The sequence below is a fragment of the Pseudogulbenkiania sp. AW2-16 genome (genome assembly GCF_056824575.1).
Genome location: NZ_CP157668.1, coordinates 227,247 through 283,312, shown reverse-complemented (window position 1 = coordinate 283,312; position 56,066 = coordinate 227,247). Strand labels below are relative to the sequence as shown.

53 protein-coding genes and 1 riboswitch (2 of these 54 cut by a window edge) are annotated in these 56,066 nt (G+C 64.9%); of the genes, 27 read left to right on the top strand and 26 right to left on the bottom strand.

Annotated features, from left to right (window positions below; genetic code table 11):
• A protein-coding gene (aceA, locus tag ABKF58_RS01370; protein WP_482583137.1) for an isocitrate lyase crosses the window boundary here: on the bottom strand, positions 1-934 show its 5' portion. Its footprint begins 365 nt before the window's first position; 934 of the gene's 1,299 nt are visible here — the first part of the coding sequence; its start codon is at positions 932-934; its stop codon lies beyond the left edge, outside the window.
• Positions 935-1,368: 434 nt separating this feature from the next.
• On the opposite strand from aceA, the gene grpE reads away from it, so the two are divergent.
• From grpE to dnaJ, 3 genes are all read left to right on the top strand, one after another.
• The gene (gene grpE / locus ABKF58_RS01365) at positions 1,369-1,914 is read left to right on the top strand and encodes a nucleotide exchange factor GrpE (RefSeq protein WP_008953241.1); all 546 of its coding nucleotides are present in this window, start codon (positions 1,369-1,371) and stop codon (positions 1,912-1,914) included.
• Positions 1,915-2,029: 115 nt separating this feature from the next.
• Positions 2,030-3,946, top strand: coding sequence for a molecular chaperone DnaK (gene dnaK / locus ABKF58_RS01360; protein WP_294864292.1), 1,917 nt, complete (start codon positions 2,030-2,032; stop codon positions 3,944-3,946).
• Between the two features lie 164 nt (positions 3,947-4,110).
• On the top strand, positions 4,111-5,232 hold the full coding sequence (dnaJ, locus tag ABKF58_RS01355) for a molecular chaperone DnaJ (protein ID WP_014086133.1): 1,122 nt from the start codon (positions 4,111-4,113) through the stop codon (positions 5,230-5,232).
• Between the two features lie 67 nt (positions 5,233-5,299).
• Here the strand turns inward: dnaJ and ABKF58_RS01350 are convergent, their stop codons facing one another.
• Positions 5,300-6,697, bottom strand: coding sequence for an amino acid permease (locus ABKF58_RS01350; RefSeq protein ID WP_482583136.1), 1,398 nt, complete (start codon positions 6,695-6,697; stop codon positions 5,300-5,302).
• Positions 6,698-7,175: 478 nt separating this feature from the next.
• A complete protein-coding gene (locus ABKF58_RS01345) occupies positions 7,176-8,510 on the bottom strand; it encodes a voltage-gated chloride channel family protein (protein WP_482583135.1) in 1,335 nt (444 codons plus the stop codon).
• Positions 8,511-8,598: 88 nt separating this feature from the next.
• A riboswitch (Fluoride riboswitch) is annotated at positions 8,599-8,662 on the bottom strand.
• Positions 8,663-8,792: 130 nt separating this feature from the next.
• On the opposite strand from ABKF58_RS01345, the gene ABKF58_RS01340 reads away from it, so the two are divergent.
• The 14 genes from ABKF58_RS01340 to mpl all read left to right on the top strand — a co-directional run bounded on the left by ABKF58_RS01340 (position 8,793) and on the right by mpl (position 22,684).
• Positions 8,793-9,050: a hypothetical protein gene (locus ABKF58_RS01340; protein WP_482583134.1), complete on the top strand. Its 258-nt coding sequence runs from the start codon at positions 8,793-8,795 to the stop codon at positions 9,048-9,050.
• Between the two features lie 116 nt (positions 9,051-9,166).
• On the top strand, positions 9,167-10,168 hold the full coding sequence (hemB, locus tag ABKF58_RS01335) for a porphobilinogen synthase (protein ID WP_482583133.1): 1,002 nt from the start codon (positions 9,167-9,169) through the stop codon (positions 10,166-10,168).
• Positions 10,169-10,425: 257 nt separating this feature from the next.
• Positions 10,426-11,625 (top strand): glycine C-acetyltransferase, encoded by a 1,200-nt coding sequence (locus ABKF58_RS01330; RefSeq protein WP_482583132.1) that lies wholly within the window; start codon positions 10,426-10,428, stop codon positions 11,623-11,625.
• 109 nt (positions 11,626-11,734) lie between these two features.
• Positions 11,735-12,766 carry an L-threonine 3-dehydrogenase gene (gene tdh, locus ABKF58_RS01325; RefSeq protein WP_482583131.1) on the top strand — a complete coding sequence of 344 codons (1,032 nt, stop codon included), beginning with the start codon at positions 11,735-11,737 and terminating at the stop codon, positions 12,764-12,766.
• Between the two features lie 442 nt (positions 12,767-13,208).
• Positions 13,209-14,099: a glycine--tRNA ligase subunit alpha gene (gene glyQ / locus ABKF58_RS01320; RefSeq protein WP_482583130.1), complete on the top strand. Its 891-nt coding sequence runs from the start codon at positions 13,209-13,211 to the stop codon at positions 14,097-14,099.
• Between the two features lie 2 nt (positions 14,100-14,101).
• Positions 14,102-14,542 (top strand): surface-adhesin E family protein, encoded by a 441-nt coding sequence (locus ABKF58_RS01315; RefSeq protein WP_482583129.1) that lies wholly within the window; start codon positions 14,102-14,104, stop codon positions 14,540-14,542.
• Complete coding sequence (gene glyS, locus ABKF58_RS01310; RefSeq protein ID WP_482583128.1) at positions 14,539-16,599, top strand: glycine--tRNA ligase subunit beta; 2,061 nt, start codon at positions 14,539-14,541, stop codon at positions 16,597-16,599. Before ABKF58_RS01315 ends, glyS begins: the two co-directional genes overlap by 4 nt.
• A 78-nt stretch (positions 16,600-16,677) precedes the next feature.
• Positions 16,678-17,220 carry a D-glycero-beta-D-manno-heptose 1,7-bisphosphate 7-phosphatase gene (gene gmhB, locus ABKF58_RS01305; protein WP_482583127.1) on the top strand — a complete coding sequence of 181 codons (543 nt, stop codon included), beginning with the start codon at positions 16,678-16,680 and terminating at the stop codon, positions 17,218-17,220.
• Positions 17,221-17,248: 28 nt separating this feature from the next.
• Positions 17,249-18,019, top strand: a complete 771-nt coding sequence (locus tag ABKF58_RS01300; protein WP_482583126.1) for a lysophospholipid acyltransferase family protein — start codon at positions 17,249-17,251, stop codon at positions 18,017-18,019.
• The gene (locus tag ABKF58_RS01295; RefSeq protein ID WP_008953227.1) at positions 18,000-18,692 is read left to right on the top strand and encodes a M48 family metallopeptidase; all 693 of its coding nucleotides are present in this window, start codon (positions 18,000-18,002) and stop codon (positions 18,690-18,692) included. Before ABKF58_RS01300 ends, ABKF58_RS01295 begins: the two co-directional genes overlap by 20 nt.
• Positions 18,693-18,718: 26 nt before the next feature.
• Entirely contained in the window at positions 18,719-19,105 is a 387-nt protein-coding gene (gloA, locus tag ABKF58_RS01290) for a lactoylglutathione lyase (RefSeq protein WP_482583125.1), read from the top strand.
• Positions 19,106-19,216: 111 nt separating this feature from the next.
• Complete coding sequence (locus ABKF58_RS01285; RefSeq protein WP_482583124.1) at positions 19,217-19,558, top strand: diguanylate cyclase domain-containing protein; 342 nt, start codon at positions 19,217-19,219, stop codon at positions 19,556-19,558.
• Positions 19,559-19,777: 219 nt separating this feature from the next.
• Entirely contained in the window at positions 19,778-21,175 is a 1,398-nt protein-coding gene (locus ABKF58_RS01280) for a sodium:proton antiporter (protein WP_482583123.1), read from the top strand.
• Positions 21,176-21,307: 132 nt separating this feature from the next.
• Positions 21,308-22,684 carry a UDP-N-acetylmuramate:L-alanyl-gamma-D-glutamyl-meso-diaminopimelate ligase gene (gene mpl, locus ABKF58_RS01275; RefSeq protein WP_482583122.1) on the top strand — a complete coding sequence of 459 codons (1,377 nt, stop codon included), beginning with the start codon at positions 21,308-21,310 and terminating at the stop codon, positions 22,682-22,684.
• A 75-nt stretch (positions 22,685-22,759) separates the two neighbouring features.
• Here mpl and ABKF58_RS01270 read toward each other — a convergent pair whose 3' ends face one another.
• The 12 genes from ABKF58_RS01270 to ABKF58_RS01215 form a co-directional block, all read right to left on the bottom strand.
• Positions 22,760-23,695 carry a GGDEF domain-containing protein gene (locus tag ABKF58_RS01270; protein ID WP_482583121.1) on the bottom strand — a complete coding sequence of 312 codons (936 nt, stop codon included), beginning with the start codon at positions 23,693-23,695 and terminating at the stop codon, positions 22,760-22,762.
• A 122-nt stretch (positions 23,696-23,817) separates the two neighbouring features.
• Positions 23,818-25,623 (bottom strand): sensor domain-containing diguanylate cyclase, encoded by a 1,806-nt coding sequence (locus ABKF58_RS01265; RefSeq protein WP_482583120.1) that lies wholly within the window; start codon positions 25,621-25,623, stop codon positions 23,818-23,820.
• Positions 25,624-25,898: 275 nt separating this feature from the next.
• Complete coding sequence (locus ABKF58_RS01260) at positions 25,899-26,414, bottom strand: hypothetical protein (RefSeq protein WP_008953220.1); 516 nt, start codon at positions 26,412-26,414, stop codon at positions 25,899-25,901.
• Positions 26,415-26,437: 23 nt separating this feature from the next.
• Positions 26,438-27,289, bottom strand: coding sequence for a phosphoserine phosphatase SerB (gene serB / locus ABKF58_RS01255; protein ID WP_482583119.1), 852 nt, complete (start codon positions 27,287-27,289; stop codon positions 26,438-26,440).
• Positions 27,290-27,464: 175 nt separating this feature from the next.
• Entirely contained in the window at positions 27,465-27,929 is a 465-nt protein-coding gene (locus ABKF58_RS01250; protein ID WP_482583118.1) for a DoxX family protein, read from the bottom strand.
• Entirely contained in the window at positions 27,926-28,702 is a 777-nt protein-coding gene (locus ABKF58_RS01245; RefSeq protein WP_482583117.1) for an HvfC/BufC family peptide modification chaperone, read from the bottom strand. Before ABKF58_RS01245 ends, ABKF58_RS01250 begins: the two co-directional genes overlap by 4 nt.
• Positions 28,686-29,522 (bottom strand): MNIO family bufferin maturase, encoded by an 837-nt coding sequence (gene bufB, locus ABKF58_RS01240; RefSeq protein ID WP_482583116.1) that lies wholly within the window; start codon positions 29,520-29,522, stop codon positions 28,686-28,688. Before bufB ends, ABKF58_RS01245 begins: the two co-directional genes overlap by 17 nt.
• Before the next feature lie 69 nt (positions 29,523-29,591).
• The gene (locus ABKF58_RS01235) at positions 29,592-29,849 is read right to left on the bottom strand and encodes a BufA1 family periplasmic bufferin-type metallophore (protein ID WP_482583115.1); all 258 of its coding nucleotides are present in this window, start codon (positions 29,847-29,849) and stop codon (positions 29,592-29,594) included.
• A gap of 238 nt (positions 29,850-30,087) precedes the next feature.
• Positions 30,088-30,651, bottom strand: coding sequence for a 7-carboxy-7-deazaguanine synthase (gene queE / locus ABKF58_RS01230; RefSeq protein ID WP_482583114.1), 564 nt, complete (start codon positions 30,649-30,651; stop codon positions 30,088-30,090).
• An 80-nt stretch (positions 30,652-30,731) separates the two neighbouring features.
• Positions 30,732-31,757, bottom strand: a complete 1,026-nt coding sequence (locus ABKF58_RS01225) for a 6-pyruvoyl trahydropterin synthase family protein (RefSeq protein ID WP_482583113.1) — start codon at positions 31,755-31,757, stop codon at positions 30,732-30,734.
• Positions 31,758-31,759: 2 nt separating this feature from the next.
• Positions 31,760-32,452 (bottom strand): 7-cyano-7-deazaguanine synthase QueC, encoded by a 693-nt coding sequence (gene queC, locus ABKF58_RS01220; protein ID WP_482583112.1) that lies wholly within the window; start codon positions 32,450-32,452, stop codon positions 31,760-31,762.
• A 367-nt stretch (positions 32,453-32,819) separates the two neighbouring features.
• On the bottom strand, positions 32,820-34,229 hold the full coding sequence (locus ABKF58_RS01215) for an aminotransferase-like domain-containing protein (RefSeq protein ID WP_482583111.1): 1,410 nt from the start codon (positions 34,227-34,229) through the stop codon (positions 32,820-32,822).
• 103 nt (positions 34,230-34,332) lie between these two features.
• On the opposite strand from ABKF58_RS01215, the gene ABKF58_RS01210 reads away from it, so the two are divergent.
• The gene (locus tag ABKF58_RS01210) at positions 34,333-35,199 is read left to right on the top strand and encodes a DMT family transporter (RefSeq protein ID WP_482583110.1); all 867 of its coding nucleotides are present in this window, start codon (positions 34,333-34,335) and stop codon (positions 35,197-35,199) included.
• A 67-nt stretch (positions 35,200-35,266) separates the two neighbouring features.
• On the opposite strand, the gene ABKF58_RS01205 is transcribed toward ABKF58_RS01210, so the two are convergent.
• From ABKF58_RS01205 to ABKF58_RS01185, 5 genes are all read right to left on the bottom strand, one after another.
• The gene (locus ABKF58_RS01205; RefSeq protein WP_482583109.1) at positions 35,267-35,950 is read right to left on the bottom strand and encodes a type 1 glutamine amidotransferase domain-containing protein; all 684 of its coding nucleotides are present in this window, start codon (positions 35,948-35,950) and stop codon (positions 35,267-35,269) included.
• Positions 35,951-35,962: 12 nt separating this feature from the next.
• Positions 35,963-37,069, bottom strand: coding sequence for an N-ethylmaleimide reductase (gene nemA / locus ABKF58_RS01200; protein ID WP_482583108.1), 1,107 nt, complete (start codon positions 37,067-37,069; stop codon positions 35,963-35,965).
• 25 nt (positions 37,070-37,094) lie between these two features.
• Complete coding sequence (locus tag ABKF58_RS01195) at positions 37,095-37,835, bottom strand: NADPH-dependent oxidoreductase (protein ID WP_482583107.1); 741 nt, start codon at positions 37,833-37,835, stop codon at positions 37,095-37,097.
• Between the two features lie 89 nt (positions 37,836-37,924).
• A complete protein-coding gene (locus ABKF58_RS01190) occupies positions 37,925-38,530 on the bottom strand; it encodes a TetR/AcrR family transcriptional regulator (RefSeq protein WP_482583106.1) in 606 nt (201 codons plus the stop codon).
• A gap of 244 nt (positions 38,531-38,774) precedes the next feature.
• Positions 38,775-39,659 carry a LysR substrate-binding domain-containing protein gene (locus tag ABKF58_RS01185; RefSeq protein WP_482583105.1) on the bottom strand — a complete coding sequence of 295 codons (885 nt, stop codon included), beginning with the start codon at positions 39,657-39,659 and terminating at the stop codon, positions 38,775-38,777.
• A 144-nt stretch (positions 39,660-39,803) separates the two neighbouring features.
• Here ABKF58_RS01185 and ABKF58_RS01180 point away from each other — a divergent pair, with 144 nt between their 5' ends.
• Both ABKF58_RS01180 and ydiJ read left to right on the top strand, forming a co-directional pair.
• Positions 39,804-40,094 carry a hypothetical protein gene (locus ABKF58_RS01180; protein ID WP_482583104.1) on the top strand — a complete coding sequence of 97 codons (291 nt, stop codon included), beginning with the start codon at positions 39,804-39,806 and terminating at the stop codon, positions 40,092-40,094.
• An 8-nt stretch (positions 40,095-40,102) separates the two neighbouring features.
• A complete protein-coding gene (ydiJ, locus tag ABKF58_RS01175) occupies positions 40,103-42,850 on the top strand; it encodes a D-2-hydroxyglutarate dehydrogenase YdiJ (protein WP_482583103.1) in 2,748 nt (915 codons plus the stop codon).
• A 598-nt stretch (positions 42,851-43,448) separates the two neighbouring features.
• Here ydiJ and mgtA read toward each other — a convergent pair.
• The 5 genes from mgtA to ABKF58_RS01150 form a co-directional block, all read right to left on the bottom strand.
• Complete coding sequence (gene mgtA / locus ABKF58_RS01170) at positions 43,449-45,902, bottom strand: magnesium-translocating P-type ATPase (RefSeq protein ID WP_482583102.1); 2,454 nt, start codon at positions 45,900-45,902, stop codon at positions 43,449-43,451.
• Between the two features lie 45 nt (positions 45,903-45,947).
• Positions 45,948-47,441, bottom strand: coding sequence for an RNB domain-containing ribonuclease (locus ABKF58_RS01165; protein WP_008953200.1), 1,494 nt, complete (start codon positions 47,439-47,441; stop codon positions 45,948-45,950).
• A gap of 649 nt (positions 47,442-48,090) precedes the next feature.
• Positions 48,091-48,741: a flavin reductase family protein gene (locus ABKF58_RS01160; protein WP_482583101.1), complete on the bottom strand. Its 651-nt coding sequence runs from the start codon at positions 48,739-48,741 to the stop codon at positions 48,091-48,093.
• 308 nt (positions 48,742-49,049) lie between these two features.
• Positions 49,050-49,715, bottom strand: a complete 666-nt coding sequence (locus tag ABKF58_RS01155) for an FmdE family protein (RefSeq protein WP_482583100.1) — start codon at positions 49,713-49,715, stop codon at positions 49,050-49,052.
• A gap of 45 nt (positions 49,716-49,760) precedes the next feature.
• Complete coding sequence (locus tag ABKF58_RS01150) at positions 49,761-50,513, bottom strand: SDR family NAD(P)-dependent oxidoreductase (RefSeq protein WP_482583099.1); 753 nt, start codon at positions 50,511-50,513, stop codon at positions 49,761-49,763.
• A 211-nt stretch (positions 50,514-50,724) separates the two neighbouring features.
• On the opposite strand from ABKF58_RS01150, the gene ABKF58_RS01145 reads away from it, so the two are divergent.
• The 7 genes from ABKF58_RS01145 (at position 50,725) to ABKF58_RS01115 (ending at position 55,596) form a co-directional block, all read left to right on the top strand.
• The gene (locus ABKF58_RS01145) at positions 50,725-51,387 is read left to right on the top strand and encodes a hypothetical protein (RefSeq protein ID WP_482583098.1); all 663 of its coding nucleotides are present in this window, start codon (positions 50,725-50,727) and stop codon (positions 51,385-51,387) included.
• Positions 51,387-51,728, top strand: a complete 342-nt coding sequence (locus ABKF58_RS01140) for an FKBP-type peptidyl-prolyl cis-trans isomerase (RefSeq protein ID WP_008953194.1) — start codon at positions 51,387-51,389, stop codon at positions 51,726-51,728. The genes ABKF58_RS01145 and ABKF58_RS01140 overlap by 1 nt, the downstream gene beginning before the upstream one ends.
• Positions 51,729-51,944: 216 nt before the next feature.
• The gene (gene modA / locus ABKF58_RS01135; protein ID WP_482583097.1) at positions 51,945-52,703 is read left to right on the top strand and encodes a molybdate ABC transporter substrate-binding protein; all 759 of its coding nucleotides are present in this window, start codon (positions 51,945-51,947) and stop codon (positions 52,701-52,703) included.
• 10 nt (positions 52,704-52,713) lie between these two features.
• Entirely contained in the window at positions 52,714-53,385 is a 672-nt protein-coding gene (gene modB / locus ABKF58_RS01130) for a molybdate ABC transporter permease subunit (protein WP_482583096.1), read from the top strand.
• 11 nt (positions 53,386-53,396) lie between these two features.
• Positions 53,397-54,098 carry an ABC transporter ATP-binding protein gene (locus tag ABKF58_RS01125; RefSeq protein ID WP_482583095.1) on the top strand — a complete coding sequence of 234 codons (702 nt, stop codon included), beginning with the start codon at positions 53,397-53,399 and terminating at the stop codon, positions 54,096-54,098.
• A 100-nt stretch (positions 54,099-54,198) separates the two neighbouring features.
• Positions 54,199-54,777: a nitrogen fixation protein NifQ gene (locus tag ABKF58_RS01120; protein WP_482583094.1), complete on the top strand. Its 579-nt coding sequence runs from the start codon at positions 54,199-54,201 to the stop codon at positions 54,775-54,777.
• 6 nt (positions 54,778-54,783) lie between these two features.
• A complete protein-coding gene (locus ABKF58_RS01115; protein ID WP_482583093.1) occupies positions 54,784-55,596 on the top strand; it encodes a TOBE domain-containing protein in 813 nt (270 codons plus the stop codon).
• A 161-nt stretch (positions 55,597-55,757) separates the two neighbouring features.
• Here the strand turns inward: ABKF58_RS01115 and fumC are convergent, their stop codons facing one another.
• Positions 55,758-56,066, bottom strand: partial view of a class II fumarate hydratase gene (gene fumC, locus ABKF58_RS01110; RefSeq protein WP_482583092.1) — the final stretch only. It continues 1,074 nt past the right edge of the window; 309 of the gene's 1,383 nt are visible here — the last part of the coding sequence; its start codon lies off the right edge, out of view — the gene reads right to left on this strand; it ends in the stop codon at positions 55,758-55,760.

Here is a 56,066-nt window from a genome sequence, read left to right as displayed (position 1 = left end):
AGAGCTTGCCCGGGTGCTTGGCGTGTACGGCTTCAGCAAATTTGCGGGCAAATTCCAGATCCGGGGTACCGGTTTCGCACCATACCAGGTCGGCGTATTCGGCGTAGGCGATAGCGCGGCTGATGGCCTGCTCCAGACCTTTCTTGGTCTTGTAGAAGCCTTCTGCAGTGCGTTCGCCGGTCAGGAACGGCTTGTCGTTCTCGTCGTAGTCGCTGGTCAAGAGGTCGGCGGCTTCGGCGTCGGTACGGGCGATCACCAGGGTCGGTACGCCGTAGACGTCAGCGGCCATACGGGCGGCGATCAGTTTCTGTACGGCTTCCTGGGTCGGTACCAGTACCTTGCCACCCATGTGGCCGCACTTCTTCACCGAAGCCAGTTGGTCTTCGAAGTGCACGCCACCGGCGCCGGCGCGGATCATCGCCTTCATCAGTTCGTAGGCGTTCAGCACGCCGCCGAAACCGGCTTCGGCATCGGCCACGATCGGAGCGTAGTAATCGACGAAGCCGGCATCGCCTTTTTCCAGACCCTTGGAGTGCTGGATTTCGTCGGCACGGGTGAAGGCGTTGTTGATGCGCTCGACCACCTTCGGCACCGAGTCAACCGGGTACAGCGACTGGTCCGGGTACATCGCGGAGTATTCGTTGTTGTCGGCGGCGACTTGCCAGCCGGACAGGTAGATGGCCTTGATGCCGGCTTTCACCTGCTGCATGGCCTGGCCACCGGTCAGCGCGCCCAGACAGTTGATGTAGGGCTCGTTGTTGACCAGGTTCCACAGTTTTTCAGCACCGTTACGAGCCAAGGTATGTTCCACCTGGACGGAGCCGCGCAGGCGCTCTACGTCGGCGGCGGTGTAGCCGCGCTTGATACCTTTCCAGCGCGGATTTTCGTCCCAGTCTTTTTGGATGGCGGCAATGCGTTGTTCGCGAGTGGTCATGCTTGAATCCTTCTCGATTACGTTTCTTAGTAAACCGGTAAATTCAGCCGGCATTCCTCTGGCTATGATGAATCGGTTTTACCGTCACCTTTTATTGACAACGTGTTTTGCCCGTTGTCGTTTCCGACCGCCGAAGCCTATTCCGTAAGGGAGACAGACCTGCTGGTCGTCGTGTGCTGTGAGTCCATTTAAACATAAAAAAACGTAATGTGTGCAGTGCAGCACAAAAAAATCCTTTGTTTTCAAAAGGTAACAAAACTGACAAAAAACGAATGAAATGCCACGCTGTTTTTTTCCGTTTCCGAAAGCAAAAGTTCCCAAACGAGCGGTTGCTTGGTTCGCTTGCGCGTCAACCGCGCTCTCTTGAAATTTTCGCCAAAGCCCCTACCTAGCGTCAGGTCATCCTCAATCGCCTAGCTAACAAGGGAATCGTCATGCAGGAAAACCAACAGAATCCGGTTAACGAGGCCGTGGACAGCGCCGCCGCCCAGGCTCCCGCCGACAGCGCGGTCGAGCCGACCACGGAGGCGCGCGTTGCCGCACTGGAAATCGAGTTGGCCGAAGCCCGCGAGCAGTTTCTGCGCTCCCGCGCCGAAATGGAGAACCTGCGCCGTCGTACGGCCGAAGAGGTGGTGAACGCACAGAAGTACGCCATCAACAAGTTTGCCAACGAGTTGTTGGCGGTGAAGGACAGCCTGGAGATGGCGCTGGCCGACCAGAGCGGTCAGTTCGACAACCTGAAGTTCGGCGTCGACCTGACGCTGAAACAGCTGGTGTCGGCCTTCGACAAGGCGCAGATCAAGGAAATCAACCCGGTGGGCGAGGCGCTCGACCCGCACCGCCATCAGGCCATCAGCACCGAGGAAGCGGACGCCGAACCCAACACCGTGCTGCGCGTGATGCAGAAGGGCTACCAGGTGGCCGATCGCGTGCTGCGCCCGGCCATGGTGGTGGTCGCCAAGGCCAAGAGCCAACAGTAAAAAGGTTGGCCGAAGCCCTCTTGAAAACGTGGGCATAGCCATTACCTATCCAGTCAACAGGCGCTGACTATCGCGATTGCGGTACGCCGTAAAGAGTCAAGGAAAGGAATTAAACATGGGCAAAATCATTGGTATCGACCTGGGCACCACCAACTCCTGCGTGTCGGTGATCGAGAACGGCCATCCGAAAGTGATCGAGAACGCCGAAGGCACTCGCACCACCCCGTCCATCATCGCCTACATGGAAGACGGCGAGATCCTGGTCGGCGCCCCGGCCAAGCGCCAGGCGGTGACCAACCCCAAGAACACCCTGTACGCCATCAAGCGCCTGATCGGCCGCCGCTTCGAAGAAAAAGAAGTGCAGAAGGACATCGACCTGATGCCGTTCGAGATCACCAAGGCCAAGAACGGCGACTCCTGGGTCAAGGTGCGTGACCAGGAACTGGCTCCGCCGCAGATCTCCGCCGAAGTGCTGCGCAAGATGAAGAAGACCGCCGAAGACTACCTCGGCGAAGAAGTGACCGAAGCCGTGATCACCGTGCCGGCCTACTTCAACGACAGCCAGCGCCAGGCCACCAAGGACGCCGGCCGCATCGCCGGTCTGGACGTCAAGCGCATCATCAACGAGCCGACCGCGGCCGCGCTGGCCTTCGGCCTCGCCAAGCAGGAAGGCGACCGCAAGATCGCCGTGTATGACCTGGGCGGCGGCACCTTCGACATCTCGATCATCGAGATCGCCGACGTGGAAGGCGAGCACCAGTTCGAAGTGCTGTCGACCAACGGCGACACCTTCCTCGGCGGTGAAGACTTCGACCAGCGCCTGATCGACTACATCGTGACCGAGTTCAAGCGCGAGCAGGGCGTGGACCTGAAGAACGACGTGATGGCGCTGCAGCGTCTGAAGGACGCCGCGGAAAAGGCCAAGATCGAGCTGTCCTCGGCCTCGCAGACCGAAGTCAACCTGCCGTACATCACCATGGACGCCACCGGTCCGAAGCACCTGGCGATGAAGATCACCCGCGCCAAGTTCGAGAGCCTGGTGGAAGACCTGATCGCCCGCTCCATCGAGCCGTGCCGTGTCGCCCTGAAGGACGCCGGCGTGTCGATCAACGACATCGCCGACGTGATCCTGGTCGGCGGCCAGACCCGCATGCCGAAGGTGCAGGAAGCGGTGAAGGAGTTCTTCGGCAAGGAGCCGCGCAAGGACGTGAACCCGGACGAAGCCGTGGCCGTCGGTGCCGCTATCCAGGGCTCGGTACTGTCCGGCGACCGCAAGGACGTGCTGCTGCTCGACGTGACCCCGCTGTCGCTGGGTATCGAGACGCTGGGCGGCATCATGACCAAGCTGATCCAGAAGAACACCACCATCCCGACCAAGGCGCAGCAGACCTTCTCGACCGCCGACGACAACCAGACCGCGGTAACCATCCACGTGCTGCAGGGCGAGCGCGAGAAGGCCTCGGCCAACAAGTCGCTGGGCCAGTTCAACCTGTCCGACATCCCGGCCGCGCCGCGCGGCATGCCGCAGATCGAAGTGACCTTCGACATCGACGCCAACGGCATCCTGCACGTGTCGGCCAAGGACAAGGGCACCGGCAAGGAAGCCAAGATCACCATCCAGGCGTCCTCCGGCCTGTCCGAGGAAGAAATCCAGCGCATGGTGAAGGACGCCGAGGTTAACGCCGAGGAAGACAAGAAGCTGCACGAGCTGGTACAGGCCCGCAACCAGGGCGAAGGCATGATCCACTCGGTGAAGAAGTCGCTGGCCGAGCACGGTGACAAGATCTCGGCCGAAGAAAAAGCCGCCATCGAAGCCGCGCTGAAGGAAGCCGAAGAAGTGGTGAAGGGCGACGACAAGGACGCCATCGACGCCAAGGTTCAGGCGCTGATGACCGCTTCGCACAAGCTGGCCGAGCAGATGTACAGCCAGGCCCAGGGCGAAGCCGGTGCCGAACAGCCGGCTGGCGCCGGCAACAAGGACGAAGGCGACGTGGTCGATGCCGAGTTCGAAGAAGTGAAGGACAAGAAGTAAGCGTTCTTGCGCCTGGAGCCCGCCGCGACGCCGCCATGCGCCCAGCGTCGGGCGGCTCTAGAGAGGCACAGGGTTCCGGGGGCTTTCCTCTGGCCTCTGTGCCTTTCCTGTTTCGGAACCCCCTTTTCGGCCAACCCTGGCGGATGGCCCCAAGGTAGAACAGCATGTCCAAACGTGATTATTACGACACTCTCGGCGTGAACCGCGATGCCTCCGACGACGACATCAAGAAGGCCTATCGCAAGCTGGCGATGAAGTACCATCCGGACCGCAATCCGGACAGCAAGGACGCCGAGGACAAGTTCAAGGAAGTCAAGGAAGCCTACGAAATCCTGTCCGACGGGCAGAAGCGGGCGGCCTACGACCAGTTCGGTCACGCCGGGGTCGACCCCAACGCCGCCGGCGCGCGCGGCGGCCAGGGCTTCGGCGATTTCGCCGACGCCTTCTCCGACATCTTCGGCGATATCTTCGGCGGGCGCGGCGGTGGCGGCCGCTCCAACGTGTACCGTGGCGCCGACCTGCGCTACAACATGGAAATCTCGCTGGAAGAGGCGGCGCGCGGCTGCGAGAAGCAGATTCGCATTCCGTCGCACGACAACTGCGACGTCTGCCACGGCAGCGGCGCCAAGCCGGGCACCCAGCCCAAGACCTGCCCGACCTGCGGCGGTCACGGCCAGGTGCGCGTGAGCCAGGGCTTCTTCTCGATCCAGCAGACCTGCCCGACCTGCCACGGCAGCGGCAAGCAGATCACCGACCCGTGCCACAAGTGCCACGGCGCCGGCCAGGTCAAGACCCACAAGACGCTGAACGTGAAGATTCCGGCCGGCGTCGACGAGGGCGACCGCATCCGCCTCTCCGGCGAGGGCGAGGCCGGGCAGAACGGCGGCCCGTCGGGCGACCTCTACGTGGTCACCCACATCAAGGCGCACCCGGTGTTCCAGCGCGACGGCATGGACCTGCACTGCGAGATGCCGATTTCCTTTGCCACCGCGGCCCTGGGCGGCGAGGTGGAGATTCCCACGCTGGACGGCATGGCCAAGGTCAAGATCTCGTCCGAGACGCAGTCCGGCCGCCAGTACCGCCTGCGCGGCAAGGGCATCAAGTCGGTGCGCGGTTCCGACTACGGCGACCTGCTGTGCCACGTGGTGGTGGAGACCCCGATCAATCTCACCGAGCGCCAGAAGGAACTGCTGCGCGAGTTCGAGGCGATCAGCCAGGGCGATACCGCCATGCACAACCCGCGCGCCAAGTCCTTCATGGACAAGTTGAAGGACTTCTTCGGCTGAACCCGAAGGCATGGCGATAAAAAAACGGCGACTCGATGAGTCGCCGTTTTTCTTGCCGGGAAACGCTTTACGCCGACTGACGCGCGGTCTTCAGTGCCGGCTCGCCGCCTTGGCGGTGGTAGCCCAGGGCATAGTAGAGCACCACCAGCAGCACCAGCCAGCCCGGGCCGATCACCAGCGCGATGCGGGTGTCCGGGAAGTAGGCCATCAGACCCACCACCAGCACCAGGAAGGCCAGCGCGATGTACGAGCCGTACGGGAACAGCGGCATGCGATGCTCGAGGGCCGACAGCTGTGCCGGGTTCAGGGTGCGGCGGAACTTCAGCTGCGACAGCAGGATGATCGCCCAGGTCCAGATCGCGCCGAAGGTCGAGATCGCGGTGAGCCAGGTGAACACTTCCTTCGGCGCCAGGTAGTTGAGCAGCACGCCGCCCAGCAGCATCACTACCGAGATCAGCACGGCGGCGTTCGGCACGCCGTTCTTGCCCACCTTGGCGAACATCGGCAGCGCTTGCCCTTGCTGCGCCAGGTTGTACACCATGCGGCCGGTACTGAAGATGCCGCTGTTGCACGAGGACAGCGCGGCGGTCAGCACCACGAAGTTGATGATGCCGGCGGCGGCCGGGATGCCCATCTTCTCGAAGGTCATCACGAACGGGCTGCCGCTGGTGCCGATCTGATCCCACGGGTAGATCGACATCACCACGAACAGCGCGCCGACGTAGAAGATCAGGATGCGCCAGAACACCGAGTCCACGGCACGCGCCAGGGTCTTCTTCGGGTTCTTGGCTTCGCCGGCGGTCAGGCCGATCATCTCGACGCCCAGATACGCGAACATCACCATCTGCATCGACATCAGGATGCCCTTGACGCCGTTGGGCATGAAGCCGCCGTGCGTCCACAGGTTGGCGATGCCGGTGGCGATGCCGCCGTTGCCGAAGCCGAACACGATCATGCCGAGGCTGGAGATGATCATCAGCACGATGGTGACGATCTTGATCAGCGCGAACCAGAACTCGAATTCACCGTAGGCCTTGACCGCGATGAAGTTGACCGAGCCCATGAGCACCAGTGCCGACAGCGCCCAGATCCAGTGCGGCACGTCCGGGAACCACACGCCCATGTAGACGCCGACCGCGGTGATTTCGGCCATGCAGGTGACGATCCACAGGAACCAGTAGTTCCAGCCGGTGAGGTAGCCGGCCAAGGGGCCGAGGTAGTTCTGCGCGTAGCGGCTGAAGGAGCCGGCGACCGGGTTGTGGATCGCCATTTCGCCCAGCGCGCGCATGATCAGGAAAATGGCGAAGCCGCCCAGCGCGTACGAGATCATGATCGCCGGGCCGGCCATCTTGATCGCGCTGGCCGATCCCAGGAACAGGCCGACGCCGATCGCGGCGCCGAGCGCCATCAGGTTGATATGCCTCTCTTCGAGGCCTCGGTGCAAGTGGTCTTGCTGGTTCTGCATCAGGTTTCTCCATCTTTGAGCGGGGAAGGGCGTCCGGGCCGATCTGGCCGCGGCGCCGCCTTATTTCGTGCAGCACTGAGCGGCTGCTTGTTATGGACCGGGCGAGCGCAGGTGGGCGCTCGATGCGGTCTTGTTCGCTGGAATTGGTGTCCAGCGAGAAGGCATAGTATAAAAACTAATATCGTAAATTTTTCACTATATATTTCTATTTTATTAGTATAAAAAACTTAAATTTTTGAACTTTGCAGGTTATGTTGTAATTTGCATTTTGCCGGTGGCGGCTCTGCAAGGGCTCCGTGTCGTAGCCACCGGCGGGCGTGGCGAAGCGCGCCCGCCACACCATAAGGAGAGGGTGAAATGGGGTAGGGCAGGCCGGGGAGAAGCGCCCCGGCGTCGTGCTATCAGGGCTGGGGAGTCGAGCGCCGTCCTGCCCCGTAGGGCAAGACATGCGGTAAAGGGGGCGGCGCGGCGAGGGGTTTCAGTGGCGCGCGTTGTCCTCACCCGGCTGGGCGGAGGGCGGGGCCGTGCGCTGCAGCGCCTGCTGGCGGTAGGCGGGCAGCTCGCCCAGCTTGATGCCCTCCGGCGTGTCGCGGTGCTTGGCGTGGCCGACGCGCTGCGAGCGGTAGATGCCGGTGTGCCCGGAAAACAGGTAGCTCACCACGCAGGCGATGCTGGCGTAGACGCCGATCTCGCTGCCGAAGAGTTCCATCGCCATCAGTGTCGAGGCGATCGGGGTGTTGGCGGCGCCGGCGAACACCGCGACGAAACCGATGCCGGCCAGCAGGGGCAGGGGCATGCCGAGCAGCGGCGCCAGGGCGTTGCCGAGCGTCGCCCCGATGTAGAACAGGGGGGTGACCTCGCCGCCCTTGAAGCCGCTGCCCAGCGAGGCGACGGTGAAGGCCATCTTGGCGGCGAAGTCGTATGGCGCCAGCGGTTGCTGGAAGGCTTCCACGATGGTCGGAACGCCAAGCCCGATATAGCGGTCGGCGCCCAGCAGGTAAACGGCGGCGGCGATCACCATCCCTCCCAGCAGCGGTCGCAGCGGGGCGTAGCCGATGCGCTGCTTGATCCAGCCGCCCAGGCCGTGGGTGAGGTCGGCGAAGACCTTGCCGGTGAGACCGAACAGCATCCCGGCGATCACCGTCGCCGCCAGCCCCCAGGCCGATAGCGGCGGGATGAAGGGGATGACGTAGCGGGTGTGATGCACGCCCCACAGCAGGCCGACCTGGTCGGCCACGATCGCCGCCACCATGCAGGGCAGGATGGCGTCGTAGCGCAGCCGGCCGATGGCGAGCACTTCCAGCCCGAAGATGGCGCCGGCCAGCGGTGTGCCGAACACCGAGGCGAAGCCCGCGCTGATGCCCGCCATCAGGATGATGCGGCGATCCTCGTGGCGCAGCTTGAACAGGTGGGTGAACTGGTCTGCCAGCGCCCCCCCCATCTGCACCGCCGTTCCCTCGCGCCCCACCGAGGCGCCGAACAGGTGGGAGAGCACGGTGCCGCCCAGTACCAGGGGCGCCATGCGCAGCGGGATGACCCTCTTCGGGTCGTGGATCTCGTCGATCAGCAGGTTGTTGCCGGCCTCGACGCGCTGCCCGAAGCGCAGGTAGAGCCAGCCGACGCCGAAGCCGGCTAGCGGCAGCAGCGCGATCAGCCAGCGCTGCGCGACGCGGGTGGCCGTGGCCCAGTCGAGGGCAAACAGGAACAAGGCGGAAGCGGAACCGGCGAGCGCGGCGACGGCGCTGGCCAGCAGCAGCCATTTGCCGAGGTAGGGCAGCAGGTCGATCTGCTCGGGACGTTGGGCGTGTTTCATGCGTGTTCAGTGAGTGTGGGCTGGAGGCACAAACCTGGACAGGCGGCGGGCTGTCGGATACGTACCTACACCTCCTGCCGGTCGAGGAATCCGTGTAGGCATCATCAGCCCCGGGGGCGGTTACAAGGAGGCATGCCATCTCCTGTCGCGGAATTCTACCGGCAAGCCGCATTGCAAACCATCCCTACGCGAGGCGGAAGCGAGCGGCCAACTCGGCGTAAAATGAAAGTATCGAAATCACTGGCCGGCGCATGCCGGCACGGACAAGAGGTTGGCCGAAGCATGGATATCTTTCACAGCACGTGGTTCTGGGTGGTGGTGATCGGGGCGCCGCTGGTGTCGGTGATCGGCACCCTGGCGCGCTTGGCGCACAAGGAACCGCCGATCAAGCTGCCGCCGGGCGTGGTGCCGCAGCCGTACAAATTCGACGACGAGGAAGAGGGCGAGGACGACGATTGGGGCAAGAAGCCGGCACCGGCTGCCGGAGAAAAAAAGAACGAGGCCGAGGGCCCGAAGAAGGGCACGGATCGTCCGCGCTGAACAGCCTGTTCTCCCCGCCGGCTGGTCGGGTGGCGGCGGGCTTGTTAAGCTAGCGCCTTTGCGTGCCCGCCGCCACCCCGGGCGCCTTGCCACGTTCCGACAGGACTCGAATCACGATGATTTTCGCCAACCGTTTCTTTCCCGCTACGCGCCTGCGCCGCATGCGCAAGGACGATTTTTCGCGCCGCCTGATGCGCGAGAACGTGCTCACCGCCAACGACCTGATCTACCCGGTGTTCGTGCTGGAAGGCGCCAACCGGGAAGAGGCGGTGGCCTCGATGCCGGGCGTGGTGCGTCAGAGTCTGGACAAGCTGCTCTACACTGCCGAGCAGGCGCTGGAGCTCGGTATCCCGATGCTGTCGATTTTCCCGGTGATCGAGACCGGCAAGGACAACGCCGGAGCCGAGGCGTACAACCCGGACGGCCTGGTGCCGACCGTGCTGCGCGAACTCAAGGCGCGCTTCCCCGAGTTGGGGCTGATGACCGACGGCGCGCTCGATCCGTACACCATCCACGGCCAGGACGGCATCATCGACGAAGCGGGCTACGTGCTCAACGAGGAAACCATCGAGGTGCTGATCAAGCAGGCGCTGTGCCACGCCGAGGCCGGTTCCGACGTGTTCGGCCCGTCCGACATGATGGACGGCCGCATCGGCGCCATCCGCGAGGCGCTGGAAGAAGCCGGCCACATCCACACCAAGATCCTGGCCTACTCGGCCAAGTACGCCTCGGCGTTCTACGGCCCGTTCCGCGACGCCGTGGGGTCTTCGGCCAACCTCGGCAAGGCCGACAAGTCGACCTACCAGATGGACCCGGCCAACCTCGAGGAGGCGATCCAGGAAGTGGCGATGGACCTGGAGGAGGGCGCCGACATGGTGATGATCAAGCCGGGCATGCCCTACCTCGACGTGATCCGCCGCATCAAGGACACCTTCCGCGTGCCGACCTACGCCTACCAGGTGTCGGGCGAGTACGCCATGCTCAAGGCCGCGTTCCAGAACGGCTGGCTGAACGAAGAGAAGTGCATGATGGAAAGCCTGCTGGCGTTCAAGCGCGCCGGCGCCGACGGCATCCTGACCTACTTCGCGCTCGACGCGGCACGCCTGCTCAAGCGCTGAGCCTTCGGCCAACGTTTCCTTCCCGACCCGCCCGCGTGGCGGGTTTTGTTTTGGCGGGACCGGCGCCGCTAGGCCGTGCCTGCCATCGGACCGGGCGGCCGGCGCCGTCTCGGACAGTGACAGCCACCCCGGCCAAATCGCCGGCAACTGTGTCTGATCATGGCCGCGACGCTGGTCTAGAATGGGGTCAGAACGATGACGGCCGGATGGCGGCGATCCCGCCCGGCCCCACGCCGACCACACAGGGAACGTGCACGATGAACCATACCTACCTCGCCCATCTGCAGGCGACGCTGGCGCAAATCCGCGCCGACGGCTTCGAGAAACCCGAGCGCATCATCGCCAGCCCGCAGGGCGCCGACATCGCGCTGGCCAACGGCCACCACGTGCTCAACTTCTGCGCCAACAACTATCTGGGCCTCGCCGACGACGCGCGCCTGATCGCCGCGGCCAAGCAGGGGCTCGACGACTACGGCTACGGCTGCGCCTCGGTGCGCTTCATCTGCGGCACGCAGCAGGTGCACAAGGACCTGGAAAAAGCCATCGCCGACTTCCTCGGCACCGACGACACCATCCTCTACTCCAGCTGCTTCGACGCCAACGGCGGCGTGTTCGAGACCCTGCTGTCGGAAGAAGACGCGGTGATCTCGGACGAACTCAACCACGCCTCGATCATCGACGGCATCCGCCTGTGCAAGGCCAAGCGCTTCCGCTACAAGAACAACGACATGGCCGATCTGGAAGCCCAGCTCCAGGCCGCCGACGCCGCCGGCGCGCGCTTCAAGCTGGTCGTCACCGACGGCGTGTTCTCGATGGACGGCATCATCGCCGACCTCAAGGGCATCTGCGAACTGGCCGACCGCTACGGTGCCATCGTCATGGTGGACGACTCGCACGCGGTCGGTTTCATCGGCGAGCACGGCGCCGGCACCCCGGACCTGTGCGGCGTGGCCGACCGCATCGACATCTACACCGGCACTCTGGGCAAGGCGCTCGGCGGCGCGTCCGGCGGCTACGTCTCCGGGCGCCAGCCCATCGTCGACCTGCTGCGCCAGCGCTCGCGTCCCTACCTGTTCTCCAACACCCTGGCCCCGGCCATCGCCGCCGCCAGCCTGAAGGTGTTCGAGATACTGAAGAGCGAAGGCGCCGAATTGCGCGCCCGCCTCAAGCGCAACGCCGAGCTGTTCCGCCACGGCATGAGCGCCGCCGGTTTCACGTTGATCCCCGGCCAGCACCCGATCATCCCGGTGATGCTGGGCGACGCCAAGCTGGCCGGCGAAATGGCCGCCGCGCTGTTGGCCGAAGGCGTGTACGTGATCGGCTTCTCCTACCCGGTGGTGCCCAAGGGCAAGGCGCGCATCCGCACCCAGATGTCGGCCGGCCACACCCCGGAACAGGTGGAACAGACCGTGGCGGCCTTCATCAAGGTCGGCCGCGAACTGGGCGTGATCCGCTGATTTTCGAATGACTCCCATGCCGATCCCGAGCGCTACAGCCGCCAGACGGGATCGGCCTTAAAGGCCGGTCGAAGCGATCCTTCGGCCGCCCTCGCCACAGGATGACACCATGAAGGCGCTTGCCAAACTGAAGGCCGAACGCGGCCTGTCGATGACCGACGTTCCCGTGCCGGAAATCGGCCACAACGATCTCTTGATCAAGATCACCAAGACCGCCATCTGCGGCACCGACATCCATATCTGGAACTGGGACGAGTGGGCGCAGAAGACCATCCCGGTGCCGATGCACGTCGGTCACGAGTACGTCGGCGTGGTCGCCGGCATCGGCTCGGAAGTGCAGGGCTTCACGCTCGGCCAGCGCGTTTCCGGCGAAGGCCACATCACCTGCGGCTACTGCCGCAACTGCCGCGCCGGGCGCCGCCACCTGTGCCGCAACACCATCGGCGTCGGCGTGAACCGTCCCGGTGCGTTCGCCGAGTACCTGGTGATCCCGGCCTTCAACGCCTTCCCGATCCCGGACGACATCTCCGACGACCTGGCGTCGATCTTCGACCCGTTCGGCAACGCGGTGCATACGGCATTGAGCTTCAACCTGGTCGGCGAGGACGTACTGATCACCGGCGCCGGCCCGATCGGCATCATGGCGGTCGCCATTGCCCGCCACGTCGGCGCGCGCCACGTCGTGATCACCGACGTCAACGACTACCGCCTTGAACTGGCCCGCAAGATGGGCGCCAGCCGCACCGTCAACGTCGCCACCGAGGACCTGAAGACGGTGATGGGCGAACTGCACATGACCGAGGGCTTCGACGTCGGCCTGGAAATGTCCGGCAACCCGCAGGCCTTCCGACAGATGCTGGAAACCATGAACCACGGCGGCAAGATCGCGCTGCTGGGCATTCCGCCCGAGAACACCGCCATCGATTGGAACCAGGTGATCTTCAAGGGCCTCGAGATCAAGGGCATCTACGGCCGCGAGATGTTCGAGACCTGGTACAAGATGGTGGCGCTGCTGCAGTCCGGGCTGAATCTGGACCCGATCATCACCCACCATTTCAAGGTCGACGACTTCGAGCAAGGCTTTGCCGCGATGCTGTCCGGGCAGAGCGGGAAGGTGATCCTCGACTGGCAGGGGGTGTAGGGCGAGCCAGAGTAGACTATTGCGATGGACCAGTAAGCTCAGTGAGTAGCCCGATCCGCCCTTCCACCGCACCGTCTGGATGGTAGCTGGCGGGGTTTTAAGCCGTCGGCTGTTTGAGCGATTCGACGGTAGCGAATCGCGAGTTCCGACGGCGCCACGCCAGTTGCCAGCCAGACGGAAACAAGCGGTGGTGGGCTCGCCTTGGGAGCGTCGAGGGGCTTGGCGACGCAAGCCCCTCGACCCGCCTGCCGGGCGGGACCGGCAAGCCCGGTGTGGCTGGCGGCTCTACCAACGGGCAGCCACAGTGGGCTTAACTGGACAGCATTTTTTCACGCTAACCCTATTTCCTGCGCACGGCAGGCCGTTTTGGCCTGCCGTTTGCTTTTCCCGCTCCACGGTAATCGGTAGAATCGGCCTTTACCCTTCACTCGTGATACGCGACATGCTCACTTTCCAGGAAATCATCCTCACGCTGCAGAACTACTGGAACCGTCAGGGCTGCGCACTGTTGCAGCCGTACGATACCGAAGTCGGTGCCGGCACCTCGCACACCGCCACCTTCCTGCGCGCCCTGGGTCCCGAGCCGTGGGCGGCCGCCTACGTGCAACCGTCGCGCCGCCCCAAGGACGGCCGCTACGGCGAGAACCCCAACCGCCTGTTCCAGCACCACCAGTACCAGGTGGTGATCAAGCCGTCGCCGCCCAACCTGCAGGATCTCTACCTTGGCTCCTTGAGGGAACTGGGTATCGATCCGACCGTGCACGACATCCGCTTCGTCGAGGACGACTGGGAAAACCCGACGCTGGGCGCCTGGGGCCTGGGCTGGGAGGTATGGCTCAACGGTATGGAAGTGACGCAGTTCACCTACTTCCAGCAGGTCGGTGGCCTGGAGTGCAAGCCGGTGCTGGGCGAGCTGACCTACGGCCTGGAGCGTCTGGCGATGTACCTGCAGGGCGTCGAGAACGTTTACGACCTGGTGTGGGCGCGCATGCCGGACGGCCGCGAGCTGAGCTACGGCAACGTGTTCCTGCAGAATGAAGTCGAGCAGTCCAAATTTGCCTTCGAGCACAGCAACGTCGCGCTGCTGTTCCAGCAGTTCACCGACTACGAGGCGGAAGCCAAGCGCCTGCTCGACGCCGGGCTGCCGCTGCCGGGCTACGAGACCATCCTCAAGGCCGGCCACACCTTCAACCTGCTCGACGCGCGCGGCGCCATCTCGGTGACCGAACGCGCCGCCTACATCGGACGCATCCGCAACCTTGCCCGTCAGGTCGCTCAGGCCTACTACGACTCGCGCGAGGCGCTGGGTTTCCCGATGTGCCAGAAGGCCTGACCATGAAGACGTGGGTCGGACTCTGTCTTGCCGCGCTCGCGCTGTCCGCGCAGGCGGCGCCGCTCGCCGACTGGTCGGTGTACCGCCAGGGCGAGGCGCTCGAACTGGCGGTGGACCTGGCGTCCATCTGGCGCGAAGACGGGCTGATCCATTTCGTCAACCAGGAGCGGTTTGCCGAGCGCCAGTACGAAAAAGGCTACGACGTGAACTTCCACATCCGCCGTACCACCGGTTATGCCGATTGTGCCAAGTACCAGTACGCCTTCGTCTCCTCGGCCTACTACACGGCGTCCAACCGCCACGTCTGGTCGACGCTGTACCCGCTGCCGCGCTACAGCTGGACCTGGCAACCCGTTTATGAAAACTCGGTGGCCGATGCCATGATGCGCGTCATCTGCGCCGCCGGCAAAACCGCTTCCAGCAAGAAATCCAACAGACCATGAACCCGACCCTGCTGATCGAACTCCTCACCGAGGAACTGCCGCCCAAGGCCCTGCCCAAGCTGGCGGCAAGCTTTGCCCAGACCATCACCGACGAACTGAAAAAACTGCAGTTCGTCGCCGCCGACGCCAGCGCCCACGTCTTCGCCTCGCCGCGCCGCCTGGCCCTGACCCTGCCCGCGGTGCTGGCGGTGCAGCCGGATCAGACCATCGTCAAGAAAGGCCCGGCGGTCGCCGCCGGCATGAAGGATGGCCAGCCGACCCCGGCGCTGGCCGGTTTCGCCCGCTCCTGCGGCGTCGAGGTGAGCGAACTCTCCACCATGAGCGACGGCAAACAGGACGTCTACGCCTACCGCAGCGTCAAGGCCGGCCAGCCGCTCTCCGCCGTACTGTCCGACATCGTCGCGCTGGCGCTGAAGAAGCTGCCGGCACCCAAGCTGATGCGCTGGGGCGATTCCGAACACCAGTTCGTGCGCCCGGTGCACGGCCTGGTGTTGCTGCACGGCAGCGAGCTGATCGCGGGCGAGGTGCTGGGGCTCGAGAGCCGCCGCGCCACGCTGGGCCATCGCTTCCTGTCCGCCGGTGAAGTGACGCTGCCCGATGCCGACAGCTACGCCCGCGTGCTGTACGAGCAGGGCAAGGTGGTGGCGAGTTTCGAGGCGCGCCGCGAACTGATCCGCCATCGCCTGGCCGAAGCCTCGGCCAAGCTCGGTGCCGTGATCGCCGCCGAGCAGGCGCTGGTCGACGAGGTGACTGCGCTGGTGGAATGGCCGGTGGTACTGGAGGCCGGCTTCGAAGCCGAATTCCTCAAGGTGCCGCAGGAGTGCCTGATCCTGACCATGCAGCAGAACCAGAAGTACTTCCCGCTGCTGGACGCCCACGGCAAGCTGATGAACCGCTTCCTCTTGGTATCCAACCTCGAGGCGACCGACCCGTCGCACATCATCCACGGCAACGAGCGCGTGCTGCGCGCGCGTCTCTCCGACGCCAAGTTCTTCTTCGAGCAGGACCAGAAAGTCCGCCTCGAATCGCGTCTGCCGCGCCTGGCCGACGTGGTTTACCACAACAAGATCGGCAGCCAGCTCGAACGCGTCGAACGCCTGCAGAACCTGGCCGGCACCATCGCCGGCAAGCTCGGCACCAACGTCGACGACGCCCGCCGCGCCGCCTACCTGGCGAAGGCCGACCTGGTGTCCGACATGGTCGGCGAGTTCCCCGAACTGCAGGGCATCATGGGCATGTACTACGCCCGTCATGACGGCGAGCACGAAGCGGTGGCCGCCGCCATCGAAGGCCACTACCACCCGCGCTTCGCCGGCGACAGCCTGCCGCACGGTCCGGTGGCGCTCTCCGTGGCGCTGGCCGACAAGCTGGAGACCATCGTCGGTATCTGGGGCATCGGCCTGGTGCCGACCGGCGACAAGGATCCGTTCGCGCTGCGCCGTGCCGCGCTGGGCGTGCTGCGCATGGTGCTGGATACGCCGCTCGACCTGAAGCAGCTGATCGTCGACACCCACGATTCGTTCCCGGCTAACAAGCTGTCGGCCAGCGTGGCCGACGAGGTGTTCGCGTTCTGCCTCGAGCGCCTGAAGAACTTCCTCGCCGCCGACTACAAGGTGGACGAAATCGACGCCGTGCTGGCGCTGGAACCGACCCGTCTCGACGAGGTACGCGCGGTGCTGGCCGCCGTGGCCCAGTTCAAGCAGTTGCCGGAAGCCGCCACGCTGGCGGCGGCCAACAAGCGGGTGAAGAACATCCTGAAGAAGGCCGAGGGTGAAGTCGGTGTGGTCAACCCCGCGCTGTTGGCCGAAGACGCCGAAAAGGCGCTGTATGGCGCCGTGCAGCAGCTGGCGCCGCAAGTGGATGCGCAGTTCGCCGCGCACGACTTCGCCGGCGCGCTGGCGCAGCTCGCCAGCCTGAAGGCCCCGGTCGACGCCTTCTTCGATGGCGTGATGGTGATGGCCGACGACAGCGCGGTGCGCACCAACCGCATCGCGCTCCTGGCGCGCCTGGCCGAGCTGTTCAACCGCGTGGCGGACATCTCGCTGCTGGCCGACTGAGTCTGCCACCGCGTGGCGTGGACCGGCCGGCTGGCGGGTCCACGCCTTTGGCCGTTTTACCGACAGAAAAAACCTGCCATGAAACTAGTCATCCTGGATCGTGACGGCGTGATCAACAAGGATCGCGACGATTTCGTCAAAAACTCGCTGGAGTGGGAGCCGCTCGACCATAGCCTGGAGGCCATCGCCAACCTGACCCAGGCGGGCTGGCGCATCGTGGTGGCGACCAACCAGTCGGGCATCGGTCGCGGCTTGTTCGACCTGCACGCGCTGCACGCCATGCACACCAAGATGCACCGCCTGGTCAACCAGGCCGGCGGACGCATCGACGCCGTGGTGGTCTGTCCGCATACCCCGGACGACAACTGCGAGTGCCGCAAGCCGCTGCCGGGCATGGTCAAGGAAGTCTCCGAGCGCTTCAACGTCAAGCCCGATGGCCTGCCGATGGTTGGCGACAGCCTGCGCGACCTGGAGGCGATCGCCGCGATGGGCGGCCAGCCCATCCTGGTCAAGACCGGCAAGGGTGAAAAGACCTTCGAGAAGGGCGGTCTGCCCGAGGGCACGCTGGTGTTCAACGACCTCTACGACGCTGCCGAATACCTGATCCAAACGCATCACTGACTGTTTTTCACGAGGGCATAGCGCCGTAATGTTTATCTGGATTCGTACCCTGGTCTACTGGGTGGGCCTTGCCTTCCTGACGACCTTCTGCTTCCTGCTGATCCTGCTGGGCTGCGTCGCGCCGCACCGCGTGCGCCACAGCTTCGCCCAGGCTTGGGTGAAAGGGTTGCTGTGGCTGCTCAAGCACGTCTGCGGGCTGAGCTACAAGGTGGTCGGCGCCGAGAACATCCCCGATACGCCGTCCATCATCTGCTCCAAGCACCAGTCGGGCTGGGAGACGCTGGCCCTGCAGGCGATCTTCCCGCCGCAGGTGTTCGTGGCCAAGAAGGAGCTGCTGTGGATTCCGTTCTTCGGCTGGGGCCTCGCCTTGCTCGATACCATCGCCATCGACCGCTCGGCCAAGACCAAGGCCAGCCAGCAGATCGTCGAGCAGGGCCGGCAGCGTATCGCCAAGGGCTACTGGATTGCCGTGTTCCCGGAAGGCACGCGCACGCCCCCGGGCGTGCCGGGCCGCTACCAGCAGGGCGCGGCGCGCATGGCCAAGGCGTTCAACGTGCCGATGGTGCCGGTGGCGCTCAACGCCGGCGAGTTCTGGCCCAAGAATTCGTTCCGCAAGTTTCCCGGCGAGATCACCGTGGTGATCGGCAAGCCTATCCTGCCGCAGGACAAGAGTTCGGCGGCGATGACGCGCGAGGCGGAAGAGTGGATCGAGGCTCGCCAGTTGGAAATCGGCGGCGTCGGTCCGTTCGCCCACCCCGACCAGCGCAAGCGGCGGCTCGGTGATTCTCAGCCTGCCTGAAGGCAACATCCCGGTTGCGCTGATCCGCCGCGCGCGCCAGAGCATCGGCATCCGCGTGCGGGGAGGGCGGGTCGAACTGATCGCCCACCCGGCGGTGCCGATGAGCCTGCTGCAGGCGGTCCTGGACAAGCGCCGCGACTGGATCCGCCAGCACTGGCTGGAACAACAAAGGCGTTGTGCCGAACTGGCGGCGCAGCCGCGGCAACTGCGTCTGGCCGGGGAGCCGCTCGACATCGTTCATGTTGCCGGGCAGCGTCCGGCGGCGCGCATCGACGGCCGGGTCCTGCAGGTGGCCGGGGTCGCAGCGCATGACCGCGAGCGGCTCGATGCCACCGTCGCCGCCTGGCTCAAGCGCGAGGCGGCGCGCCGGTTTCCCTCCCGGCTCGCCGAGGTGGCGCGATATAGCCGCCGCCAGCCGGCCTCGCTCTCCTTGTCCTCGGCCCGCACGCGCTGGGGTAGTTGTTCCGCCAGCGGCGCCATCCGCCTCAACTGGCGGCTGGTGCAGGCGCCGCCGCACATCCTCGACTACGTGCTGGCGCACGAACTGGCGCATCTGGTGCACATGAACCACTCCGCCGCGTTCTGGTCGGAAACCGAACGGCTGTTTCCGCACTGGCGCACGGCGCGGCAATGGCTGAAGCAACACGGCGATACCCTGTTCGCGTTCGGCTGATCTGATTTCTACGGAAGGAAAACATCATGCGTCTGCTGCATACCATGCTGCGAGTCGGCAATCTCGAGCGTTCCCTAGCGTTCTATCAGGAGGTGCTGGGCATGCGCCTGCTGCGCCGCAACGATTACCCCGAAGGCCGTTTCACCCTGGCCTTCGTCGGTTACGGCGACGAGTCGGCGCACACCGTGCTGGAGCTGACCCACAACTGGGATACCGACAGCTACGAGCTCGGCAACGCCTATGGCCACATCGCCATCGAGGTGGACGATGCCGCCGTCGCCTGCGACATGGTGCGCGCCAAGGGGGGCAAGGTGGTGCGCGAGGCGGGCCCGATGAAGCACGGTCATACCGTGATCGCCTTTGTCGAGGACCCCGACGGCTACAAGATAGAGTTCATCCAGAAGCATCACTAAGCCGGGTGTGGCATGGCTTCGCGGCCATGCCAACCCGTTTTTCGGCACCGATAGCACCGAGGCTGAAGGGGATCTTCCTCCCGACCGCTGACCGGTCTCGCCAACCGCCGTTTGCTGCACGACCGCCTGGCGCAGGCGTTTGCCAAGAGCGTGCGGCAGCACAGCCATGGCGCTCTGCTGTTCATCGATCTGGATCATTTCAAGACACTCATCGCGGAGAAGATCCGCATCGCGCTCAACCAGCCCTATGTGCTCAAGGGTCAGCCGTACCGCAGCTCGCCTAGCATCGGCATCAGTCTGTTCCTGGGGGAGCAGAAAACCCGGGACGAGCTGCTCAAGCACGCTGACATCGCCCTGTACCGGGCCAAGAAGGCGGGACGCAATACCGTCCGCTGTTACGACGTCACCGCCGTGGCGGAACGGGGAAGCGGAGCGGGGCAGCCGATTGCCTGAAGTGCCGGCGACCGTCGTGTCCGTGCGGTGCGGAACTTTCTTCCGCCTGGGCGGCCGGACTCAAGGCGCAGCACCGTGCGGCCTGTGCGCCGGTTTCATTGGCCGACGGCGGCCTTCTGCCCGGACAGCGGCATCGTTGTCTCCGGGGCGTTCACCTTCACCTTCCTCGCCCAAGACTGATTCAGGGCCGGAGAGTCTTTATTTTTTCCAGGAGATACGATGACCCGGAAACTGCTGGCGTCTGCCTTGCTGTCGCTGTTGCCTGCGCTGGCGCAGGCCGCCGAGCTCGACGGCGCTTCGCTGAGCCTGCTGTGGGCGCTGCCGTTCTGCGGCATCCTGCTGTCGATTGCCTTGTTCCCGATCTTTGCTCCAGGGCTCTGGCATCACCACTTCGGCAAGATCACGGCGCTGTGGAGCGTGCTGTTCCTGTTGCCGTTCACCCTGGCCGTCGGCCCAGGCAGCATGGCGTCCCTGGTCGTGCATGCGCTGCTGGCCGAATACCTGCCCTTCATCGTGCTGCTGCTGGCGCTCTACACGGTGTCGGGCGGCATTCTGCTGTGGGGCAACCTGCACGGCTCGCCCCGGCTCAATACCGCCTTGCTGGCAGCCGGTACGCTGCTGGCGTCGGTGATGGGCACCACCGGCGCGGCCATGCTGCTGATCCGCCCCTTGCTCAAGGCCAACGACAACCGCCGTCACAACGTGCACGTGGTGGTGTTCTTCATCTTCCTGGTGGCCAACGTCGGCGGCGGGCTGACGCCGCTGGGCGACCCGCCGCTGTTCCTCGGCTTTCTGAAGGGGGTGGATTTCTTCTGGACCGTCCGGCACATGGGGCTGCCGGTGCTGGCGGCGGCCCTGGCGCTGCTGGCCGTGTTCTACCTGGTGGACAGCTACTACTACCGCAAGGAGGGCGTGCTGCCGCGCGACCCGTCGCCGGACACGCCGCTCAAGCTGTACGGCCAGTTCAATTTCCTGCTGATCGCCGGGGTGGTCGGGGCGGTGCTGCTGTCCGGCCTCTGGAAGCCGGGGCTGAGCATCGACGTTCTCGGCACGCCGCTTGAGCTGCAGAACGCGGTGCGCGACCTGATCCTGCTGCTGATCGCGCTGCTCTCCCTGGCGCTGACCCCGCGCCAGGTGCGCGCCGGCAACGATTTCAACTGGGCGCCGATGCTCGAGGTGGGCAAGTTGTTCGCCGGCATCTTCATCACCATCGTGCCCGCCATCGCCATTCTGCGTGCCGGCAGCGACGGGCACCTGGCGGCGCTGGTGGCGCTGGTCTCGGGCGAGGATGGCATGCCGGTGAATGCCATGTACTTCTGGCTGACCGGGCTGTTGTCGAGCTTCCTCGACAATGCGCCGACCTACCTGGTGTTCTTCAACCTTGCCGCCGGAGATGCCCAGCTGCTGATGAAGGAGTTGCCGCAGACGCTGCTGGCGATTTCGATGGGGGCGGTGTTCATGGGCGCGATGACGTATATCGGTAACGCGCCCAATTTCATGGTCAAGGCGATCGCCGAGCAGCGCGGGGTGGCGATGCCCGGGTTCTTCGGCTTCCTGCTGTGGTCGGGCGTCATCCTGCTGCCGCTGTTTGCGGGGCTGGCCTGGCTGTTTTTCTGAGCTGCCGGGCACCGCTCGCCTCATGGCGTGGGGTGTTGCCGGCTTGGGGCTGGCTTGAGGGGGGCGACAATCCCGCGTAAGCTAGCCGCTTTTGGCGCGTCAGCGCCGCGCTAGTCCTGGACTTTCTTCTTCATGCATATCCACATCCTCGGAATCTGCGGCACCTTCATGGGAGGTCTTGCCGCCATCGCCCAGCAGGCCGGCCACAAGGTGACCGGTTGCGACGCCAACGTCTATCCGCCGATGAGCACCCAGCTCGAGGCCATGGGCATCGAGCTGACCCAGGGCTTCGGGACGGAACAACTGGCCATCGGCGCCGACGTGTACGTGATCGGGAACGTCGTCAAGCGCGGCACGCCGCTGATGGAAGAGATCATGAACCGCGGCCTGCCGTACATTTCCGGCCCGCAGTGGCTGGCGGAGAATGTGTTGGCCGACAAGTGGGTGCTGGCGGTGGCCGGGACGCACGGCAAGACCACCACCAGCTCGATGCTGGCGTGGATTCTGGAGGACGCCGGTCTCGCGCCGGGCTTCCTGATCGGCGGCATCCCGCAGAATTTCGGCATCTCGGCACGCCTGCCGGGTGCGCCGGCGCTCGATCCGGCGAGCCGCAGCCCGTTCTTCGTGATCGAGGCCGATGAGTACGATACCGCCTTCTTCGACAAGCGCTCCAAGTTCGTCCACTACCATCCGCGCACGGCGGTGCTCAACAATCTGGAATTCGACCACGCTGACATCTTTGCCGACCTGGCGGCGATCCAGACCCAGTTCCACCACTTGGTGCGCACCGTGCCGGGTAACGGCCGCTTGATCAGCAATGGCCGCGAGGCGAGCCTGGACGAGGTACTGGAGCGTGGCTGCTGGACGCCGGTGGAGCGCTTCGGCGTCGAAGCCGGCTGGCAGCTGGCCAACGTGGACGAACAGGGGCATTTCGATGTGCTGCTGGGCGGCGAGTTGCAGGGGCGGGTGCGCTGGGACCTGCTGGGCGAGCACAACCGCCTCAACGCGCTGGCCGCCATCGCCGCCGCACGCCATGCCGGTGTCGCGGTGAAGGATGCCATCGATGCCCTGGCGCGTTTCCAGAACGTGAAGCGGCGCATGGAAGTGCGCGGCGTGGCGGCCGGTGTCACGGTGTACGACGACTTCGCGCACCATCCCACCGCCATTGCCACCACGCTGGAAGGCTTGCGCCGCAAGGTTGGCCGAAGCCCGATCCTGGCCGTGCTGGAGCCGCGCTCCAACACCATGAAGCTGGGCACCATGAAAGCGGCACTGCCGTGGGCATTGACGGAGGCTGACCAGGTGTTCTGCTACGGTGCCAACCTGGGCTGGGATCCGGCCGAGGCGCTGGCGCCGCTGGGCGACAAGGCGGCGAGCTTCAACGATCTGGAGCGGCTGATCGCGGCCATCGTGGCCCAGGCCGAGCCGGGAAGCCACGTGCTGGTGATGAGCAACGGCGGTTTCGGCGGCATTCACCAGAAACTGCTGGATGCGCTCGCCGTACGTTAAAGGCTGAGTGGCACGCCCGGCAGCGCGCGGGCTATTCCATATCAGAACAGGGGGCCGCATGGCCCCCTTGTCATTTCAGCTTTGCATGATCAGCTGGTTGCCGCCGCGTGCCTGGGCGACCTGCAGCGCCAGATCCATTCTTTCCAGCATCGCCTTGGGCGAGCGTTCCTCCTGCCGCAGGCTGCTGCCGCCGATGCTGGCGGTGTGATGCTCTTCCTTACCATTGCGCACCAGCGTCAATTGCGACAGTGAGCGCAGCAGGCGCAGGGCGAAGAGCTTGCTGCCATCCAGCGTGGTGTTGGGCAGAATCATCACCAGGGCGCCGTCTTCGCGTTTGGCGATCAGGTCGCTCTCGCGCGAAGCCTGGATGCACAGGCTACTGGTCAGCTGGTGCAGGTGAGAGAGGCTGTTGTCGTTTTCCTGATCGGTCTTCTGGTCAGGTTCGTCGAGCCGCAGCAGCAGGCCGGCGAGGGGGCTGCCATAGCGGTGGGCGCGCCCCACCTCGGTCTGGGTATTGCTCATCAGCGAGCGGATACCCATCACGCCACTGATCGAATCTTCCATCTCGTGTTGCTGGATTTCTTCGCGCAGCGTCTTGACCAGCTTGAGGGTGCGGTTGAGCAGCTGGCGTTCGTAATCGAGCAACTGGCCGAGAATCTTGTTTTCCGACTGGTCGCTGAAGCTGACCACCAGCAGAGGGCGATCGATCTGCGGCAGGCGGCGCATCAGCAGCGAGACTTGGAAGGGGCGGCCGCTTGACGAGCGTAGCAGACAGGGATGGTTGTAGAGCATGCCACGCTGTTCCAGCGCCTGCATCAGCGTCCGTCCATCCGGATCGTCGGCGAGGAAGGGGAAGAACGGCTGGCCGGCCAGCTCGTTGTAGGGTATCCCGAGCAGGATGGACGACAGCTGGTTGGCGTGAATGATGCGGCTATCGTCGGCATCGATCAGCAGCACCCCGCCGGGCAGGGTGTCGATGAGGGGTTGCAGGACTTCTTCGGGTAACTGCATGGCATCGTCCATAAAAGGGCTGTTGTCGTCCCGCCAGCCTCGGCCGAACCGTATCGCGCCGCGATGGCGTATCCGGTGCGGGCCCTTGCTACGGCTTGCTCACGACGCTTTCCGCGCTGGCTTCAGGGTTCGAGGCAATTCAGTGCCCGTGCCGGGACGACGCGGTTACGTCCGGTTTCCTTGGCCTGGTACAGCGCCAGGTCCGCGAGCTTGAACAGCCGGCCGATCAGCAGCGGCCTGTCCTGCGGGCTCCAGCAGGACACACCGATGCTCAAGGTGACCCTGATCCTGTCATCATGATAGCTGATGATCAGTTCGGCGATCTTGCGTTTGACCTGTTCGGCCAGTTCGATGGCTTGGGCATAGTCGCAATGCGGCATCAGGATGGCAAATTCCTCCCCGCCCAGGCGTCCCAGTTGCTGGGTCTCGCCCAGGCAGCTCTCGCAGGCCATGGCGACCTGCTGTAGCACCAGATCGCCGGCATCGTGGCCGTAGGTGTCGTTCACCAGCTTGAACATGTCCAGATCGATGATGGCCAGGCCGAGCGGCGTTCCTTGGCGCAGCGCCTGGCGATAGGCTTGCTGCGCCTGTTGCAGGAAGTGCGGGCGGTTGGCGACGCCGGTGAGGTCGTCGTGGGTGGCCCGTTCGTACAGTTCGTGCTGCATTTCCTGCAGCTGCTTCACCAGGCGTTCCGTTTCCTGCTTTTCCCGCTGCAGCTGCTGGTTGTGGCTCATGCGCTCGCTGATGTCGACCACGCTCATGACGATGCTGTGGTGGTCGTTGAAGCGCACCCGGCGCATCGAAACCTGGGACCAGAAGATCTTGCCGCCGCCGTCTCGCAGCTGGATTTCACGGTCGCTGATCCCCAGCCCCTGGTCGAGCAGGCTCTCGCAGCCTTCGACGTCGGCCGGGTCGGCTAGCAGACTGAGGATGCTGCGCCCGATCAACTCCGAGATGTGCAGGCCGAACAGGCGGCCGGCCGCCATGTTGGCGGTGGTGACCTCGTGTCTGTCGGGATGCAGGATCAGCACCCCGACCTGGATGGTATCGAGCAGCGCCTGGAGGTCCTGGTGCGTCGAGGCGAGCTTGTGCAGTTTCTTCTTCAGGTTGGCATTGGACAGCGCCAGCAGTGCGGTGTGCTCGTCGAGCTGCCGCCGCTCCCGGCGTGCCTGGTGGTGCAGACGGTTGCCGACGATGCCGAAGAAGACCAGCAGAGCGCTGAGCAGCGTGCTGCCCAGCAGCAGTAACGGCAGGCTGCGATCGGTGCTCCAGGTGCCTCGGGTCGAGACGGCCACCGTAATGCGCAGCGGGATGGAGGGGACGACGGCGCTCGCCTCCATGTGGGGCGCAGGCAGCAGCGTCAGCCACTGGGCCAGACGTCGCCAGGTCGAGAGGGTCTGGGTCGGGGCCGGGGTCGACTGGATGAGCAACTGGCCGGCGCGGTTGAACAGGCGGATCTGGCTGCCGGGCGTGTCACGCAGCAGCGCCGGCAGCCAGTCGGAGGCATTGAAGCTGCCGTAGTAGCTTGCGCGGCAGACGCCGCTGCGGTTGCAGGCCGGCAGCAGGAACGGGATGCGTTTGCTGACGGAAAACTGCAGGGGGGCGGGAGGAGGACGAACGGAGCGCCATCGGCGGGGTCGGAAACGAGCCGCCGTGCCAGGGCCTGAATGTGGAGGGGGGCGGTTGGAGCTGCCGCTCAGCGCGCGCGGCGCGCCTTGCGGCGGGATCAGCCAGAGTTCGTCGAGATTGTCGATTGGCGCTGGCAGCGCACTCGCCTCCCGCTCCAGCGCGCGTTGCTGCAGTGCCGTCCGGAGCAAGGTGAACTGCTGTTCGAACTGGATGCTGGCCAGGTTGAGCTGGGCTTGGGCCATGTTTTGGGCATGCTCTTCGATCGAGCGCGAGCGTGCGTGAAACAGGGCTGCGGTCATGAGCCAGATCAGGGCCAGTGCAGCACAGCAGCAGGCCGAGCAGAAGCGTGCGCCACTCCCGGCTGAGCCGGCGGCCGTAGGAGGGCTTCGGATCATCCGTGGTTAAGGTGAGGTGCATGAATCATCCCGACGCAATGATGTAATCATCATAAGTCGTTCCGTCCTGGTTGGGAATTGCGCGTGCCGAGTAAACCTTTTTTAAAGATAGACGGTTATTTTTAAATTGTTTTTTGATGTTGAATCAAGGCGAGGTGACGAATACCGGAGGAAGGGGATCAGCGTTCCTGGATGGCGCGGCGGTGGCGGCGGAACACCCACTTTTCCCATTGCAGATGGCTGGTTTTGTCAAAGGAGGGGCGGATGTCGGCTTGCAGCAGGTAGCCGGGCTGATCGGGCGAGGGCTCGCAGGCATCGATGCTGCCCGCTAGGCGCAGGATGAGGGCCGAGTCGCTGTTGGGGTAGAGCGTCAGCAAGACCGGTTCGCCGACTGGATAGGCGTGCTCGGAATGCCAGGCGATGGCGTCGAGGCCGAGCCGGCAGGGGGTGATGGCGGGGCGTACCGGGTAGCGCGAGGCGAGTACCAGTTCCAGCGTCAGGTCGATCTTGGCTTCCAGCCGCAGCAACAGCGGGTCGGCGTCGTCGGGGACTTCACCCGGCGAGGCGAGCAATTGCAGCGCCAGCCGGGTTTCGCGGTCGAGCCGGCCCTGGTAGGCGGTGTCGGCCAGGCGCTGGCAAGACAAGGGGAGGTCGGCATCGAAACTGGCGGTGGCCAGGGTGGGTAGTCTGCTCATGCGGTGTTCCTCCCTTTGCTCGGTCATGCGAACAGGTTGACGACTCCTTCCAGGCCGACATGGTTGAGCGCCACGTCGGCCTGGGCGCGTACCACCGGCTTGGCCTTGTAGGCCACGCCGAGGCCGGCTTCGGCCAGCATTTTGAGGTCGTTGGCGCCGTCGCCCATGGCGATGACCTGATCCGGCGCCAGCCCCAGCTCTTGGCGTACTTCTATCAGCAGTCGCGCCTTGGCGCTGGCATCGACGATGTCGCCTTTGACGTGGCCGGTGAGCTTGCCGTCGACCACTTCCAGCACGTTGGCGAAGGCGTAGTCGAGCCCCAGCTCGGCTTTCAGGCGCTCGGTGAAGAAAGTGAAGCCGCCCGAGACCAGCATGAAGCGCACGCCGTTGGCCTTGCAGGCGGCGAGCAGGGTGTCGGCGCCGGGCGTCAGCCTGACCCTTTCACGATACACCGTTTCCAGCGCGCTTTCTTCCAGCCCGGCCAGCAGCGCCACGCGTTCCTTGAGCGAGGCGGTGAAGTCGAGTTCGCCGCGCATCGAGCGTTCGGTGACTTCCGCCACCAGGTGCTTGACCCCCACCATGTCGGCGATCTCGTCGATGCATTCGATGGTGATCAGTGTGGAGTCCATGTCCGACACCACCAGGCCGAAATCGGCGAAGCGGCGCCCGCTCGGGACGAAGGCGGCGTCCAGGTTGTGCTGTTCGCAGTAGGCGATGATGTCGGCGCGGCGGGCGGGGTCGACGCCGTGCAGGCGGGCCACGCTGTCGGAAACGCGTTCGATGTCGGTGGTGCCGCTCAGCTCGGCGACGGCGGCGAGCGGGCTGGCGGAGAGGAGCGGGGCCTGGAGGACGAGGGTGTAGGGCGAAGACGACATGGTTCGAGGATCGGTTGCAAGCGAATCTTTGATTATGCCACGCGTTCGGCGCATTCCAAAAAGCATTGGCCACGCGAGTGCCAGGACGCGACCAGGGCTCGCCGGGAAAGCGGCGATGCGTACGCTGTCGGGGCAACACCGCCGACAGGGGAGGCGCTTTCTGGGCGAAGGGGGATCAGTCGTCCTGTGGCGGCCGGCTCCACCACGACAGCAGCCGGTCGAGCGACAGCTGGCCGGGGCCGCTGCAGGCGATGACGGCCAGCAGCATGCCCCAATAGTAATGGAACTGGCGCGTGGTCTCGGTCAGGCCGGGGTAGCTGATGACCGCGGTCAGGTTGACCACGAACAGGCCGGCGGCGGCGAAGCGGCCGGTAAGGCCGATGGCCAGCAGCGACGAGAACACCAGTTCGCCGAAGGTGCCCATCACCGCCGCCACGGCCGGCGGCAGCAGCGGTACGTGGTATTCCTCGGTGAACAGCAGCAGGGTGGTGTCCCAGTCGGCGATCTTGGTCAGGCCGGAGGAAAAGAACACGTTGGCGACCCACAGCCGCAGGAACAGTAGCACCAGCGGCCGCAGGCCGTCGGCGAGGTGGAGCAGCGGAGATGCCAGTTGCTCGACGCGCTGGATCAGGGTTTTCATGGCAGTTCTCCCGCAGGCAGCGTGATGGAGGACAGCAGATTACGTTGCAGTAGCTGGCCGAGCAGGGCTTGCAGATCGAACGAAGGGCCTAGTCGCAGTGCCGCGTCGGTGGCGGCTTCCAGCGTGACGCCCTGCTGCAGCGCCAGCAGGAAGGCTGCCGGGGCCGAATCCAGGCGCTCGACGCTGACCGTGCCGGCCGAACGCGTCACCAGCGCGGTTTCGGCGCTGTCGCCGAGGCGCTCGGGGAGGGGCACGCCGCTGTCGGGCTGGTGTGCCAGCCAGAGGGTGGCGATGGGCCAGGACGAGGCGACGACGGCGACGTCGTCGGCCAGCTCGAAGCGCAGTTCGCCCCAGCGCTCCGGCTCCAGCGTGGCCAGCACTGCTAGGTCCGGCGTGGTGGCGTCGGCGGCGTAGTAGCTGCGGTGCACCCGCCACTCCAGCCGCGCCACGTCGGCCAGGTAGGGCAGATGCCGGACGTGCTCGAAGCTGTCGAGGAAATCGCCCAGAGCGGCGCCGTAGCGGTGCAGGTTGCCGGAGTGCGAGGCGTGATGCTTGACGTACTCGCGCGCCAGCGCGCGGAAGAATTCCTCGCCGACCAGTTGGCCCAGCACCGGGTAGGCGTAGGCCAGCGTGTCGATCAGCCCGACGCGGTAGTTGTTGCGGTACACCGCGAGCCCGGCCGCGGACAGGCCAAGGTTGGCCGAAGGGGCGTGCCGCTCGGGGGCGGCGATGGCCTCGAGCAGCGCGCTCGACCAGTCAGTCCACGAGGTCATGGTGTCGCTCCTGCAGGATGGCCTGGGCTTTGGCCGCCTCGCCGCACAGCACGTCGAGCGGCGGGATGTCGATGTCCCATTCGATCAGCGTCGGGCGCGGGCCGAGCCGCGCCACAGTGGCGCGGTAGAGCTGCCACACCGCTGCGTAGACCGGCTGGCTGTGGGTGTCGACCAGCAAGCCGTCGCGCTCCGAGTAGCCGGCGAGGTGGATTTCGCCGATGGCGTCGGGCGGCAGCGCGGCGATCACCGCGTCCACATCGGTGCCGAGGTTGACCTGGTTGACGTAGAGGTTGTTGAGGTCGAGCAGGATGCCGCAACCGGTGCGCTTGACCAGCTCGGCCAGGAACTCGCCCTCGTGCATCTCGTTGCCGGGGTATTCGACGTAGCTCGACAGGTTTTCCAGCAGGATAGGGCGGCGCAGCGCGTCCTGGGTCTCGGCGACGTGGGCGCTGACGGCGTCCAGCGCATCGCGGGTGTAGGGCAGCGGCAACAGGTCGTTGACGAAACGCGTGGCCGAGTGGTTGAGGCACAGGTGCTCCGACACCGCCGCCGGGTCGAGCGCGTCGACCAGCCGCTTCAGCGAGGCCAGGTGCCCGGCTTCAGGGCGTTGCGGCGAGCCCAGCCCGAGGCCGACGCCGTGCAGCGACAGCGGGTAGCGTTCGGCCACGCGGTGCAGCATGGCGAGCGGCTGGCCGCCGTCGAAGAAATTCTCGCTGTGCACCTCGACCCAGCCCAGCTCGGGTTGCTGCTGCAGCACCTGCTGGTAGTGCGGGGAGCGCAGGCCGATGCCGGCGCGGCAGGGGAGTCGGGTCTGGGTCATGGCGGGCTTTCGGGAGGGGGAGGCTTCGGCCCCGCGTCGTGATGGGCGCCGGGCCGAAGGCCGGGAGGCTTACTTCTTGCCCGGCTGCAGGCTGCCGCCCATCTTGTCGCAGCTGCCCTTGGCGACGAATTTCCAGTCGTTCGGGTCGTTGTCGACCTTGGCCCGGCCGGCGCAGGAGTGGGTGCCCACCACCGAGGCGCAGTCGTTCTTGCCGGCTTTGGCGACGCCGAAGCATTTTTCCTTCTCGGCGGCCACGGCGGGGGCGATGGCGCCCATGGCGACGACGGCGCCGAGGGCGGAGGCGATCAGGGCACGGGATGCAGTCATGGTGTTTCTCCTAAGTGATGGGTGGGGTAGGCGATCCGGCCGGTGGCCGGACTTGAGCGTTGGTCGTGCCGCCGTGGTGTTTCTTACAGAATATTGCCGGGCGGTTGCGACGGGGCTGTTGATTGGTCAGCTCAGGCGGGCATTCATTACAGGGATACACGAAAAAAAGATCAAGCGGGGCGAGCCGACAAGGAAAAAGCCGGAACATCCGGCTTTTTGGGCATGGGCAATCCCATCCTCAACGAATGTTCAGCACCTTGTGGGTCTGCACTGACAGCCGCCATTGCGGCTGTGCCATGCAATAGGCGATGGCGGCGCGGGTGTTGGCGGCGACGTCGGGGCCGTCCATCGGCTGCAGGTAGAAGTTCTGAAAGGCGAGCCCGGCTACGCTCTCCGGCATCAGCATCGGCTGCGGATAGACCAGCTTCAGCTCGTGGCCGGAGGTCTGCAGCAGCGGCGCGCCGGCCTTGGGGCTGACGCACAGCCAGTCGATACCGGGCGGGGCGGCCACGGTGCCGTTGGTTTCCACCGCGATTTCGAAGCCGCGCGCGTGCAGCGCGTCGATCAGCGGCGCATCGAGCTGCAACAGCGGCTCGCCGCCGGTACAGACCACGAACGGCGTGCCGCCGACGCCGGCCGGCCATGCGCCGGCGATGCGCTCGGCCAGTTGCTCGGCGGTCTTGAACTTGCCGCCGTCCGGGCCGGTGCCGACGAAGTCGGTATCGCAGAACTGGCAGATGGCCTTGGCGCGGTGGCGTTCCTTGCCGCTCCACAGGTTGCAGCCGGCAAAGCGGCAGAACACCGCGGCGCGGCCGGCACTGGCGGCCTTCGCCCTGCAGGGTGTAGAAGATTTCCTTCACCGTGTACATGCTTTCCCCCTTGCTACAGCAGCGGCCAGCGCATGTTGTCCTTGAACAATACCGAGACGCCGCGCTCGTCGCGCTCCATCAGGTCGACGCGCGCCAGTTCCGGCACCAGCGGCGACAGCTCGGCGTGCACCCATTCCGCCACCGAGGCGGGGTGGCCGTTGCGGATGCCGGCGAGGCGGTCGAGCGGGTTGTGGTCGAGCTGGCGGTAGACCGGCTTGAAGCGGTCCTTGACGTCGCCGAAGTCGAGCAGCCAGCCCATCGCGCCGTCCAGCTCGCCTTGCAGCATCAGCCGGATCAGGTAGCTGTGGCCGGTGTAGTTGCCCTCGGCGTCGAACGGCACTGCGCTCTCGAAGTGCTGTTCCTTCCAGATGCGGAAGGTGCGGCCGTCGAACTGGCTGCCGGCGGTGTGCGTCTCGCGCACCTCGACCCAGGCCAAGCCGGCGAGATCGGCCGACAGCTCGCGATAGATCCACTGCGCCAGCACCTCGCTGGTGGGGTTGGCGAGGCCGGGGATGTCGTTGAGATAGCGGTGGTTGAGGCGCAGGAACAGCCGTCCCCAGGCCGCCGCCAGGTCGACGTGGTTGGCCGAAGCCGCGTCCGCCACCAGCCGCACGCCGAAGCCGTGGCCGTGCAGGCGGCCGCACTTGTGGCCGGCGGGCACGTGCGGCAGCTGGTGCGCCGCCTCGAAGCCGGCGTTGAGCCAGACCAGGCGGGTGCCGTTGTCCAGGATCACACCGCGTTCCGGTGCGCTGGTGAGCGTCAGGCTGTGCGGAAAGCTCAGTTGTTCCGACAGGTGTTCGGCGATGGCCAGGTCGTCCACCGTCGCCATGCGCTGGTTGAGCGAGGCATAGTTGAGCGGCTGCACCGCGCGCTGCAGCGTCTCGGCCAGGCCGGCCTGGTTGGTGTGGATGTTCTCCACGCGCAGCTGCACGCGGAAGCTGTGGCCGTGCAGGCTGGCGAACTGCGGCTCGAACCAGTCGGCGGGCAACTGGCGCGCGGCTTCGAAGCGCGCGCCGGCGAGAAGGTAGGATGCGTGCATGATCAGCCCTGGCGGAAACGTTCGACCAGCGGGTCGGCGACGCCGGCCTCGGCAAAGCCCTTGGCGCGCAGTTCGCAGGCGGCGCAGTGGCCGCAGGGCGGCTGCTCGCCGTTGTAGCAGGTGTGGCTGAAGGCCATTGCCGCCATGGCCCCGACCTGTTGCGCCAGCCGCACCGTGTCGGCCTTGGACAGGTACATCAGCGGGGTGTGCAGTTCCACGCGGGCATCGAGGCCCAGGCGCAGCGCCAGCTCCAGCGCCTTGAGCGTGTTCTCGCGGCAGTCCGGGTAGCCGGAGTAGTCGGTCTGCGCCACGCCGGTCACCAGGTGGCGCGCGCCGCGGGTGTAGCCGAAGGCGGCGGCGAAATTCAGGAAGATCAGGTTGCGGCCCGGCACGAAGGTGTTGGGCAGCGCGGTGTCGTCGTCGGCGCGGGCGCCGCTCTCGGGCTCGATGCTGGCGTCGGTCAGCGCGTTGCCGCCGATGGCGGCGAAGGTGTCGATCGGCAGCACGGTGTGCGGCACGCCGGCCAGCGCGGCGATGGTGCGTGCGCTGTCGAGCTCGACGCGGTGGCGCTGGCCGTAGTCGAAGGTGACGGCTTCCACGTTGTCGGCGCCGAAGCGCTGCAGCGCCCAGTACAGGCAGGTGGTGGAGTCCTGGCCGCCGGACAGGACGACGAGGGCTTTGTCGCTTGAATTCATTACGGTTTCCATCGAAAGACAGTCGAGGTCACGCGGCACGCGGGATCGGTCTCACCCGGCACCGGCGGCGTCCCCGCAAGGGGCCGGCCGAACCCGCTAATGTAGCAGAAACGCGCCGTTTCGGCCAGATGACGGGGGTATCGCCGGCCCCTTGATTTCGTTATGGCCTATGCCCGCGGGGTCTGCCGCCATGGGGCCGCTCGGAACCCGTTCCCGATCTGTCGTGGGGGGGCTCAGCGGGGTGAAGAGCCATGCAGAAACCGGCATGTACGGGAGGACCTGAGGATTTCGGTGCGCTGAGCGAAAGATTCGCACGCGGTGCACATGAGCCAGATCGGGGCTGCGCAGCAAGATCGGGAACGGGGTCTCAGCCGTGCAGCGTGTCGCCCATGACCTGCCACAGGCCGGCTTCGCCGCATTGCGCCACGTTGAAGCGCAGGTGGCGGCTGGGGGTGCCCGCCGGGCTGAAGTAGCGCCCCGGCGCCAGCAGCAGCGAGGCGGCGCGGGCGCGTTCGACCCAAGCGTCGAGATCGCGCCCGGGCGGCGCCTCGGCCCACAGCAGGAAGCCTTCCGCCGGCTCGTGCCACAGCGTGAAGCCCAGGGCCTTGAGGCGGGCGATGGCGTCGGCGCGCAGCGGCTCCAGCCGTTTGCGCAGGCCGTCGACGTGTCGCCGGTAGCGCCCGCCGGTGAGCAGGCGGTAGACCAGCGTTTCCACCGCTTCCGGGGTGGTCATGCCGCTGATCAGCTTGATGTCGGTGAGGCCGGCGATGCGTCCGGGATCGGCGGCGATGTAGCCGCAGCGCAGGTTGGCCGACAGCGTCTTGGTGAAGCTGGCGAGGTAGATCACCCGCGACAGTCCGTCGAGCGCCGCCAGCCGCACGCCGGGGCGCGCTTCGAAGTCGGCGTAGATGTCGTCCTCCACCGCCAGGCAATTCCACTGTTCCAGCAGCTTGAGCACCTGGTGTGCCACCGGCAGCGTCAGGGTGCTGCCGGTCGGGTTGTGCAGCGCGCTGACGGTGAGGAACAGCCGCGGCCGGTGCTGGCGCAGGGCTTCGGCCAACCTTTCGGTGTCCGGACCGTGCGGGGTGCGCGGAATGCCGACCACGTTGACGCGCGCCAGCCGGAGCGCGGCGTGGAAGTTGTAGAAGCCGGGGTCGTCCACCAGCACGGTGTCGCCCGGCGTGGTGACGAGGCGCAGGATCAGGTCGAGCGCATGGGTGGCGCTGCTGGTGGTGACGAGCTGCGCCGGCGACAGCGTCAGCCCCTGGGCCTCCAGTTTCTGCACCAGCGCCTCGCGCAGTGGCAGGTAGCCCTGCGGGCTGCCGTAGCCGACCAGGCGCGGCGCGGCCTGGGAGAGGGCGCGCCACTCGGCGGCGAGTGGGCCGTCGGCCAGCCACGCCGCGGGCAGGCAGCCGACGCCCGGCTGCCAGCGCCGTTGCCCGGACAGGTTGAGCCGCATCAGCTCCACCTCTTGCGCCAGCGCACTGTCGGCCGGGTGCGCCTCGTGCCCGTGCGGCGTGCTGCGCTGGCCGGCGACGAAGTAGCCGGCGCCGTGGCGGGCCTGGATCAGGCCGCGCGCCACCAGCCGCTCGTAGGCCTCGGCCACGGTGAAGCGGCTCACCGGGTAGCGCTCGGCCAGGGCGCGGATCGACGGCAGGCGCGCACCGGCCGGCCACAGCTGGCGGCGGATGTTGTCGCTGCAGAAGTCGACGATCTGCGTGGTCAGCGGCACGGGCTGCGTGGCGGCGATCGGCCAGTTGTCGGCGCAAACTGTCATGGTGGTATGGCCTGTACAGTGGGGAAGTGATCGGTGTAACTGTCTGGATTATGGCAGACAGTTTGGCGTTACGCTCAAGGCTCTTCAACCTGGGGAGTGCATCATGAGCACGACGGCATCGCAGCCGCTGGCCGGCCTGTTGTGGGGGCTGCTCGGCGTGGCCTGTTTCAGCGGTACGCTGGTGGCGTCACGACTGGCCTCGTTCGAGCTCGACCCGATCTTCATCGGCTTGGGCCGCGCCTTGCTGCCCGCCGTGCTGAGCGGGCTACTGCTGTGGCTGACCCGTGCCGCGCCGCCGACCGGGGCGCAGTGGCGCCGCTTGGCGCTGGTGGCCGGCGGAGTGGTGATCGGCTTCCCGCTGTTTTCCTCGTTGGCGGTGGCGCGGGTGCCGGCGTCGCACGCCGCGGTGTTCGGCGGCCTGCTGCCGCTGGCTACCGCCGGCTTCGCCACCTTGCGCGGCGGCGAGCGGCCGCACCCCTTGTTTTGGCTGTTCGCGCTGGCGGGCAGCGCGCTGGTGGTGGGCTACGCCTGGTGGCAGAGCGCGGGCGGCTGGCAGGCGGCGGACGGCCTGATGCTGATTGCGATCCTGCTGTGCGGCGTCGGCTACGCCGAGGGCGGCCGGCTGGCGCGCGAACTGGGCAGCTGGCAGACCATCTGCTGGGCCTTGCTGCTGGCGGCGCCGTTCCTGCTGCTGCCGGTGTGGCTGACGCGCCCGGCGGCGATCACCCATTGGCAGACCTGGGCCGGTTTCGCCTACGTCAGCCTGGTCAGCATGTTCATCGGCTTCTTCATCTGGTATCGCGGCCTGGCGCTGGGCGGTGTGGCGCGGGTCAGCCAGGTGCAGCTGTTGCAGCCCTTCGGCATGATGCTGTGCGGCATGCTGGTGCTGGGCGAAGAGCTCAATACCGGCATGCTGCTGGTGACGGCGGGAGTGGTGCTGTGCGTGGCGCTGGGACGCAAGGCGGTGTGAGGTGCCGCCATGACAAAGGTTGGCCGAAGCCCGTTCTGACAGGGCTTCGGCCAACCTGCCGGCGCGCTCAGTGCGGCAGGCGGTGCAGTAGCGCTTCGGCCACGGCTTCCGACGAGGCCGGATTTTGCCCGGTGATCAGCAGGCCGTCTTCCACCGCGAAGGAGTGCCAGTCCGGCCCGCGCTGATACTCGCCGCCCTTGGCTTGCAGCGCGTCTTCGAGCAGGAAGGGCACCACGTCGGCCAGTCCGACCGCCTGCTCTTCGCTATTGGAGAAGCCGCTGACGCGGCGGCCGGCCACCACCGGCTGCCCCTCCGGGGTGAGTGCCCCGAGCAGGACCGCCGGGGCATGGCACACCGCGGCGACCGGCTTGCCCTGCGCCAGGAAGGCGGTGATCAGGGCCTGCGAGGTGCCGTCGTTGGCCAGGTCCCAGAGCGGGCCATGGCCGCCGGGGTAGAACACCGCGTCGAAGTCGTCGGCGCATACCGCGTCCAGGCGCAGCGTTGCGGCCAGTTTGGCTTGCAGCGCGGTGTCGGCGTTGAAGCGTGCGGTGGCCGGCGTCTGCGACTCGGGCAGCGCGCTCTTCGGGTCGATCGGCGGCTGGCCGCCTTTGGGCGACGCCAGCGTCACCGACACGCCGTGGTCGACCAGCGCGTAGTACGGCGCGGCGAACTCTTCGATCCAGAAGCCGGTTTTATGGCCGGTGTCGCCCAACTGGTCGTGACTGGTGAGAACGAACAGAACCTTGCTCATGATCGACCTTTCTCAATGTGACACGGCCAGCGCCAGATAGTCGGTATAGCCCTCGGCGCCGCCGCCGTAGAAGCTTTCCGGGCGCGGCGGGTTGAGTTCGGCGCCCTGCGCGAAGCGCACCGGCAGGTCCGGGTTGGCGATGAAGGGGCGGCCGAAGGCCACGGCGTCGATCAGCCCGGCGCCGATCAGCTCCTCGGCCTTGTCCACAGTGTAGCCGCCGGCGGCGACGATGGGGTGCGGGTAGGCCGCCCGCACGGCGCGGCGGAACTCGTCCGGCCATTTCGGACCGCCGGCCCAGTCCGGCTCGGACAGGTGCAGGTAGGCGATGTGGCGCTTGGCGATCTCGCCGATCAGGTACAGCGCCATCTCCTGCTGGTCGATTTCCGACAGGCCGTTGAACACCCCCAGCGGCGACAGGCGGATGCCGACGTGGGCGGCGTCCCATTCGGCAATCACCGCGTCCAGCACTTCCAGCACCAGGCGCGCGCGGTTTTCCACGCTGCCGCCGTACTGGTCGGTACGCTGGTTGGCCGCCGGCGACAGGAACTGGTCCAGCAGGTAGCCGTGCGCGGCGTGGATTTCCACCAGGTCGAAACCGGCGCGGCGCGCGTTGTCGGTGGCGCGGCGGTAGTCGTCCAGCAGGTCGGCGATCTCGGCGGTTTCCAGCGCGCGCGGGGTCGAGGTGGGCGCGCGCACCAGCTCGCCGTTTTCATCGCGGATGTTGGTGTTGCTGTCGGCCCGGATCGCCGACGGCGCCACCGGCGCCTCGCCGTTCGGCTGCAGGCTGGTGTGCGAGATGCGGCCGGTGTGCCACAGCTGGATGGCGATCTTGCCGCCGGCGGCGTGCACGGCGTCGTTGATCTCCTGCCAGGCGCGCACCTGTTGCTCGCTGTAGATGCCCGGCGCCCCGGCGTAGCCCTTGGCGGTGGGCGAGATGTGGGTGCCCTCGTTGATGATCAGGCCGGCGCCGGCGCGCTGGCGGTAGTACTCGATGGCGAGCGGCGTGGGCAGGTCATCCGGCTCGGTGTTGCGCAAACGGGTCAGCGGCGCCATCAGCACGCGGTTGTTCAGGGTCACGGCGCCAAGGCGCAGCGGGGTGAGCAGTTTGTCGGCTTGCATGGGGAGTCCTCTGGCTGAATTGGGGTTACTGGTCGAATCCGAAGCCCTGCTGGCGGGCCACCGGGGCCACTTGCGGGAAATACACCTGCTGGTAGTAGCGCGCGGTATTGCTGCTCCACGGCTCGCCGTCGTCACGGCCGATGCGCTGCCAGTGCGCGGCCAGCTGGGCGTCGTAGGCGGCGATGTGGCCGGGCAGGTCGGCGGCGTTGTACCGCTCGCGATGCGCGAAGCTCGCCAGCGGCAGGCGCGGCTTGATGTCGCCGGCGTCGGCGGCGTAGCCGATGGCCACGCCGGCCAGCGGGAACGTGAGTTCCGGCAGTTGCAGCAGGTCGATCATCGCCGCCGGGTTGCGGCGGATGCCGCCGATCGGCACCACGCCGAGGCCGGCCGAGCGCGCCGCGGTCATCAGGTTTCCCAGCGTGATGCCGGCATCCACCGCCGCCACGGCAAACCCCTCCACGCTGTCGTGGATCACCTGTTGCTTGCCGGCCCGCTCCACGCCGAGGCGGGTCTTGTAGAAGTCGGCCACCACGGTGATGAACACCGGCGCCTGCGCGATCCACGGCTGGCCGCCGGCCAGCTCGGCAATCTTCTGGCGGCGCGCCGCATCCTGCACCACCACCAGCGACACCTGCTGGCCGTTGATCGAGGTGGGGCCGTGCCAGGCCGCCTGGATGATGGCGTCCAGCACCTCGGCCGGCACCGGCTTGTCCTGGTAGCTGCGGATGCTGCGGTGTTGCTGCATCTGTTCGAGTGTCGCGTTCATCGATCGCTCCGTCGTTTCGAAAAGATTAGACCGGTCGTCTAGTTTCTGGGTCAAAAAAACCGCCTGCTCGCCGGCAAACGGTATCGCTCTCAGGCCGCGCTGCAGGGCAGCAGCAGGCCTTGGGTATGGATCATCGCGGCCTGCAACGGTCGCAGACTGTGTTGGGTCTTGTACATCAGCGCCGCGCCCAGCCACAGGCTGTAGAGCGCGTAGGCGGTGTCGTCCGGCGGCAACTGCGGCTTGATCGAACCGTCGGCCCGGCCCTCGCGGATACAGGCCGCCAGCCGCTGCACGATGGCCAGCATGCCCTCGTCCAGCGCCACGCGCATCGGTTCGGACAAGTCCGACACCTCGGCCGCCAGCTTCACCGCCAGGCAGCTCTGCGCCTCACAGCGCGCGTGGTTGTCCAGCCACTGCTGGAAGTAGGCCAGCAGCCGCTCGCGGCCATTGCCGACGCTGCCGTCGGTCAACAAGCCGCCGACACGCTCGCGGTAGCCGCTGAAGTAGCGTGTCAGCATCGCCACGCCGAAGTCCTCCTTCGACTTGAAGTAATGGTAGAACGACCCCTTGGGCACCCCCGCCTCGGACAACAGCTCGGTCAGGCCCAGCGCGGTAAAGCTGCGGCCATGGATCAAGCCCTCGCCGGTGGCGAGGATGTGTTCGCGGGTATCGGGGTGGTGTCGTTCTCGTGCCATGCTCGAACTCTATAACAAGTAGACCGGTTGGTCTAGTGTTTTTTGGAAAGGCTGGCGGCTGTTTGTTGTTCTGCGCAAATATAGTCGTAGACGATTTATTAAAGTCGTAGACAGATTATTAAAGTCGTAGACAGTGCCTGATTTGAACGAAAGCTCGCCTTGCGACGGGGCTAAGTGTCCTCTGAGTGAGTAAGCCCTTCTACCCGGCTGCAACCTCCACCAACCAGGGGAAGAGAGGTTTTACTCAGCAAGCGCTGAGCAGCCAGTCTCGAAATGCAGTCAAGGAGGGGAGCGAGGCATTTCTCGGGGGGTAAACCAGGTAGTAGCTGCGTGGGCTGGCGATGGCTTCACCAATGGTGATGAGTTCTTTGCGTTGCAGTTCGTCCGTTATCAGGGCCTGTGGCACCAGGCCGATGCCGATGCCTGCCCTGACCGCCTGGATCAAGTGGGACGTGAGTTCGAAGCTCGGCCCCAGACGCATTTGGCGATGATCGAGGTGATAGTGCGAGAACCACTCGGCCCAGGCCTGAGGATTGCTGGCGACCGTCAGCAAGGTCTGCTTCATGGCCCAATCCGGCGTTATCTCTTGGCTGTCTTCAACTCCGGACGGATCGACAATGGCAACGAGAAATTCGTTGTATAGCCGATGCGCCATCATCCCGGGCCAATCGCCGGTGCCGACGGTGATGGCGGCATCGATCTCGCTGGTATTGAAATCGATATCCCCTATTCGCGAATGGATGTGGATCGTCACTCCAGGGTGGCTTGCATAGAACTCATGCAGGCGCGGCAACAGCCATTTGGACCCGAACGTCGGCAGCGTTGCCAGGCGTAGTGCCCCGGTCCCTGATTGCGAAGACATGGCTTGCAAGGTCGCGCTACGGATGCGTCCCAACGCTTCGCTCAACTCCAGGTAGTAACGACGTCCCACATCGGTCAGCCTGACCGATCTTCCTTCGCGCCGGAATAACTTGAGCCCCAGATGCTCTTCGAGCGCCTGCACCTGGCGGCTGATGGCGCTCTGGCTGAGCGATAGCTCTTCCGCCGCACGCGTGTAGCTCTCATGTCGAGCCGCGGACTCGAATACCAACAGTAGCGACATCGAGGGTGTCAGGCGACGATGATTCATGAGTTTTACTCATTCTTTTGCTGTGAAATTGTCGTTTGTTGCCGCGAAGTGGCTCAGGGATACTAGCACCATTGTGGGAAAGCTACTCCCATCTCATGCAGACAGGTCAAGGTTTTTCCTGGACTCATCACTACGGTTGCCGCTATGTCGATTGCACTACTCACCCAAACAGACACAGAACTGCCCTCAACGACTCGTGCGTTTCTCGACGCGCTCAAGGCGAGTGGGTTTGTTGGAGAGATCAGTGCCGACTACGGCACTCGAACGGTGCTGTCGACGGATAACTCCATCTACCAGCGCCTGCCCCAGGCGGCGGTTTACCCTGCCGATGCCCACGATGTGCAGCGCCTGGCGGCTCTCATGGATACGCCGTCTTATCGGGATGTGGTGCTCACCCCCGTGGTGGCGGAACGGGCACCAATGGGCAATCGCTGACCCATGGCGTGGTGGTCGATCTCTCCCGTCACATGAACCGCATCCTGGAAATCAATGCCGAGGAACGATGGGTGCGGGTGCAGGCAGGGGTGGTCAAGGATCAGCTCAATGCGGCCCTCAAGCCGTATGGACTGTTCTTCGCCCCCGAGCTGTCCACGTCCAACCGGGCGACGATCGGCGGAATGATCAATACCGATGCGAGCGGGCAGGGGAGCTGTACCTACGGCAAGACCCGCGACCATGTCCTGGCGCTTGATTTTGTGCTGATGGGCGGCGAGCGCCTGCATGGCAGGCCACTTGATGAGCAAGAACTGGAACAGCAATGTGCTCGTCAGGACCGCGTGGGCAAGGTGTACCGTACGGCGCGCCAGATCAGCGAAGAAAAAGCGGCACTGATCGAAGCCAAGTTTCCCAAACTCAACCGCTGTCTGACCGGCTACGACCTGGCCCACTTACGCGAGCCGGATGGACGCTTCAACCTCAACAGCGTGCTCTGCGGCGCCGAGGGATCGCTGGGTTTTGTCGTCGAGGCCAAGCTCAATGTGCTGCCGATACCGAATTATTCGGTGCTGGTGAATGTGCGCTACGGCAGTTTCATGGATGCGCTGCGCGACGCGCGCGCCCTGTTGGCCCTTCAACCGCTGTCGATCGAAACCGTCGATTCCAAGGTATTGCTGCTGGCCATGCAGGACATCGTCTGGAATAGTGTGGGTGACTATTTTCCTCAGGACAAGGACCGCGAGACCCTGGGGATCAACCTCATCGAATTCAGCGGCGATGATGCCGAGCAAGTGAATGCCCAAGTGGCCGATTTCATCGCTCACCTGCGTACGGACACGACAGTAGAACGCCTGGGCCATACCGTTGCCGTGGGGCATGCCGAAGTAAAGCGGGTGTACGCCATGCGTAAGCGGGCAGTCGGCCTGTTGGGCAACATCCAGGGCGAAGCGCGTCCACAACCTTTCGTGGAAGACACGGCGGTGCCGCCGGAGAATCTGGCGGATTTCATCGCTGAATTCAGGGCGCTTCTGGATCAGTACAAGCTGCAGTACGGCATGTTCGGTCACGTCGATGCCGGCGTGCTGCACGTGCGGCCCGCGCTGGATATGAAAGATCCGCAGCAAGCCGCACTGGTCAGGCCGATTTCCGATGGCGTCGCCGCGTTGACGCAACGCTATGGCGGGTTGTTGTGGGGTGAACATGGAAAGGGTGTGCGCTCCGAGTACGCTCCGGCATTTTTCGGCGAGCTTTACCCGTCTTTGCAGCAACTGAAGGCGGCGTTCGACCCCTATAACCAGTTCAATCCGGGCAAGATCGCCACGCCGCCAGCCAGCACGATCCAGCTTTTGACGATCGACGAGGTGACCACGCGTGGGGAACTCGATCGGCAAATCGATGAGCGCGTCTGGCAGAGCTATGGAACCGCCATGCATTGCAACGGCAACGGCGCTTGCTACAACTTCGACCCCGATGATGCGATGTGCCCCTCATGGAAGGCGACACGCGACCGTGTCCATTCCCCGAAAGGGCGGGCGTCGCTGATGCGTGAATGGTTGCGTCTGCAAGGACAAGCCGGGGTGGGTGTGCTAGAGGTCGCGAGCCAGCGCCAGTCCTTTGTCGGAAGCTTCTTGCGGCGCTGGCGCAATAGCCGGGCCGCGCGGCAAGGCAGCCCGGATTTCTCGCATGAGGTATACGACGCCATGGCGGGTTGCCCGGCATGTAAATCCTGTACCGGCCAATGCCCCGTCAAGGTCAGCGTACCCGAGTTCCGCTCGCGCTTTCTGGAGCTGTACCACCGCCAATACCTGCGCCCTTTGCGCGATTACATGATCGGCTCGCTGGAATACAGCATGCCGTATCTCGCCAAGGTGCCGGCTCTCTACAATGGCCTGATGAGCCAAACTTGGGTGCGCAAACTCCTCACCCGGCATGTCGGCATTGTCGACAGCCCGCTGTTCAGCCGCTTCAAGCTGGCGGATACACTGCGCCGCTGGGATGTCCAGCCGGCCACGCCCCAGGCCATGTCCAGGCTGTCGAGTGAGCAGCGTGCCCGTAGCGTCATCCTGGTGCAGGATGCCTTTACGCGTTACTTCGAGACGGAGCTGTTCAGTGCCTTCATCGAGCTGGCCGCGCGTCTGGGCTATCAGGTGTGGCTTGCCCCGCTAAGCCCGAACGGCAAGCCGCTGCATGTGCAGGGCTTTCTTCACGCCTTTGCAAAAGCAGCGATACGCAATGCGCGCCAGTTGCAGGAAGTCGGCCAGTTCGACATCCCTCTGGTCGGCCTGGACCCCGCGATGACGCTGACCTACCGGCAGGAGTACGCCAAAGTGCCGGAAATGGGGACGCCGCCGCAGGTTTTGCTACCGCAGGAGTGGTTGCAGCAGGCATTGCCGGAGGCCGTCACGCAGGTCGGCACCCGCTACCGCTTGTTGCCCCATTGCACGGAAAAGACCAATGCACCGGACAGCAACCGGCAGTGGGAGCAGCTATTCAAGCGCCGCGGCTTGCAACTGCTGGTACAGCCGACAGGGTGCTGCGGCATGTCGGGCACCTATGGCCACGAAGCACGCAATGTGTCGACTTCCGAGATCATCTTCCAGCAATCGTGGGCCGCTCATGTTGACGCTCCGGCGAGTGAGGGCGAGGCGCTGGCGACCGGCTACTCATGCCGGAGTCAGACCAAGCGCTTTGCCGGCCGTCAGCTTCGCCATCCGCTGCAAGTCTTGCTGGATGAGGTGCGGGGCGGTGGGCGGTAGGGCGGTAGGTAAGTGGCTTCTAAGACTTGAGCGGGATCCTGCATACGGCTAGCCCTGCACGTCATTGTCTTCATAACAAATGCCCGTATTCTTATAGGCGGGCTCTGTTCATGAATTCAATAATGTCGATAGCGTCCGTCAAGGTGGTGTAAATTTCAGGGCCGAACTCTGGTCCGGTTTTCCAGGTTTACACGCCCAGTAGCGGGGTGTTGTCTGGCAGGCCCTCTGCAGGCTCCGCCATGGTGTGCTGCGGCCTGCATTTACACCACTTCCGTGGACTCTATCCTCGACCGCCGCGGCCGGTCTGCACATACTGTGGACAGGCCGGCCCTCGGTGGGGGCGGATTCAACCGAGGATGCAACAGCGTGGTGAAATCGTTGGACGCCTGTGTCGCGTGATGTCGGGTACCCCGGTGGTTGCTATGCATGGCGGGCGGCTTCGCAATCACCCCGAGCACGGCAGGGCTGGCGCTTGCTTGACTACATCAAGCCGCCCTGGCTCGAAAGCGGTGGCGACGATGGTGATTCGCCATCGACCATCGGTAAAAGCCTTGTTTAGCCAGTTCGACAACAAACAGATAGACAAGCACCATGCCACTCAGGATGAAAAAAAGCGGGCGGGCGGCGGTTCAAATCGGAAATGGACCCCTAATGGTGTGAACGGTAATAGCATCGCGACGGCCACCACCAGTAGCGATGTCGCCGTCAGAATCGGGTTGGCACGACTTTTCAGGGGGTTCCCGCGGGTTCGGATGATGAAAATCACCAGCACCTGGGTACACAGCGATTCGACGAACCAGCCCGTTTGAAACAGCTTTTCGTCCGCGTGCAAGACAGCCAGCATCACGTAGAACGTCATGAAATCGAACACTGAACTAATCGGCCCGATCACCAGCATGAAGTTGCGGATGAAACTCAGGTCCAACACTCGCGGGCTGGCAATTTCCTCGGCATCAACCTCGTCGAGCGGGATCGGCACTTCCGAGACGTCGTAAAGGATGTTGTTGAGCAGAATCTGTGTCGGCAACATCGGCAGGAAAGGCAGAAACAGCGAAGCGCCGGCCATGCTGAACATGTTGCCGAAGTTGGAACTGGTTCCCATCATGATGTACTTCATGATGTTGCCAAAAGTACGACGCCCTTCCAGTACCGCCTCATGCAGCACATGCAGATCGTGTTTCAGCAGGATCATGTCGGCCGCTTCCTTGGCGACATCCACCGCCGAATCGACCGAGATACCGACATCTGCCGAATGCAGCGATGGTGCATCGTTGATGCCATCCCCCAGGTATCCGACCACATGACCGCGCGCCTTGAGTGCCTGGATCACGCGATCCTTCTGGGCTGGATTGACTCGACAGAAGAGGTTAGCCGTTTCGACCCTGGCACGCAGGGTGTGGTCGTCGATCTGCTCGATTTCCTTGCCAGTCAGAAGTCCCGTGACAGGTATGTTGAGTTGGGTGCAGACATGCCGGGTGACGAGATCACTGTCGCCCGTAACGATCTTGATGGTCACCCCTGCGTTTTCCAGTGCCTTGAGTGCCGAGGCGGCGCTCTTTTTGGGCGGGTCGAGGAAGGCGGCAAACCCGGCCAGTACGAGTTCCGTTTCGTCACTCAGCACCGCGTGGGGATGATCCTGTGCCACCTGGCGCCAGGCGATACCCAGCACGCGGAAGCCTTCCGCCTCGAGGGCGTGGTACTGGGTCTGAATCACCGATCGGGCGGACTCATCCAGCGGGCGCTGGAGTGGGCTACCTTGCGTTTCATAATGGGTGCACAGGCCGACTATTTCATCGGCCGCTCCCTTCACTACCAGCCACCGGTCTTGGCCGTTATCCAGCAGCACCGAAACACAACGACGCTCGAAGTCGAATGGGACTTCATCCACTTTTTTCCAGGACGTCACGTCGACATGTTGGTGGTTGAGGATAGCTTCATCGAGAGGGTTCTTCAGGCCGCTTTCGAAGAAACTGTTCAAATAGGCGAGTTCCAACACCCGCTCGCTCGATTGGCCTTCTGCATCGACATGCCGTTCCATCGTGATTTTGGCTTCGGTCAGCGTGCCCGTTTTGTCCGTACACAGCATGTCCATCGAGCCCAGGTCCTGAATGGCCGCGGGTCGTTTGACGATCATGTGCTTCTTGGCCATCCGCAATGCGCCACGCGCCAAGGTGACCGAAATGATCATCGGTAAGAGTTCCGGCGTCAGGCCCACGGCGAGCGCTACGGCGAACAAGAATGAATCCAGCCACGGCTTGTGAAACCAGAGATTCACGAGCAATACGAACAGCACCATCAACACCGTCAAGCGCATGATCAGCATGCCGAAGCGGCGCGCGCCCAGCTCGAACGATGTCGCGGGCGCTTGTCGGGAGATGCTGTCCGCGATTTCACCAATGGCGGTCGCTGTGCCGGTCTTGACTACGAGGATACGGGCGCTGCCGCTGATGACCGAAGTGCCCATGAATACCGCATTGGTCGCTTCCTGAATTTCAGTGGCCGTAGCAGGGAGCTCGCCAGGGTGCTTCTCTACTGGGTAGGTCTCCCCCGTCAGCAGCGCCTGCTTGACGAAGAAGTCGCGTGCTTCAAGAACGCGTCCGTCGGCAGGGATCAAGTCGCCGGCCGACAGCAACGCGAGATCGCCGGGAACGACTTGAGCTACCGAAATCTCCTTGCTCTGACTATCACGTACCACGATGGCGCGAATGGAAACAGATTGCCGTAGCTTATCGGCAGCCTGGTTGGCACGGTGTTCCTGCACAAAGTCCAGCGTGACGCTCAGCAGCACAATGAAGCTGATGATGAGGAAGTTTGTGACCTCTCCGGTAAAAGCCGAAACAGCACTGGCTACGAGGAGGATGAGGACCAGAGGGTTCTTGAAGCGGCTGAGGTACTGCCGTAGCAACGATTTTTCGTCTCGTTCCCGGAACAGGTTGGGGCCGAATTGGGCAAGCCTCTTTCTTGCCTCTGCACTGGACAACCCGGCATTGAGCTTGGAAAGATGGTCAGGTTCACCCGTCAGCGACTCAAGCCACCACGCCTTAGATTTCATAGAGCCGCCTTGGTATCGTCTGCTCATTCCCGCAAAACGCGGGGGTTAGTGTACGAGAACGAAGTCAATGAAGCCTCGCTCCACGGATGTGGACACCAATCGCACCCGTACTAGTTGCCCAACTTTCAACTCGGGCAAGTCGCCAGTCAGCCGCCCCTCCGCCGGCGGTTCAAAAATACGCACCCAACTGCCTTCGTCCCCGCTGCCGGTTATCAGGGCATCAAAGCGTTGTCCGATTCGCGAATGCAGCAGCAGAGCCGCTTCAGATTTGCGGAGCTGTCGCTCCACCTTTCGTGCGGCGTCTTCTTGCATGGTGCAGTGCAAGGCCAGTTCGTCCAGTTCATCATTGGAGTATGGCGACACGCTACCGGCCAGTGCCGCCTTAAGCAGACGTAATGTGATCAAGTCCGGGAAGCGCCGATTGGGTGCCGTAGAGTGCATGTAGTCCTGCACGGCCAGGCCAAAGTGACCGATAGGTGGCCCATGGGGCCGCTCTACCACGTATTCTCCCGAGCCCATCAGTTTTACGATCACGAGCGAAAGATCGGGAAAGCGCAGCGGGTCGGTCTTGTGTTGAAGAGCGAGAAAGGCTTCGAGCGCCTGGCCATCAGGCTGGCTGGGAAGCTGCGCGTTATAACCGTTGGCCACGCTGACGATGCGCTGCCAGCGTTCGGGCGAGCGCACCACCCGCCGCAGAGAGGCACTCCCTTGCTGAGCCAAGAAGCGTGCTGTGCAGCCGTTGGTGGCGATCATCAGTTCTTCGATCAGCTGACGTGCCCGGTTTTGCTCCTGCTGTTTTATGTCGGTGATTTGTTCGCCATGGAATACTGCCCTGGGTTGGAAGGTTTCAAATTCCAGGGAGCCCTGTGCACGTCGCAGCACCCTTAATTTTTGGGCAAGCTCATCCTGCATGCGCAACTGGGTGTTCATCCCCGTGATGCGTTGCGCCGCGGCGGGCAACTCGCCAGTCCCTTCGATCCAGGCGGAGACATCGTCATAAGCGAGCTGGGCCTTGTTGCGAACCAGGGCGCGGTAAATGGTCGGGTGGACCAGGACACCGTCGCAGGTGAACTCCATCTCGGTCACTAGGGCCAAGCGGTCTTCGTCGGGGTTGAGGGAAGTTAGATCGGTGCACAAACGTTCGGGCAGCATATGAAAAACGCGTGCCGAGGTGTAAACGGAAGTGGTGTTGACGCGGGCATGCTCGTCAATTTGTGATCCCTTTGTGATGAGTGCATCAACGTCGGCAACCGCTACGAATACCCGCACCGAACCTCGTGCCAGGGGCTGGATTGCCGTCAGTTGGTCAAGGTCACGGGAGTCGTCGTTGTCAATCGAACACCAGAGCAGCGCCGTCAGGTCCCGAATATGGCTATCCGACTCCCGGGCGGGCCCTTTCAGCCTGGCGAGTTCCTGCTGTACGCCGCGAGAATACTCTGGGTCAAGTCCGCGGCTGAACATTGCCAACGTGGCAATCGTGATGAGGTTTGTTCGGTGATTGCTTAATGCGTGACGCATCTTACCCCCGGTGGTCGTCATGCTCTATTCCACCATGAACGCGTGGCTGTCTTGGCTGGCCACCAAACAAACGACTTCCCTCAGCTGAGGCGGTCACGTGACTCATCAGTGGCAGGGGAGGGCCGACATCCGTCCAGAACCCTGCGATGGCGGATGGGGGCACAAGGCAAGCCGCCTGCCGAGACCAAGAATTGAATCCTTATTCGGCAAGACTGAAACATCCCATACTAGAAAAACCGCCTGCTCGTCCTGTCCATGGATCAAGCCATCCATCGCGGCAAACCGATCAGGAAACCATCAAGGCATCTTGTCCGAGGTGTGTTTCTTGCCCTGTTTCGCGGCTTTCTTCTCCTTGGGCGTCATGATGGGTGATTTCTTTGCTTCCTTGTTGCCTTGTCTGATCTTGCCCATGGTGAAACTCCTTGTGGATATCGATGTGTACACTGATCCTGATGCAGTATAGGACGCGCTACGGGCAGCACCATTTGGGGGGAGGGGGGCGGAGGTCGCCGGTTTCGAAACCAAGGGCACAATGCCGGCTTTAGCGCAGGCTCCGATTGCTTCTTCATGAATGTATTCGGAAGGCCCCGCAGAACCGGTGGCCGACGTTGTCGGTACGCTGTCGATACGACACGGCGTCAACGCCGGCCCGGCCTGCCGCGATTTGGCCTTACTGGGTGGCCCGGCCGGCCGAGCGGTCGTCCCAGCCGCTCGGCCGCGACAGTTCGAAGTTGGCTTCCGAGCGGGTCCGGCTGTACCACTTGCCGCCCATGCGGGCGATGATGTCGAGGCGGGCCGGGTCGACGCGGCCGCGCTCGTCCAGTATCGACTCGTCGATATGCGCTAGCAGCACTTCGCCCAGAATGATGTGGCACGACGGCTTGTGTTCTGGGTAGGGGTACAGCGCGGCCATCCTGCATTCGAAACTGACGCTGGCGCCGTCGACGCGCAAGGGCTGGACGTGTTCGGCCGCTTGGCTCGGGATGTGACAGCGCTCGAACTCGCTGATGCCGTGCTTGTAGCCGAAGGCGGTGGCGTTCATCTGGTCTGCCATGGCGAACGGCACCAGGTTGACGACGAACTCCCCGGTTTCCTGGATGTTGCGGACGGTGTCCTTGGGACTGCCGTCGCCTTGCACCAGGGGGGACAGCATCACCGTCGGCGGCGTCCCGGTCACCACCTGGAAGAAGCTGAACGGCGCCAGGTTGCTGATGCCCTGGGCCGAGCGGGTGGATACCCAGGTGATGGGGCGTGGGGTCACGGTGGCGGTGAGCCATTGGTACGCCAGCAGCGGATCGGTCTCGGTGAAATCGATAATCATGGTGTTGACTTGGTTGCGGGCAGGCCGGCCGAGGCGGTCGCCCTGCCGGGTAGGCAAGTGAAGGGAGGAGCGATAGCGGTAGCAAATATCGGCGCCGGTCGTCGGCCGGAGGCCCGCTCTCATCCCGGCCACAAGCATCATAACGGGAAAACGGGATGCGTGGCGGCGCTGCGGCCTGCGCGTGCTGATCCGGCATAGAGGAGGAGGGGGCCGCTGTGCCCCATGGCGACGCGCGGCGGCCTCCGGCTAGCGGGTGAGGCACCACCTCCCGGGGCATTGCTGCGCCAGTGATGCCAGATGGAGGAGGCTCAGAGCCTGACGACGATCAGCTCCGGGTCGTCCGCATGCTCGATCAGGATCTTCTTCACCCGGGCTTGCCAGAGTTCGGCGAATTCATGGGCTTCGGCCAACGTGGCGGTGCCGGCCATGATCCGCTGCAGCAGGGGGCCACTGAGTGGGCTGGGAGGCACCCGGCCGAGGTTGACGCCAAGCTGCACGGCGGCGCCGTTGTCCTGGCGCTGGAAGCGGACCTCGCCCTCGATCGCGGCATCGAAATGCAGCAGGTCGTGCCGCTTGAAGCGTCCCCCGATGCCCTTGAACCCTCCCGGACCGGCGGCACCGGTGATCAGGCCGATCACGCTGGCGATGACGCCAGTCACGCCCTCGTCCTGCGACTTGGCGAAGCTGACGTCGATCTCGCCGCGCTCCGGCACGTCGTCGGGGAACAGCACCTGCAAGGCGCGCCTCGCCATCAGGTAGGCGCTCGCCACGGTGGGGCAGGAGTGGCCGGCCAGGCGCACGGCATCGACGTAGTGATAGGTCAGCATGCCGTCGCTGCTGGCGCCGAGCAGGCCGGCCAGCTTGTCGTGAACCAGAATCGGGGGAACGGCGTCGAAAAAGGCGGGATAGCTCATGGTGGCGATACTCGGTGTGACAGTGACAACGGGGAGGTCGATGGCGATGCCGTGCGGCATCGCGAGCCGGCCTCCGTTCCTAGCAGGATAGGAGGCCGCTTGCGCTTAGCCAATGGTGTAACCGCCATCGACCACGATTTCCTGCCCGTAGATGTTTTTGGCCGCATCCGACGCCAGGAACACCGAGGTCTCGGCGATGTCGTCGGGTTGGCCGAACGCCCCGGGGATCAGCCCGGCGGTGACCTGTTCCGCCACCTGGCCGAGCACCTCGGGCGGGAGACCCACCGTGCCCCACAGCGGGGTGCCGATGGGGCCGGGGGCGATGCAGTTCACGCGGATGCCTCTGGGCGCCAGTTCCGCCGCCAGCGTCTGCGACAGCGACTTCAGCGCCGCCTTGCTGGCGCTGTAGATGGCGAGCCCGGGAAAGCCGACCTGGGTGAGGAAGGTGGTGATGAACTGGATCGTTCCGCCCGGGCGGATGTGCGGCAGAAAGAGCCGGGCGGTTTCGGCGGCCCCGAACAGGTTGACCGAGAATTGCGTGTTGAACGCCTCGGCGCTGCTGTCCGCAAACGGCACCACGCGCGCGATGCCGGCGTTGGGGACCAGGATGTCGATCTTGCCGACGTGCCCGGTGGTTTCCTCGACCAGCCGCTGCAAATCCTCCTGGCTCGTCACGTCGCCGGTGACGGCGATCACCTGTCCGGGATGCGCCGCCGCCAGTTCCGCGAGCGCCTCGGCGTTGCGGGCGAAGGCGACCACGTTGGCGCCTTCCTCCACGTACCGCGTCACGATCGCGCGTCCGATCCCGCTGCTGGCCCCGGTGACGACGGCCACCTTGCCTTGAAGTCTGTTCTGCATGTTCGGTTACTCCGCTGATGTTGGTGAGGTGATAGTGGCGAAGCGGCGCGCTGTTTTCATTGACTGCCATCAACCGACTCGAGATCCGGCCGCCGCGCCGGGAGGGCGCGCCCGGCCCGGGCGTGACCGTCGCGAAAACCTTTCTCACCAGGGAGGCATGTGCCACGCTGAAAGGGCCGGCCATCGAGCGAAACCGGGGAGGGTAAAAATCATGTTCGACAAGGACCGTTTCATCCAGAACTGCCTGAAGGCGGTGGCCGACGGGCAGGGGGCCATTCGCGAGCTGGTGCAGGAGGCGGTGGCGGATAGGCAAGGCGTTATGGCCGGGTTGGGCGAGCCGCAGCATGCCGGCATTACCCCGCTCTATGCCGGCCCGGAACTCACCATCCTCAACTTCGTCTGGGCGCCGTGCATGAGCCTGATGCCGCATAACCACCAGATGTTTGCCGTGATCGGCATCTATTCCGGCCGTGAAGACAACGTGTTCTGGCGCCGCACGGCAGGCAGCATCGAGGCGGCCGGGGCCCAGTCGCTCGGCGCCGGCGAGGTGGCGACACTCGGTCGCGACATCATTCATTCGGTGCTGAATCCCATCGGCAAGATGACCTGCGCCATTCACGTGTACGGCGGCGACTTCTTCCATCCCGCCCGGCCGAGAAGCGAATGGGACCACGAAACGCTGATCGAGCGCCCCTGGGACGTGGAGCGGGTCAAAACGCTGTTCCGCGAGGCCGAAGCGCGTTTCAATGCCCCCGGGCCTGAGCGCACCCTTGGCGCTGCCCGCTGCGGCGACGGCGGCGCAAGATGCGCTACAATTTCGGCCAACGTGCTGCGTTCAGCATTGACCGATGACCGAATCAACGAGAGTGCTTGATGAGTAACGAATTACAGGTTGTGGACATTCAACCGGGCGACGGCAAGGAAGTGGTCAAGGGTGCCTTGATCACCACCCAGTACAACGGTTTTCTCGAGGACGGCACCAAGTTCGACTCCTCGTACGATCGCGGCCGCCCCTTCCAGTGCGTCATCGGCACCGGGCGGGTGATCAAGGGCTGGGATCAGGGCCTGATGGGCATGAAGGTCGGCGGCAAGCGCAAGCTCTTCGTGCCGGCCCATCTCGCCTACGGCGAACGGCAGATCGGCGCCCACATCAAGCCCAACTCCAACCTCATCTTCGAAATCGAGCTGCTGGAAGTGTTGACGCGAGACGACTGAGGGCGTCCCGGCCGGCCTCCCGTAAGGGTCGGCAGCGCCCTCCTTTCCCCCGCTGATCCGGCCGTTTCGCCCCGGCATCGCGCGCCTCCGACGTGGCCGGGGGCGCGTCAGTCAACGTCTTCTTTGATGTAAATCAGCTTCTGTCGCGAGGGTTTTCGACAGCGTGATATATTGCTGTATATTACGCTCGATCGACATTTCAACTCGGAGACCGAGATGCCTCTCTCGTTGACGAAACGCCTTCTGGCCGCCGCCGCCATCGTTGCCGTCACCGGCCTGGTGCACGCCGGCGAGCTCACGGTGTCCGCCGCCGCCAGCCTCACCAACGCCTTCAAGGACATCGCTCAGGGTTACGAGACCAAGTATCCGGGTTCCAAGGTGTTGCTGAACTTCGGCGCCTCGGGCGCGCTGCTGCAGCAGATGGCCAAGGGCGCCCCCGTCGACGTGTTCGCTTCGGCCGATCAGGAAACCATGGACCAGGCCGTGCAGCAGAAGCTGGTGGCGGCGAGCGAGCGGCATGATTTCGTGCGCAATAGCCTGGTGCTGATCGTGCCCGGCGACAGCAAGCTGGCGCTCAAGCGGCTGGAGGACCTGAACCAGGGCAGCGTGCTGAAGATCGCCATCGGCAACCCGGCCAGCGTCCCGGTCGGCCGCTACACCCGGCACGCGCTGGAGTCCGCCGGGCTGTGGCCGGTGCTGGAAACCAAGGCGGTCACGACCCAAAACGTGCGCCAGTCGCTGGACTACGTGGCGCGCGGCGAGGTCGATGCCGGTTTCGTCTACGGCACCGACGCCGCCATCATGAAGGACAAGGTGAAAGTGGCGTTCTCGGTGCCGCTCGACCTCGCCATCCGTTACCCGATCGCCAAAACCGCCGGCAGCGCCAATAGCGACGAAGCCCGGCGTTTCGTCACCTACGTGCTGTCCCCGGCCGGCCAGGCGGTCCTGGGCAAGTATGGTTTCTTGAAGCCCTGAGCGAGGACACATGGAATCGGCATGGACGGCGCTGGCGCTGTCGTTGAAGGTGGCCGGCTGCGCCACGCTGCTCGACCTGCTGCTCGGCGTGGGCGTGGGCTTCCTGCTGGCGCGGGGGCGTTTCGTCGGGCGTGACCTGCTCGACACCGTGCTGACCCTGCCGATGGTGATGCCGCCCACGGTGCTGGGCTTCTACCTGCTAGTGCTGGTGGGACGGCGCGGCTGGCTGGGCGCCTGGCTGCACGACAGCTTCGGCATCAATCTGATCTTTACCTGGCAGGGCGCGGTAATCGCCGCCTCCCTCGTGGCGTTTCCGCTGGTGTTCAAGCCGGCCCGGGCGGCGTTCGAGGCGGTCGACGGCCAGCTCGAGCAGGCGGCGCGGGTGCTGGGCGTCTCGGAGGCCGCGATCTTCTTCCGCGTCACCTTGCCGCTGGCCTGGCGCGGCATCCTCGCCGGGCTGCTGCTGGCCTTCGCCCGGGCGCTGGGCGAGTTCGGCGCGACGTTGATGGTGGCGGGCAGCATCCCGGGCAAGACGCAAACCTTGTCGATCGCCGTGTACGAGGCGGTGCAGGCCGGGCAGGACGACGTGGCCAATACCCTGGTGCTGATCACCTCGGTGGTGTGCATGGTGGTGCTGCTGGCGGCGGGCCGTCTGGCCCCCGGCCGCATCGCCAACCAGTAGGAGAGCGGTGCATGCAGCTCGATATCGATATCCGCAAGACCCTGCATTCCGGCAAGCGCACCTTCCAGTTGCAGGTCCGCTTTCAGTCGGTGAGCCAGCGCATCGTCATCTTCGGGCCGTCCGGTTCGGGCAAGAGCCTGACGCTGAAGGCGATCGCCGGGCTGATGCGGCCCGACCACGGCCATATCCGCCTCGACGGCGAGACCCTGTTCGATGCCGCCGCCGGCATCGACCTTGCGCCGCAGGCGCGCAAGGTGGGCTACCTGTTCCAGGACTACGCGCTGTTCCCGCACCTGAGCGTGCGCCAGAACATCGGCTTCGGCCTGAAGCGCGGCTGGTTCAACCCGCGCGCTGCCGAGAAGAGCGAGGCGGTCGATTACTGGCTGGAGGCGTTGCATCTGAGTCACCTCGCCCACCAGATGCCCGGCGAACTGTCCGGCGGGCAGCGCCAGCGCACCGCGCTGGCGCGGGCGCTGGTGGCCGAACCCCGGGCGCTGCTGCTAGACGAGCCGTTTGCCGCGCTCGACCCCCTGTTGCGCCAGCGGATGCGGGAGGAGCTGGACGAACTGCAGCGCCGCCTGCAGGTGCCGATGGTGCTGATCACGCACGATCCGGAGGACGTGGCGGTGTTCGGCGAGCAGGTGCTGGCGCTGCACGACGGCACGATTGCGCCCCCCGAGGCGAGCCAGCCGCCCGGCGTGCTGCCGGCCTGAGCGTGTTGACCCGCGTTCCCTCTGCCCGGCGCCGGCGGACGGGCCGGCTGCGCTGTCCCATGACCTACCCACCCACCTCGACAACAGAAAGGCTCGCGACATGAGTGCTCTTTCTCTCTCCACGGCCACGGCGCCGCTGCCCCGTGACGAGTCGGCGTTGTTGGACCGGGCGATCGCCGGCGTGCTGCGCCATGCCCAGGACGGCGACTTGCCGCTGTTCGCCTGGACCCTCGGTCTGCCGCAGCCGGCGCTGCTGGCGATGCTGGCGCAGCGCTTCCCCGAGCTAGACCGTCTGGAGCCGATGCCGGAACCGGATTACGCCAGCATCCGCGCCGCGACGCCCGCCGGCTTTGCCGAGCTGGTCGCCCTGCTGGGGGCGCACCGCGCGCCCGATGTGCCGGAGGCGGAGGCCGAGTGGCTGGCGCACGCCGTGGCGGCGGCCTGCTTTGGCGAGCGGCCGTTGTCGGTGGACCTGGGGCTGAGCGGGCGAGAGGCGGTGTCGCGGCTCCTGGGGCGCTATTTCCCGTCGCTGTCGCGACGCAACCCCGCCCGCCGGAGCTGGAAATCCTTCCTGTTCGCCGAGCTGGCGGCCTCGCGTGCTGGCGCGGCGGCGCCGGGAGGTGCTACGGGTCTGGGGCCGCGTGCGGGCTTTTCCGATTCAGACAGGCGAGGGTGCTAGCAAGCCATGGACACGAAAGACAACAGCATTGCCTTGTGCGGTTCGGTGTGGATGACGGTGGGCGGCGAGAATTTCGGTGGGGCCGGACGTATCGAATTGCTGGCCAAGATCGCCGAATGCGGCTCCATCACCCGGGCCGCCAAGGCCATCAAGATGAGTTACAAGGCGGCGTGGGACGCCATCGACGCCATGAACAACCTGGCCGGCGAGCCGTTGGTGGAGCGGCTGGTGGGCGGCAAGGGCGGCGGCGGCACGCGCCTGACGCCGCGCGGTGAGCAACTGGTGGAGAACTTCCGCATCATCGAGCGCGAGCACCGCCGTTTCATCGAGCAGCTGGGGAGACAGGCCGACAGCCTCGCCGACGATTATGTTCTGATCAGGAGAATGAATATGAAAACCAGCGCCCGCAATCAGTTCCTGGGCAAGGTCGTCGCCGTGAAGCATGGCGCAGTCAACGACGAAATCGAGCTGGAAGTCACGGGCGGTCAGAAGATCGTGGCCACGGTCACGCATGAAAGCACCGAAGGGTTGGGCTTGCGTCCGGGGGCCGAGGCGTTTGCGCTGGTGAAGTCGTCGTCGGTGATCGTGCTGACCGATGGCGAAGGCGCCCGCTTCTCCGCGCGCAATCGTCTGAGCGGCACCATCGCGCGCATCGTACCCGGAGCGGTGAACACCGAAGTGGTGATCGATCTGCCCGGCGGCATCGCCGTGGCCGCCATCGTCACCAACGACAGCAGCCAGGCGCTCGACCTCGCCGTGGGCAAGACCGCCACAGCGATCTTCAAGGCGTCGAGTGTGATCCTGGGGGTGCCGGCGTAAGAACCTGTTTGCGATCTGCTGCGCTTCGGCGATACGGCGTTAAAAACGACTTCGGAATGCTCATTTACTACGTGTAAACTCCGCATCCTCAGCCGTTTTTGCCTTGTCTCGCTCTAGCTCGCGAGATCGTAAACAGGCTCTAAGCGTCGGCCGGGCTGCGCTCAGCCCACCATATCCTGCGGCTTGACCCAGGCGTCGAACTGCTCCGCCGTCAGGTAGCCGCTGGCCAGCGCCGCTTCCCTGAGCGTCAACCCTTCCTTGTGCGCCTTCTTGGCGATGGCCGCCGCCTTGTCGTAGCCGATGTGTGGGTTGAGCGCGGTGACCAGCATCAGCGATTTCTCCAGCAGCTCGTCGATGCGCGCGCGGTTGGGCTCGATGCCGACCACGCAGTGTTCGTTGAAACTGGTCATGCCGTCGGCCAGCAGCCGCACGCTTTGCAGGAAATTGTGGATGATCAGCGGCTTGAACAC

Excerpts from the sequence above, each read along its gene's own strand:
- grpE (WP_008953241.1), top strand. The coding sequence starts at position 1,369 with ATGCAGGAAAACCAACAGAATCCGGTTAACGAGGCCGTGGACAGCGCC.
- dnaK (WP_294864292.1), top strand. The coding sequence starts at position 2,030 with ATGGGCAAAATCATTGGTATCGACCTGGGCACCACCAACTCCTGCGTG.
- dnaJ (WP_014086133.1), top strand. The coding sequence starts at position 4,111 with ATGTCCAAACGTGATTATTACGACACTCTCGGCGTGAACCGCGATGCC.
- ABKF58_RS01350 (WP_482583136.1), bottom strand. The coding sequence starts at position 6,697 with ATGCAGAACCAGCAAGACCACTTGCACCGAGGCCTCGAAGAGAGGCAT.
- ABKF58_RS01345 (WP_482583135.1), bottom strand. The coding sequence starts at position 8,510 with ATGAAACACGCCCAACGTCCCGAGCAGATCGACCTGCTGCCCTACCTC.
- ABKF58_RS01340 (WP_482583134.1), top strand. The coding sequence starts at position 8,793 with ATGGATATCTTTCACAGCACGTGGTTCTGGGTGGTGGTGATCGGGGCG.
- hemB (WP_482583133.1), top strand. The coding sequence starts at position 9,167 with ATGATTTTCGCCAACCGTTTCTTTCCCGCTACGCGCCTGCGCCGCATG.
- ABKF58_RS01330 (WP_482583132.1), top strand. The coding sequence starts at position 10,426 with ATGAACCATACCTACCTCGCCCATCTGCAGGCGACGCTGGCGCAAATC.
- tdh (WP_482583131.1), top strand. The coding sequence starts at position 11,735 with ATGAAGGCGCTTGCCAAACTGAAGGCCGAACGCGGCCTGTCGATGACC.
- glyQ (WP_482583130.1), top strand. The coding sequence starts at position 13,209 with ATGCTCACTTTCCAGGAAATCATCCTCACGCTGCAGAACTACTGGAAC.
- ABKF58_RS01315 (WP_482583129.1), top strand. The coding sequence starts at position 14,102 with ATGAAGACGTGGGTCGGACTCTGTCTTGCCGCGCTCGCGCTGTCCGCG.
- glyS (WP_482583128.1), top strand. The coding sequence starts at position 14,539 with ATGAACCCGACCCTGCTGATCGAACTCCTCACCGAGGAACTGCCGCCC.
- gmhB (WP_482583127.1), top strand. The coding sequence starts at position 16,678 with ATGAAACTAGTCATCCTGGATCGTGACGGCGTGATCAACAAGGATCGC.
- ABKF58_RS01300 (WP_482583126.1), top strand. The coding sequence starts at position 17,249 with ATGTTTATCTGGATTCGTACCCTGGTCTACTGGGTGGGCCTTGCCTTC.
- gloA (WP_482583125.1), top strand. The coding sequence starts at position 18,719 with ATGCGTCTGCTGCATACCATGCTGCGAGTCGGCAATCTCGAGCGTTCC.
- ABKF58_RS01280 (WP_482583123.1), top strand. The coding sequence starts at position 19,778 with ATGACCCGGAAACTGCTGGCGTCTGCCTTGCTGTCGCTGTTGCCTGCG.
- mpl (WP_482583122.1), top strand. The coding sequence starts at position 21,308 with ATGCATATCCACATCCTCGGAATCTGCGGCACCTTCATGGGAGGTCTT.
- ABKF58_RS01270 (WP_482583121.1), bottom strand. The coding sequence starts at position 23,695 with ATGCAGTTACCCGAAGAAGTCCTGCAACCCCTCATCGACACCCTGCCC.
- ABKF58_RS01265 (WP_482583120.1), bottom strand. The coding sequence starts at position 25,623 with ATGACCGCAGCCCTGTTTCACGCACGCTCGCGCTCGATCGAAGAGCAT.
- ABKF58_RS01260 (WP_008953220.1), bottom strand. The coding sequence starts at position 26,414 with ATGAGCAGACTACCCACCCTGGCCACCGCCAGTTTCGATGCCGACCTC.
- serB (WP_482583119.1), bottom strand. The coding sequence starts at position 27,289 with ATGTCGTCTTCGCCCTACACCCTCGTCCTCCAGGCCCCGCTCCTCTCC.
- ABKF58_RS01250 (WP_482583118.1), bottom strand. The coding sequence starts at position 27,929 with ATGAAAACCCTGATCCAGCGCGTCGAGCAACTGGCATCTCCGCTGCTC.
- ABKF58_RS01245 (WP_482583117.1), bottom strand. The coding sequence starts at position 28,702 with ATGACCTCGTGGACTGACTGGTCGAGCGCGCTGCTCGAGGCCATCGCC.
- bufB (WP_482583116.1), bottom strand. The coding sequence starts at position 29,522 with ATGACCCAGACCCGACTCCCCTGCCGCGCCGGCATCGGCCTGCGCTCC.
- ABKF58_RS01235 (WP_482583115.1), bottom strand. The coding sequence starts at position 29,849 with ATGACTGCATCCCGTGCCCTGATCGCCTCCGCCCTCGGCGCCGTCGTC.
- ABKF58_RS01225 (WP_482583113.1), bottom strand. The coding sequence starts at position 31,757 with ATGCACGCATCCTACCTTCTCGCCGGCGCGCGCTTCGAAGCCGCGCGC.
- queC (WP_482583112.1), bottom strand. The coding sequence starts at position 32,452 with ATGAATTCAAGCGACAAAGCCCTCGTCGTCCTGTCCGGCGGCCAGGAC.
- ABKF58_RS01215 (WP_482583111.1), bottom strand. The coding sequence starts at position 34,229 with ATGACAGTTTGCGCCGACAACTGGCCGATCGCCGCCACGCAGCCCGTG.
- ABKF58_RS01210 (WP_482583110.1), top strand. The coding sequence starts at position 34,333 with ATGAGCACGACGGCATCGCAGCCGCTGGCCGGCCTGTTGTGGGGGCTG.
- ABKF58_RS01205 (WP_482583109.1), bottom strand. The coding sequence starts at position 35,950 with ATGAGCAAGGTTCTGTTCGTTCTCACCAGTCACGACCAGTTGGGCGAC.
- nemA (WP_482583108.1), bottom strand. The coding sequence starts at position 37,069 with ATGCAAGCCGACAAACTGCTCACCCCGCTGCGCCTTGGCGCCGTGACC.
- ABKF58_RS01195 (WP_482583107.1), bottom strand. The coding sequence starts at position 37,835 with ATGAACGCGACACTCGAACAGATGCAGCAACACCGCAGCATCCGCAGC.
- ABKF58_RS01190 (WP_482583106.1), bottom strand. The coding sequence starts at position 38,530 with ATGGCACGAGAACGACACCACCCCGATACCCGCGAACACATCCTCGCC.
- ABKF58_RS01185 (WP_482583105.1), bottom strand. The coding sequence starts at position 39,659 with ATGAATCATCGTCGCCTGACACCCTCGATGTCGCTACTGTTGGTATTC.
- ABKF58_RS01180 (WP_482583104.1), top strand. The coding sequence starts at position 39,804 with ATGTCGATTGCACTACTCACCCAAACAGACACAGAACTGCCCTCAACG.
- mgtA (WP_482583102.1), bottom strand. The coding sequence starts at position 45,902 with ATGAAATCTAAGGCGTGGTGGCTTGAGTCGCTGACGGGTGAACCTGAC.
- ABKF58_RS01165 (WP_008953200.1), bottom strand. The coding sequence starts at position 47,441 with ATGACGACCACCGGGGGTAAGATGCGTCACGCATTAAGCAATCACCGA.
- ABKF58_RS01160 (WP_482583101.1), bottom strand. The coding sequence starts at position 48,741 with ATGATTATCGATTTCACCGAGACCGATCCGCTGCTGGCGTACCAATGG.
- ABKF58_RS01155 (WP_482583100.1), bottom strand. The coding sequence starts at position 49,715 with ATGCCGCACGGCATCGCCATCGACCTCCCCGTTGTCACTGTCACACCG.
- ABKF58_RS01150 (WP_482583099.1), bottom strand. The coding sequence starts at position 50,513 with ATGCAGAACAGACTTCAAGGCAAGGTGGCCGTCGTCACCGGGGCCAGC.
- ABKF58_RS01145 (WP_482583098.1), top strand. The coding sequence starts at position 50,725 with ATGTTCGACAAGGACCGTTTCATCCAGAACTGCCTGAAGGCGGTGGCC.
- ABKF58_RS01140 (WP_008953194.1), top strand. The coding sequence starts at position 51,387 with ATGAGTAACGAATTACAGGTTGTGGACATTCAACCGGGCGACGGCAAG.
- modA (WP_482583097.1), top strand. The coding sequence starts at position 51,945 with ATGCCTCTCTCGTTGACGAAACGCCTTCTGGCCGCCGCCGCCATCGTT.
- modB (WP_482583096.1), top strand. The coding sequence starts at position 52,714 with ATGGAATCGGCATGGACGGCGCTGGCGCTGTCGTTGAAGGTGGCCGGC.
- ABKF58_RS01125 (WP_482583095.1), top strand. The coding sequence starts at position 53,397 with ATGCAGCTCGATATCGATATCCGCAAGACCCTGCATTCCGGCAAGCGC.
- ABKF58_RS01120 (WP_482583094.1), top strand. The coding sequence starts at position 54,199 with ATGAGTGCTCTTTCTCTCTCCACGGCCACGGCGCCGCTGCCCCGTGAC.
- ABKF58_RS01115 (WP_482583093.1), top strand. The coding sequence starts at position 54,784 with ATGGACACGAAAGACAACAGCATTGCCTTGTGCGGTTCGGTGTGGATG.